This is a genomic window from Dyella choica (genome assembly GCF_003977665.1).
Classification (GTDB): domain Bacteria; phylum Pseudomonadota; class Gammaproteobacteria; order Xanthomonadales; family Rhodanobacteraceae; genus Dyella_B; species Dyella_B choica.
Map to the genome: position 1 here is coordinate 284,896 of NZ_RYYV01000001.1, position 57,671 is coordinate 342,566.

The 57,671-nt window shown below is 61.2% G+C and carries 49 protein-coding genes and 1 pseudogene (2 of these 50 only partly in view); 23 read left to right on the top strand and 27 right to left on the bottom strand.

Annotated elements, in window-relative coordinates:
• The 4 genes from ppk1 to lpxH all read left to right on the top strand — a co-directional run.
• Positions 1 to 118, top strand: partial view of a polyphosphate kinase 1 gene (gene ppk1 / locus EKH80_RS01425; protein ID WP_126683196.1) — the 3' portion only. Its footprint begins 2,033 nt before the window's first position; 118 of the gene's 2,151 nt are visible here — the last part of the coding sequence; its start codon lies off the left edge, out of view; it ends in the stop codon at positions 116 to 118.
• Positions 119 to 255: 137 nt separating this feature from the next.
• Positions 256 to 1,755, top strand: a complete 1,500-nt coding sequence (locus tag EKH80_RS01430; RefSeq protein ID WP_425481129.1) for a Ppx/GppA phosphatase family protein — start codon at positions 256 to 258, stop codon at positions 1,753 to 1,755.
• Positions 1,756 to 1,843: 88 nt separating this feature from the next.
• Positions 1,844 to 2,521 (top strand): peptidylprolyl isomerase, encoded by a 678-nt coding sequence (locus EKH80_RS01435; protein ID WP_126682937.1) that lies wholly within the window; start codon positions 1,844 to 1,846, stop codon positions 2,519 to 2,521.
• The gene (gene lpxH / locus EKH80_RS01440; protein ID WP_126682938.1) at positions 2,518 to 3,237 is read left to right on the top strand and encodes a UDP-2,3-diacylglucosamine diphosphatase; all 720 of its coding nucleotides are present in this window, start codon (positions 2,518 to 2,520) and stop codon (positions 3,235 to 3,237) included. The genes EKH80_RS01435 and lpxH overlap by 4 nt, the downstream gene beginning before the upstream one ends.
• A 146-nt stretch (positions 3,238 to 3,383) precedes the next feature.
• Here lpxH and EKH80_RS01445 read toward each other — a convergent pair whose 3' ends face one another.
• Together EKH80_RS01445 and EKH80_RS01450 are read right to left on the bottom strand one after the other, a co-directional pair.
• Positions 3,384 to 4,370 carry a malate dehydrogenase gene (locus EKH80_RS01445; RefSeq protein WP_126682939.1) on the bottom strand — a complete coding sequence of 329 codons (987 nt, stop codon included), beginning with the start codon at positions 4,368 to 4,370 and terminating at the stop codon, positions 3,384 to 3,386.
• Between the two features lie 68 nt (positions 4,371 to 4,438).
• Positions 4,439 to 5,638, bottom strand: a complete 1,200-nt coding sequence (locus EKH80_RS01450) for a pyridoxal phosphate-dependent aminotransferase (RefSeq protein ID WP_126682940.1) — start codon at positions 5,636 to 5,638, stop codon at positions 4,439 to 4,441.
• 194 nt (positions 5,639 to 5,832) lie between these two features.
• On the opposite strand from EKH80_RS01450, the gene EKH80_RS01455 reads away from it, so the two are divergent.
• Positions 5,833 to 6,087, top strand: a complete 255-nt coding sequence (locus EKH80_RS01455; RefSeq protein WP_126682941.1) for a GlsB/YeaQ/YmgE family stress response membrane protein — start codon at positions 5,833 to 5,835, stop codon at positions 6,085 to 6,087.
• Between the two features lie 114 nt (positions 6,088 to 6,201).
• Here the strand turns inward: EKH80_RS01455 and EKH80_RS01460 are convergent, their stop codons facing one another.
• The 8 genes from EKH80_RS01460 to EKH80_RS01500 form a co-directional block, all read right to left on the bottom strand.
• The gene (locus EKH80_RS01460; protein WP_126682942.1) at positions 6,202 to 6,633 is read right to left on the bottom strand and encodes a YidB family protein; all 432 of its coding nucleotides are present in this window, start codon (positions 6,631 to 6,633) and stop codon (positions 6,202 to 6,204) included.
• Between the two features lie 150 nt (positions 6,634 to 6,783).
• Positions 6,784 to 7,293, bottom strand: coding sequence for a peptidylprolyl isomerase (locus EKH80_RS01465; protein WP_126682943.1), 510 nt, complete (start codon positions 7,291 to 7,293; stop codon positions 6,784 to 6,786).
• A gap of 149 nt (positions 7,294 to 7,442) precedes the next feature.
• Positions 7,443 to 9,188 (bottom strand): 3-hydroxybutyrate oligomer hydrolase family protein, encoded by a 1,746-nt coding sequence (locus tag EKH80_RS01470; protein WP_126682944.1) that lies wholly within the window; start codon positions 9,186 to 9,188, stop codon positions 7,443 to 7,445.
• Positions 9,189 to 9,434: 246 nt separating this feature from the next.
• A complete protein-coding gene (locus EKH80_RS01480) occupies positions 9,435 to 9,860 on the bottom strand; it encodes a hypothetical protein (protein ID WP_230473350.1) in 426 nt (141 codons plus the stop codon).
• A gap of 180 nt (positions 9,861 to 10,040) precedes the next feature.
• On the bottom strand, positions 10,041 to 12,353 hold the full coding sequence (locus EKH80_RS01485) for an exo-beta-N-acetylmuramidase NamZ domain-containing protein (protein WP_230473351.1): 2,313 nt from the start codon (positions 12,351 to 12,353) through the stop codon (positions 10,041 to 10,043).
• Between the two features lie 29 nt (positions 12,354 to 12,382).
• Positions 12,383 to 13,654, bottom strand: a complete 1,272-nt coding sequence (locus EKH80_RS01490; RefSeq protein WP_230473352.1) for a putative glycoside hydrolase — start codon at positions 13,652 to 13,654, stop codon at positions 12,383 to 12,385.
• Positions 13,651 to 14,400, bottom strand: coding sequence for a polysaccharide deacetylase family protein (locus EKH80_RS01495; protein WP_230473353.1), 750 nt, complete (start codon positions 14,398 to 14,400; stop codon positions 13,651 to 13,653). Before EKH80_RS01495 ends, EKH80_RS01490 begins: the two co-directional genes overlap by 4 nt.
• 268 nt (positions 14,401 to 14,668) lie before the next feature.
• On the bottom strand, positions 14,669 to 15,181 hold the full coding sequence (locus EKH80_RS01500) for a GNAT family N-acetyltransferase (protein ID WP_126682947.1): 513 nt from the start codon (positions 15,179 to 15,181) through the stop codon (positions 14,669 to 14,671).
• 240 nt (positions 15,182 to 15,421) lie between these two features.
• Here EKH80_RS01500 and EKH80_RS01505 point away from each other — a divergent pair, with 240 nt between their 5' ends.
• The 3 genes from EKH80_RS01505 (at position 15,422) to EKH80_RS01515 (ending at position 19,219) form a co-directional block, all read left to right on the top strand.
• Positions 15,422 to 15,700 (top strand): hypothetical protein, encoded by a 279-nt coding sequence (locus EKH80_RS01505; protein ID WP_126682948.1) that lies wholly within the window; start codon positions 15,422 to 15,424, stop codon positions 15,698 to 15,700.
• A 227-nt stretch (positions 15,701 to 15,927) separates the two neighbouring features.
• Positions 15,928 to 17,757 (top strand): translational GTPase TypA, encoded by a 1,830-nt coding sequence (gene typA / locus EKH80_RS01510; RefSeq protein WP_126683199.1) that lies wholly within the window; start codon positions 15,928 to 15,930, stop codon positions 17,755 to 17,757.
• A gap of 118 nt (positions 17,758 to 17,875) precedes the next feature.
• Positions 17,876 to 19,219 (top strand): carbohydrate porin, encoded by a 1,344-nt coding sequence (locus tag EKH80_RS01515; RefSeq protein ID WP_126682949.1) that lies wholly within the window; start codon positions 17,876 to 17,878, stop codon positions 19,217 to 19,219.
• A gap of 85 nt (positions 19,220 to 19,304) precedes the next feature.
• Here the strand turns inward: EKH80_RS01515 and EKH80_RS01520 are convergent, their stop codons facing one another.
• The 6 genes from EKH80_RS01520 to EKH80_RS01545 form a co-directional block, all read right to left on the bottom strand.
• A complete protein-coding gene (locus EKH80_RS01520) occupies positions 19,305 to 21,179 on the bottom strand; it encodes a beta-galactosidase (RefSeq protein ID WP_126682950.1) in 1,875 nt (624 codons plus the stop codon).
• A 187-nt stretch (positions 21,180 to 21,366) separates the two neighbouring features.
• Positions 21,367 to 23,373 (bottom strand): enterotoxin, encoded by a 2,007-nt coding sequence (locus tag EKH80_RS01525; protein WP_230473354.1) that lies wholly within the window; start codon positions 23,371 to 23,373, stop codon positions 21,367 to 21,369.
• A 151-nt stretch (positions 23,374 to 23,524) separates the two neighbouring features.
• Complete coding sequence (locus EKH80_RS01530; protein ID WP_126682951.1) at positions 23,525 to 26,554, bottom strand: TonB-dependent receptor plug domain-containing protein; 3,030 nt, start codon at positions 26,552 to 26,554, stop codon at positions 23,525 to 23,527.
• 340 nt (positions 26,555 to 26,894) lie between these two features.
• Positions 26,895 to 27,821, bottom strand: a complete 927-nt coding sequence (locus EKH80_RS01535; protein ID WP_126682952.1) for a 1-phosphofructokinase family hexose kinase — start codon at positions 27,819 to 27,821, stop codon at positions 26,895 to 26,897.
• Complete coding sequence (locus EKH80_RS01540) at positions 27,818 to 28,750, bottom strand: carbohydrate kinase family protein (RefSeq protein ID WP_126682953.1); 933 nt, start codon at positions 28,748 to 28,750, stop codon at positions 27,818 to 27,820. The genes EKH80_RS01535 and EKH80_RS01540 overlap by 4 nt, the downstream gene beginning before the upstream one ends.
• Complete coding sequence (locus tag EKH80_RS01545) at positions 28,747 to 29,904, bottom strand: SIS domain-containing protein (RefSeq protein ID WP_126682954.1); 1,158 nt, start codon at positions 29,902 to 29,904, stop codon at positions 28,747 to 28,749. Before EKH80_RS01545 ends, EKH80_RS01540 begins: the two co-directional genes overlap by 4 nt.
• Before the next feature lie 92 nt (positions 29,905 to 29,996).
• Here EKH80_RS01545 and EKH80_RS01550 point away from each other — a divergent pair, with 92 nt between their 5' ends.
• The 3 genes from EKH80_RS01550 (at position 29,997) to agaR (ending at position 33,210) form a co-directional block, all read left to right on the top strand.
• Positions 29,997 to 30,914, top strand: coding sequence for a class I fructose-bisphosphate aldolase (locus tag EKH80_RS01550; RefSeq protein WP_126682955.1), 918 nt, complete (start codon positions 29,997 to 29,999; stop codon positions 30,912 to 30,914).
• Between the two features lie 236 nt (positions 30,915 to 31,150).
• Complete coding sequence (locus tag EKH80_RS01555) at positions 31,151 to 32,407, top strand: amidohydrolase family protein (RefSeq protein ID WP_126682956.1); 1,257 nt, start codon at positions 31,151 to 31,153, stop codon at positions 32,405 to 32,407.
• Positions 32,404 to 33,210, top strand: coding sequence for a transcriptional repressor AgaR (agaR, locus tag EKH80_RS01560; protein WP_126682957.1), 807 nt, complete (start codon positions 32,404 to 32,406; stop codon positions 33,208 to 33,210). Before EKH80_RS01555 ends, agaR begins: the two co-directional genes overlap by 4 nt.
• Before the next feature lie 77 nt (positions 33,211 to 33,287).
• On the opposite strand, the gene EKH80_RS01565 is transcribed toward agaR, so the two are convergent.
• Positions 33,288 to 33,887 (bottom strand): methyltransferase, encoded by a 600-nt coding sequence (locus tag EKH80_RS01565; RefSeq protein WP_126682958.1) that lies wholly within the window; start codon positions 33,885 to 33,887, stop codon positions 33,288 to 33,290.
• Between the two features lie 162 nt (positions 33,888 to 34,049).
• Here EKH80_RS01565 and EKH80_RS01570 point away from each other — a divergent pair, with 162 nt between their 5' ends.
• From EKH80_RS01570 to EKH80_RS01580, 3 genes are all read left to right on the top strand, one after another.
• A complete protein-coding gene (locus EKH80_RS01570; RefSeq protein ID WP_126682959.1) occupies positions 34,050 to 35,606 on the top strand; it encodes a DUF1800 domain-containing protein in 1,557 nt (518 codons plus the stop codon).
• Between the two features lie 17 nt (positions 35,607 to 35,623).
• On the top strand, positions 35,624 to 36,823 hold the full coding sequence (locus tag EKH80_RS01575) for a DUF1501 domain-containing protein (protein WP_126682960.1): 1,200 nt from the start codon (positions 35,624 to 35,626) through the stop codon (positions 36,821 to 36,823).
• Between the two features lie 112 nt (positions 36,824 to 36,935).
• Positions 36,936 to 38,456, top strand: a complete 1,521-nt coding sequence (locus EKH80_RS01580; protein ID WP_126682961.1) for a DUF1800 domain-containing protein — start codon at positions 36,936 to 36,938, stop codon at positions 38,454 to 38,456.
• Between the two features lie 191 nt (positions 38,457 to 38,647).
• Here EKH80_RS01580 and EKH80_RS01585 read toward each other — a convergent pair whose 3' ends face one another.
• The 3 genes from EKH80_RS01585 to EKH80_RS01595 are packed head-to-tail and all read right to left on the bottom strand — an operon-like array spanning position 38,648 to position 40,431.
• Entirely contained in the window at positions 38,648 to 39,118 is a 471-nt protein-coding gene (locus tag EKH80_RS01585; RefSeq protein ID WP_126682962.1) for a DUF1579 family protein, read from the bottom strand.
• A gap of 6 nt (positions 39,119 to 39,124) precedes the next feature.
• A complete protein-coding gene (locus tag EKH80_RS01590; protein WP_425481125.1) occupies positions 39,125 to 40,045 on the bottom strand; it encodes a sensor domain-containing protein in 921 nt (306 codons plus the stop codon).
• A gap of 17 nt (positions 40,046 to 40,062) precedes the next feature.
• Positions 40,063 to 40,431 (bottom strand): PadR family transcriptional regulator, encoded by a 369-nt coding sequence (locus EKH80_RS01595; RefSeq protein WP_126682964.1) that lies wholly within the window; start codon positions 40,429 to 40,431, stop codon positions 40,063 to 40,065.
• A 348-nt stretch (positions 40,432 to 40,779) separates the two neighbouring features.
• Here EKH80_RS01595 and EKH80_RS01600 point away from each other — a divergent pair, with 348 nt between their 5' ends.
• The 4 genes and pseudogenes from EKH80_RS01600 to EKH80_RS01615 all read left to right on the top strand — a co-directional run.
• Positions 40,780 to 41,082 carry a hypothetical protein gene (locus EKH80_RS01600; RefSeq protein ID WP_126682965.1) on the top strand — a complete coding sequence of 101 codons (303 nt, stop codon included), beginning with the start codon at positions 40,780 to 40,782 and terminating at the stop codon, positions 41,080 to 41,082.
• Between the two features lie 81 nt (positions 41,083 to 41,163).
• Entirely contained in the window at positions 41,164 to 41,505 is a 342-nt protein-coding gene (locus EKH80_RS01605; protein ID WP_126682966.1) for a hypothetical protein, read from the top strand.
• Between the two features lie 323 nt (positions 41,506 to 41,828).
• A complete protein-coding gene (locus tag EKH80_RS01610) occupies positions 41,829 to 43,010 on the top strand; it encodes an alginate lyase family protein (protein ID WP_230473355.1) in 1,182 nt (393 codons plus the stop codon).
• Between the two features lie 373 nt (positions 43,011 to 43,383).
• Positions 43,384 to 43,617: pseudogene (locus EKH80_RS01615) on the top strand (IS3 family transposase); the annotation flags it as partial.
• Between the two features lie 8 nt (positions 43,618 to 43,625).
• Here the strand turns inward: EKH80_RS01615 and EKH80_RS01620 are convergent.
• The 4 genes from EKH80_RS01620 to EKH80_RS24415 all read right to left on the bottom strand — a co-directional run bounded on the left by EKH80_RS01620 (position 43,626) and on the right by EKH80_RS24415 (position 47,124).
• Positions 43,626 to 44,138, bottom strand: a complete 513-nt coding sequence (locus tag EKH80_RS01620) for a GIY-YIG nuclease family protein (RefSeq protein ID WP_196240317.1) — start codon at positions 44,136 to 44,138, stop codon at positions 43,626 to 43,628.
• Between the two features lie 4 nt (positions 44,139 to 44,142).
• On the bottom strand, positions 44,143 to 44,829 hold the full coding sequence (locus tag EKH80_RS01625) for a GIY-YIG nuclease family protein (RefSeq protein ID WP_126682967.1): 687 nt from the start codon (positions 44,827 to 44,829) through the stop codon (positions 44,143 to 44,145).
• On the bottom strand, positions 44,826 to 46,622 hold the full coding sequence (locus EKH80_RS01630) for a P-loop NTPase fold protein (protein ID WP_126682968.1): 1,797 nt from the start codon (positions 46,620 to 46,622) through the stop codon (positions 44,826 to 44,828). The genes EKH80_RS01625 and EKH80_RS01630 overlap by 4 nt, the downstream gene beginning before the upstream one ends.
• A 208-nt stretch (positions 46,623 to 46,830) precedes the next feature.
• Positions 46,831 to 47,124 (bottom strand): helix-turn-helix domain-containing protein, encoded by a 294-nt coding sequence (locus EKH80_RS24415; RefSeq protein ID WP_126682969.1) that lies wholly within the window; start codon positions 47,122 to 47,124, stop codon positions 46,831 to 46,833.
• Between the two features lie 109 nt (positions 47,125 to 47,233).
• Between EKH80_RS24415 and EKH80_RS01640 the strand changes: the two genes are divergently transcribed.
• The 3 genes from EKH80_RS01640 to EKH80_RS01650 all read left to right on the top strand — a co-directional run bounded on the left by EKH80_RS01640 (position 47,234) and on the right by EKH80_RS01650 (position 49,781).
• On the top strand, positions 47,234 to 48,001 hold the full coding sequence (locus EKH80_RS01640) for an Hpt domain-containing response regulator (protein ID WP_126682970.1): 768 nt from the start codon (positions 47,234 to 47,236) through the stop codon (positions 47,999 to 48,001).
• 65 nt (positions 48,002 to 48,066) lie between these two features.
• Positions 48,067 to 48,747, top strand: coding sequence for a response regulator transcription factor (locus EKH80_RS01645; protein ID WP_126682971.1), 681 nt, complete (start codon positions 48,067 to 48,069; stop codon positions 48,745 to 48,747).
• Between the two features lie 269 nt (positions 48,748 to 49,016).
• A complete protein-coding gene (locus EKH80_RS01650) occupies positions 49,017 to 49,781 on the top strand; it encodes an SDR family oxidoreductase (protein ID WP_126682972.1) in 765 nt (254 codons plus the stop codon).
• 520 nt (positions 49,782 to 50,301) lie between these two features.
• Here the strand turns inward: EKH80_RS01650 and EKH80_RS01655 are convergent.
• From EKH80_RS01655 to EKH80_RS01665, 3 genes are read right to left on the bottom strand one after another with little or no spacing between them, the layout of a single operon-like run.
• Positions 50,302 to 50,661 carry an ankyrin repeat domain-containing protein gene (locus EKH80_RS01655; RefSeq protein ID WP_126682973.1) on the bottom strand — a complete coding sequence of 120 codons (360 nt, stop codon included), beginning with the start codon at positions 50,659 to 50,661 and terminating at the stop codon, positions 50,302 to 50,304.
• 3 nt (positions 50,662 to 50,664) lie between these two features.
• Positions 50,665 to 52,740, bottom strand: coding sequence for an RHS repeat-associated core domain-containing protein (locus tag EKH80_RS01660; protein ID WP_126682974.1), 2,076 nt, complete (start codon positions 52,738 to 52,740; stop codon positions 50,665 to 50,667).
• Positions 52,741 to 52,753: 13 nt separating this feature from the next.
• Positions 52,754 to 54,817, bottom strand: a complete 2,064-nt coding sequence (locus EKH80_RS01665) for a DUF6531 domain-containing protein (protein ID WP_158628709.1) — start codon at positions 54,815 to 54,817, stop codon at positions 52,754 to 52,756.
• Positions 54,818 to 55,783: 966 nt separating this feature from the next.
• Between EKH80_RS01665 and EKH80_RS01670 the strand changes: the two genes are divergently transcribed.
• Positions 55,784 to 56,158 (top strand): helix-turn-helix transcriptional regulator, encoded by a 375-nt coding sequence (locus EKH80_RS01670; protein WP_158628710.1) that lies wholly within the window; start codon positions 55,784 to 55,786, stop codon positions 56,156 to 56,158.
• Between the two features lie 592 nt (positions 56,159 to 56,750).
• A protein-coding gene (locus EKH80_RS01675) for an NHL repeat-containing protein (RefSeq protein WP_158628711.1) crosses the window boundary here: on the top strand, positions 56,751 to 57,671 show its 5' portion. Its footprint extends 300 nt past the window's final position; the window shows 921 of its 1,221 coding nt (coding positions 1-921); its start codon is at positions 56,751 to 56,753; its stop codon lies off the right edge, out of view.

The window sequence follows — 57,671 nt, forward strand, 5'->3', positions numbered from 1 at the left end:
GCCGGGCGAGGACCAGCCGTATTCGGCGCAGGAGACCTTGCTCGCCAAGCTGTGCAGCGCGGGCGCAACAGCAGCCGCTCGCCCGCAACTGCCCACTACACTGCGCGAAGAGGGCTAGGGATGACAATCCCAGCACCTGGATTGCCGCGTGGAAAGCTGCGATTGCCATCCCAGCCTACCGGTTGATGCCAGGCCGATACATGCGAGAATCCCCGGCAGTTCGAACAGGAGTCCCGCGTGAGCCTCGGTGACCAGATGCAGATCAAGGACGGCGAACTGATGGCCGCCGTCGACATCGGCTCAAACAGTTTCCACATGGTGGTAGCGCGCATGGAGCATGGCGAGCCGCGGGTGATCGACCGCCTGCGTGAAACCGTGCGCATGGCGGCCGGCTTGCGTGCCGACGGCACGCTGGACGCCGAGCATCGCGCGCGCGCGCTCAATTGCTTGGCCCGCTTCGGCCAGCGCATCGCCGGCATTCCCACCGCCCGTGTGCGCGCGGTGGCGACCAACACCGTGCGCCGTCTCGCTTCGCCCCAGGCGTTCCTCACCGCGGCGGAAGCCGGACTCGGGCATCCAGTGGAAGTCGTATCCGGCCGCGAGGAGGGTCGCCTGATCTTCCTGGGCGTGGCGCATGACCTGCCCACCTCGCGTGAGCCCCGCCTGGTGATCGACATCGGCGGCGGCAGCACCGAATTCATCATCGGCCGCGGCCTCGCCCCCCTGCACACCGAAAGCGTGCAGGTGGGCTGCATCGCCAGCACGCAGCGCTTCTTCCCCGGCGGCAAGCTCACCCGCAAGCGCTGGCAGCGGGCCCGTGGCGAAATCGGCGTACTGCTGCAGCAATTCTCCGAAGAGTACCTGGAAGCCGGCTGGACCGATGCCTTCGGCTCATCCGGCAGCGCCAAGGCGATCGGTGCCGCGGTGCAGGCCATGAAGCTTTCCGATCATGGCGTCACCCCTTCGTCGCTGGCCATGCTGCGCGATGCTCTGCTAGAACAGGGGCAGATCAGTACGCTGAAGCTACCAGGTCTTTCGGAAGACCGTGCTCCGGTGTTCGCCGGCGCCGTGGTGATCTTCGAGGCGGCGTTCGCCGCGCTTGGCATCGAACGCCTGCAAGTGTGCGAGAGCTCGATGCGCGAAGGCCTACTGTGGGACCTGCTCGGCCGCGCCGGCGGCACCGACCCGCGCACGTCCAGCATCGATGCGCTGGCCAACCGCTATGGCGTGGATCGCGCGCAGGCACGCCGCGTAGAATCCACCGCACTGATGCTGTTCGACCAGGTTGCCAACAGCTGGAAGCTGGATGGCGAAGCGCGCGAGTGGCTTTCGTGGGCTGCACGTGTGCATGAGATCGGCCTGGCCATTGCGCACAGCCAGCACCACCAGCACGGCGCCTACATCCTGCGCAACGCTGACCTGGCCGGCTTCTCCAAGCAGGAGCAACACCTGCTCGCCACCATAGTGCAGGCGCATCGGCGCAAGCCGGACAAGACCGCCTTCTCCACGCTTCCGCAGCGCTATCGCCAGCTCGCCAAATACATCACTGCCCTGCTGCGCCTGGCGGTGCTGTTCCGTCGCGCGCGCCGCCCTGAGTCTTTGCCTCCGTTGCGCCTTGCGGCCACCGCCCAGCGCCTGGGACTGCGGCTGCCTGCGGCTTGGCTGGAGCAGCATCCGCTGTCGCAGGCGGATCTGGAGCAGGAAGTCACGCCGATGGCGGAGCTTGCGCTGGTGCTGTCGATCGGGACGGAGTGAGCCGATAGAGGTTTGTGCCCCAACCTGCCCCGCGATTGCCTAAGCCCGCGTATCATGCACGGATGTCTCAGCCGTACCGCCCCCTATCATGTCCAAGTACCTGCTGACCGCCCTCTTCCTGCTTGCCGCTCCACTTGCCGGGGCGCAGACATCCAAACCGGCCGCCACGCCAGCTGTGCCAGCACCGGCAGTCGCCAATCCGCAAGTGATCGTACACACCTCGGCAGGCGACATTACGCTGGAGCTGTATACGGACAAATCGCCCAAAAGCGTAGCGAACTTCCTGCGCTACGTGCATGAAGGTTTTTATGCCGGCACCGTGTTCCATCGCGCGATTCCCGGCTATCTCGTTCAAGGCGGCCTCTACACCGCCGAGCTGCAGCCACGCCGCACCCATTCGCCGGTGCCCAGTGAAGCGGACAACGGCCTGTCCAACCTGCGCGGCACCGTCGCGGTTGCACGCGGCGCCGATCCAAACTCGGGCACCGCTCAGTTCTTCGTCAACCTGGTGGATGACCGCCGCCTCGACTACGTCGGCAACCAAAGCGGCCTCACCTGGGGCTATACGGTGTTCGGCAAAGTGACCAAGGGCATGGAGGTGGTGGACAAGATCGCCGCCCTGCCCACCCACGCGCAGGGGCCATTCGCCGCCGACGTGCCTACCCCATTGGTGGCGATCGAAAGCGTGGCGGTGATCGGCGAAGCAACGCCCGCCGCGCCCGCATCCATGGAGAAACCCGCCACCCCGCCGCGCAAGTCGAAATGAGCACGCTGTTCATTTCCGACCTGCACCTGGACGACAGCCGCCCGCACATCACCACGCTGTTCGAACGCTACCTCGCCAGCGACGAAGTCCGGCGTGCCGACGCGCTGTATATCCTCGGCGACCTGGTCGAGGCATGGGTGGGCGACGACGACGATGCAGAGCTGCCACAACGCATCGCCAGCGCCACCAATGCGGTACACAACGCCGGCGTTCCCGTGTATTTCATTCGCGGCAACCGCGATTTCCTGGTCGGCGAAGCGTTCGCCGCACGCGCTGGGCTCACCCTGCTGGAAGACGGTGCCGTGCACGATCTGTATGGCACTCCCACCCTGCTGATGCACGGTGACGTGTTGTGCACCGACGACCTGGCCTACCAGGCATTCCGCCGCCAGGTGCGGACACCTGCATGGAAGGCGCAGGTACTGGCCATGCCGCTGGATGCGCGCCGCGCCCTTGCCGCCAAAGCGCGCGCGGAAAGCCGCGCCCATACCAGCACCACCCAGGAAGCCATCATGGACGTCAACGCCGACAGCGTGGCGCAGACCATGCGCGAAGCAGCCGTGACGCATTTGATTCACGGGCATACGCACCGCCCCGCCATTCATCGCTTTGAATTGGATGGGCAGCCGGCCGAACGCGTCGTGCTGGGCGACTGGTACGAGCAGGGATCGGTGTTACGGGTGACGCCGGAAGGCCGCGAGCTGCGCGCCGTTTAACGCAACGTCTTGTAGGCTGGGATGCTAATCCCAGCATCAGGAAGCCGCATGGAAAGCTGGGATTGCCATCCCAGCCTACCCACCGCTCAAACGAAAACGGCCATCCAAAGTGGATGGCCGTTTGCTTTCAAACGGAAGAACGCGACTTACTTCTTCGCAAACAGATGCTCAACGCCCGCGCGTTCTTCACGCAGCTCCTTCTCGGTGGCATCCATGCGCGCACGCGAGAAGTCATTGATTTCCAGGCCCTGCACGATCTCGTACTTGCCGTTCTTCACCGTCACCGGGTAGCCGTAGATCACGCCCGGCTGAATGCCATAGGAGCCATCGGACGGGATGCCCATCGACACCCAGTCGCCTTCTGCGGTGCCCAGTGCCCAGGTGCGCATGTGGTCGATCGCGGCGGAAGCCGCCGAAGCGGCCGAGGAAGCACCGCGCGCCTTGATGATCGCCGCGCCGCGCTGCTGCACGGTGGGAATGAACTCTTTCTCGTACCATGCCTGGTCGACCAGGCTCAGCGCCGCTTTTCCGCCCACGGTGGCATGGTGCAGATCCGGATACTGGGTGGAGCTGTGGTTGCCCCAGATGGTGACCTTCTTGACGTCGGTGGTGTGCTTGCCGGTTTTTTCGGCCAGCTGCGACAGCGCGCGGTTGTGATCCAGGCGCACCATCGCGGTGAAGCACTTCGGATCCAGGCTCGGCGCATTCTGCTGCGCGATCAGCGCATTGGTGTTGGCCGGGTTGCCCACCACCAGCACCCGCACGTCGCGCTTGGCGTGGTCGTTCAGCGCCTTGCCCTGCGGCGCAAAGATGGCGCCGTTGGCTTCCAGCAGATCCTTGCGCTCCATGCCCGGGCCGCGCGGACGCGCGCCGACCAGCAAAGCGTAGTCCACGTCCTTGAAGGCGACGTTCACGTCATCAGTGGCGACAACGCCGGCCAGCAGCGGGAACGCGCAATCGTTGAGTTCCATCACCACGCCCTGCAGCGCGGGCAGCGCAGGCGTGATTTCGAGCAGATGCAGGATCACCGGCTGATCCGGACCGAGCATGTCGCCGGCGGCGATACGGAACAACAGGGCATAACCGATCTGGCCGGCGGCGCCGGTCACGGCAACACGAACGGGGGCTTTCATCGTGGCAACTCCTTCAGGTGCATAAAACGACATTAGCCCGCATCCAAACAATGCGGGCCGTTGAGAGATCAAGTCAGCTCGGCGAAGAACTCGGCAATGCGCGCCAGACCCGGCTCAAGCTGCGCCGTGGGACAGGTATAGGAAATGCGCATCGCGCGTGGCTCGCCGAACGCCGAGCCCGGAACGCACGCCACGCCCTTGGCGCCCAGCAGGGCGGCGCAGAAATCGACGTCGGTTTCGATACGCGTGCCGTTGTGGCTCTTGCCGAACGCCACCGAGATATCCGGGAATGCATAGAACGCACCCTGTGGACGCGGACACACCACACCCGGAATCTTCGCCAGCGCCGCCAGCACCACATCGCGCTTGGCGGCAAATTCCTTGCACTTGGCCTGCGGCACATCCTGCGGGCCGCTGAAGGCAGCCACCGCCGCGGCGGTGATCACTTCCGGCACGCTGGTGATGTGGTTGGAATTGAGCGTGGTGACCGCTTTGGCCACCTGCTCCGGCCCGGCAATCAGCCCTACGCGCCAGCCCGGCATGCCGTACGTCTTGGAAACCGAATCGACGAAGATCAGCCGATCGCGCAGCTCAGGCCGCGCAATCACGAAGTTGTGGTAACCGATACCATCGAACACCATCGAGTTGTAGATGTCGTCGGTGATGATCCAGGTTTCCGGATACTGCACCAGCACGTCGGCCAACGCGGCGATTTCCTCACGCGTGTAGACCATGCCGGTGGGGTTGGACGGATTGTTGAACAGGAACACCTTCGGCTTGCGCGCCAGGGCGGTTTCCAATTGCTGCGGCGTGAGCTTGTAGTTCTGCTCGGGGCCGCAATGCAGCACGTTGGTCTTCGCACCCACGATGTCGGCGATGTCGTGATAGGTGGTCCAATACGGCGCGGGGAAGCAGATCTCATCGCCTTCGTTGAGCAGCGTTTCGGCCAGGTTGTACAGCACCTGCTTGGCGCCGATCCCGACCGACAGGTTCAAGCGCCCGTAGCCGCGGAAGCCCAGCGCCTCGATGTGCTTGAGGAAGGCGTCCAGCAACGCATCCGAACCGCGGTTGCTGCCGTACTGGCCACTGTCATGCGATAGCGCTTCGCGCGCCGCGGCATACACGTGATCGCCAGGCAGGAAGTTCGGCACACCGATGGAAAAACTGATGATGTCGCGGCCGGCAGCCTTCAATTGCTTGGCCGTCTCGGCGATGACCATGATCGCGCTGGGTTTGGCGCGGCCGACGCGCTGGGCGAGCTGGGGCATGGCTTTCCTCTTGGGGGGGCGGGGCAGCAAACCATCGGATTTTAGCATGTGGCGGTGCGTCATCCGGAGAGGCGCGTGGCCGGCCCGGAAAATTCCTATTGCTCCGGGATGATCCGCTGGCATGATGGCGCGGGGCCGCCGCAAGACCGGGCGGAGGGGTATCACTCGATCGACCACGACTCAAGGGGATGTCCATGTTCCATATCATCTGGTCCATCATCGTCGGTTTCGTCGTTGGCCTTATCGCACGCTGGATCGTGCCGGGCGCCGAGCACATGGGGTTCATCATGACCACCGCCGTGGGCGTCGTGGGCTCGGTCGTCGGCGGTTTCATCGGCACGCTGTTCAAGAAGCCCGAACCGGGCCAGAAATTCCACACCGCAGGCTTTCTAATGTCGATCCTAGGCGCGGTCATCCTGGTGTACCTGCTGCGCTACATCCAAATCTAGGGATGGCGCGAAAACTCTGAACTTATTCAGAGTTTCCCTAAGGCCGGCTTTCCCTGCGCGCATAAAAAAACACGGCGGGTAACCCCGCCGTGTTTGCTTGCCCGTACGTGAAACTCAGCCCGTCTTGGCCGCGAGCAGCTTCTCGGCCAAGCCTCCCAGCAGCGAGAGGTCAAAACCGCCGGCACCGCCCGCAGGCACTTCGCCGTCTGGCGTGGCATGGTCGACTGCATGCGGCAACACCTGCGCCAGCTGGCCGATCAACTGGCCGGGGTCCACGCCAAGTTTGCCGGCCGCGTTATTGACTACCGTGTCCAGGCCGGTCTTCTGCAGCACCTGGCTGAGTTCGTCTCCGGAGATGGCCTGGTTCGCCCCCGTACCGATCCAGGACTGCACCGCATCGCCCAGACCATGGTGTTGCAGCTTGTCGACCAAGCCCTGTACGCCCCCGGCCTGCTGGATCAACTGTCCCGCGACCGAAACCAGCGAGCCGGCCCCTTCGCTCTGATTGCCACCTAACAAACTACCCAAGCTGTCGAGTAACGACATGGCTGCCCTCCGTTGAGAAAGAATCCAAAGCCTGGGGATTCTATGTTGCGGTCGGCTACACCGTGGTAACAGCGGTGTGAAGCCGGCAGCTTGCCCCCTCCCCCATGCGAGAGGGAGGAGGCCAGCCAGCAGTTGATATCAACGCCCGGCTCAGCCGCGCTGATCGAGCACCGTGTTCCACTCCTTTACGCGGTCGGCCTGCGCGGCCAGCAACGCATCCACGTCGCCCTCCACGATGACCTTCTCGATCTTGTCGCCCTGCGTGATGGCGTCCACCACCTTCTGGTCTTCGGCGCTGACCACTTCGCCGAACACGCTGTGCTTGCCGTCCAGCCAGGGCGTGGCGCCATGGGTGATGAAGAACTGGCTGCCGTTGGTGCGCGGGCCGGCATTGGCCATGGAGAGCACGCCCGGCTTGTCATGCCGCAACGAAGCATGGAATTCGTCCTCGAAGCGATAGCCGGGGCCGCCGCGGCCGCTGCCTTCCGGGCAGCCGCCCTGGATCATGAAATCGGCGATCACGCGATGGAACGACAGGCCATCGTAGTAGCCGCGACGCGCCAGATTGACAAAGCTCGCCACCGTTACCGGCGTCTTGTCGTCGTGCAGGCGCAGGTGGATCGGGCCGCGGTTAGTGGTGATCGTGATGTTGATGGCCATGGGGAATCCTTATGGTATGGAACGGACATGCGTCCTGAAGAGCAGGACGCCGAGCCCGCAAGAATACCCCCAGACTGGCCTCAAACGTAGGCTGGGATGCCAATCCCAGCTCTTAGGCAGCTTCCAGATGCTGGGATTGGCATCCCAGCCTACATACCCAGCATGCCCGCTTGCAGTGGACCGGCACCGCGCGCCGTGCCCGCCGGTGTCGGCAGTTCAGCAGGCCAGGGCTGCCCCTGAAACAGATGCGCCCACAGCCGATCCAGCGCCGCATACCCATAAGGCAGCAAGGGCAGGTGCCGGTCACCGAAGCCCGGCAGGGCCAGGAAAGCATCGAAGTGCTGCGCATGCGGCAGCTTCCAGTACAGCGGCTGCCTGCCTTCGGCACGCAGCCATGCCACGTAAGGCTCGGAAGTGAATGCTGTGGGCAGCAAGCCGTCGTCGGCGCCGTGCAGCACCCACATTGGCAGATCCTTGCGCGGCAGCTTCACTGCGAGCGCCTGCACCGATGCGTGCAAGCTTTGCGCATCCGCATCGTTACCCGTCCACAGTCTGCGCAGGCAGTTGATACCCGGCAACTGCGGATCTGCGCTTTCATCCGTCCCGCCGAACAAACCAATGCCGTTTCCGGGTGGAATGCCCGCCGCATCCGCCCACCAGCTCGCGCGTGTGGCCTCGTCAGCCACGCCGGGCTTGCCGTTGACGAGGCCTGCATAGTGATAGCCGCACGGCATGTTGTTGTTGGCACGGCGCAAATAGGCCGATGCGTACGCCGCGCTGATAGCGCGCCACAAATCCAGCGCTGTCGACGAGGCCGCCGTAGTCATCGCCTGATCGCTCCAGCCACCGCTGCGCAAATGCTCATAGGCTTCGGCAGCCTGCTGTTGGAGCGCGGAAGCCTGCAAAAGACCTTGTGCGTGCAGGCTTGCGCAACGCGCCACCCAAACGGGGTGAGGCGCACCATGTGCGTCACGTGCAAAGGGAGTGGAAGCAAAGCGCGCATCCATCAAGGCGCACGGCAGCCACATCGCCGCTTCAGTGGAGTAGTCGTACAACGCTCGCCCATGGTCCGGGGTATGCACGTTCGGCTCAAGCGCCACCACGCCGGCCAGCAGATGCCGCTCATCCTGCCCGGCCGCCTGCAGCACTGCACCGCCGCCGTTGGAAAGGCCGGTTGCAATGATTCTGGTGTTCTCAGGCGTAAATGGCGCCTGCTCCGGAAACGCACGATCCAGCATCGCCAGGCCAAACCGTGCCGCCTGCAAGACGTGGCTGCCCCAATCGGCCTCCGGATGGTCGCCAGAGTGCGCGTGCTTGAAGGCGATGCCCTCCCCCTTCGCCGCGGCCGGCTCGAATTCCAGCGTCGCCGTGCCGCGCTTTGCACGCTCGCCATTCAAGGCAACGCCGCTGTCGTCGGCATAGTCGAAATAACCCGAACCGGTGCCCTTGTCGGTATAGGCCACCGCGCAACCGCGCGGCAAACCCCATGTGCCGGCCAGCGCAATCGCGCCATAAATGCCGCGCGAACCGGACGATGCCGTGACCACCAGGCAGCGATGCGCCTGGTCGAAGTGATCAGGTACCTGCACCAGCACGCGGTGCGGCTGATGCGCCCCGGGAATTTTCGCGAAGGCCTGGTATTCGCGCCCCGGCACCTGGGGTACCGCCCCATAGACGCTGCCATAGCCACCCAGCGGGCCAAGGTCGGCGATGCCCTTCCAACTCGTCTGGATCGCGCGCCGGCGCAATTCCTGCACGGTGGGTTGCGTCGGATTGGCGAACGGTGCAAGCGTCCCCTTGAGGCCTTCAAGTCCCAGGCCCGCGCTGAGCAGGTCGTCGTGCTCGCGATGCGTGGTGACGCTCACTTCCCCGGGCACGAAATCGATTCCTTGCATCGAGGGCTCCGTTGCAAACACCTGCGCCGAACAGGCAAAAAGGATCGCCGCAGCGATGCCTGCCAAAGAGGTTCGAGTCGTCATCCGCTCACCCTTGCAAGCCGGCGCGGCCCGACCATCGTACGAAAGTACTACATCCGTTGCTGTCGGTATTTGCGCATGACGAACCTGCGGTAGCACGGCGCGTGCTCGATCACGGCGCGGCGGGCTTCATACCCAAGCTTATAGCCCTGCCGGGCTCACGGATCATCGGGAACGGACGCGCAACCAGTTGACGAACACCCCCTGCTCGCGATCGCCCGCGCGATGGCCTTCACGTTCCTGGACCACCACGCCCCAGCGCACACCCGTCTGCTTGGTCACCTGCACTTCCTCGCCGTGCGGAAGAGGGAATCGGGTGGTCAGCACCAAGGTTTCATCCAGTTCGGACATCAGCACCGCCGGCTTGCTGACGGGGCTGGCATTCCACCCTCCGGTGAGTCGAACCTCGACGTCCTGTCCTGACACCTGGCTGCGCTGCTCGATGTTCCAGCTGTCGACCTTGTGCAGCAGATCATTCAACCGCGGATCGCTCCAGTCCACCGTTCCGACGGAAACGCTCGAACGTGATTTGTCGTGTCCCATGCCGGCCCCCTCGTACTGGTCAAAGCAGACGCAACCCGGGCGATCCATGCTAGTCATCCGACAGGCTCGCTTGAGCTTAAGAAAAAGGCCGCAAGCAAGCGCTCTCGGCATCCACGTTAGCACTACCGCAAACCAGGCGCACGTGAAGAAAAAGCGCACTTAGGAGCAGCCAAAAAGCCGCCGAATGGGACTGACTCGTCTTGGCACGAATTAAGCAAGGAAGACGGTTTAGTAACGCAAATATCGCCCGCGTAGCGCAGTAAAACCAGCGTTCTGCCCGGAATCAATCGCCTCAAGCGAGTCGAGCGTCACGCCCTTCTGGATGGCCTGCCACAGCGCCGCGGAACCGAGCGAATCACGGGTTGCGCTGAGCTGGAAAGTGTCCGGATAAAGCGCGTGCAACGTCGACAGCAACGCCAACCCCAAGCGCGCGACGGGACGGTTGGCCGGTACAGCATCGGGCTTGATGCTTACGCCGTGGCAAAGCCGGCCACGCCAGGTGGATTCGGTAGGGACGAAATCGACAGGCTCAAAATGCACCCCGAGCTTCAGCGCATTCAGTGCGCCGGCGAGTTTCGTCGCATCGACCCATGGCGCGCCGATCCATTCGAACGGATGCGGCGTGCCACGCCCCACGCTTAAATTGGCCCCTTCGAGCAAGGCGACATCCGGATACAGGTCGAGCTGGGCCGGCGTGCGCAAATTGGGCGAGAGCGGTACCCAGCCCAGTCCGGTGTCCGTATAGCGCATGGAGCGTTGATAGCCTTGCATCGCAATCACGCGCAGGTCCGCGCCGATGTGCCGCTCCCGGTTGAGCAGATCCGCCAGCTCAGCAACCGTCATGCCTGGCTGCAGCGGCAAGGGAAAATAGCCAGTGAAGGATGGATGGCCGCTATCCAGCACGGGACCGCCCGGCCGATCCGCACCGAGCGGATCCGGCCGATCCAGCACGAACAGCGGAATATGCTGCGCGGCGGCGGCCTCGAGTGCGTAGCCGAGCGTGGTCTCATAGGTGAAGAAGCGGACACCGGCATCCTGGATATCGAAAACCAGCGCATCCAGCCCGTTCAACGAGCCGGCGGGAAAATGCTGATTGGCGCCGTACAAGCTGTGCACAGTGAGGCCTGTTGCGACATCGACCGTATCACCGAGAGGGGCGTCGACGTCGGTGTTCAGTCCGTGCTCGGGGGAGAACAGCGCCGCAAGCCTGACCTCTGGCGCGTGCGCGAGAACATCGACCGTCCGCTTGCCTTGCGCATCGAAGCCGCTGCGATTCGTGACCAGCCCAACACGCATGCCGGCTAGAGGCGCAAACTGCTGCGCTTCGAGTACATCGAGGCCGGTCCGCACGGGGCCTGCCGAGATCGGCAAGCGTGCGGCTGCCTGGATCGCCGGCAGCATCCAAGACGGCAGGTGCGCAGCTTCGGCGGCGGTCATCAAGCCCATGCGGCTTGCGAGCAGGGCAAGCACCTGCTCACGCAGCGGCCGTGCGTCGCCGGTGTCGTTCGGGTGCACGCGGTTGGTGAGGATGACCACGAACTGCCGCGTCACCAGATCGATCCACAGGCCGGTGCCGGTGTAGCCGGTATGGTCGATCATGCCGACCGGCGGGAGGCGGTCATGGTTGGCCACCAAAGGTGCAGCCAGGTCCCAGCCCAGGCCGCGCCAAGGCGGAGTCGCAAGCGGAGATGCCGCGCTCGCCATCGCGGTGATCGTTGATGCTTGCAGAATGCGTTTTCCACCTGCTCGTCCGTTGTTGATCAGCATCTGCGCGTAGCGGGCCAGATCGTCGGCAGTGGAGAAGAGGCCTGCGTTGCCGGATACGCCACCCATCCAGCTTGCGGTGGGATCGTGCACCCGTCCGCGACGCATGCCGGCGGGGTCCGCGGTGGTGGGGGCGCTACGCAATGCCAGCTCCGTATCGGGCAGGAAGGTCGTGTCGCGCATGCCGAGCGGCGCAAAGATGTGGGTGCGGCAATAGGCGTCCAGCGAGCGGTGGGTGATGCGCTGAACCAGTTCGCCGAGCACAATGAAATTGAGGTCGCTGTAAACCACCCGCTCGCCCGGTGCGCCGCGCAGCGGCTCCATGGCGATCGCGTGCAACACCGCTGCACGCCCCCGTTCATGCGGAAGCGCCGGCAAATCGGGCCGCAGCCCCGAAGTATGCGCAAGCAGTTGACGCACCCTGACCGACTGCTTGCCATTCGTGGCGAAGGCCGGCCAATAGCGTGCGACAGGTGCATCCGGGTCGATGTGCCCGGCCTCGACCAGTTGCATGATCGCAGTGTTCGTCGCAATCACCTTGGTCAGGGAGGCAAGATCGAACTCGGTGTCCAGCGTCATCGCCTGCGGCTGCGGCTGCATGGCACGTTGGCCGAACGCCTGGCGGTAAAAGACGTGCTTGGCATCTCCCATCAGAATGACGGCGCCCGGAATGCGTCCGGCCGCGATCTGTCCGTTGACGATCAGTTCAAGCTGCTGTTGCGCGGCGGCGTCCAGATCGACGGCTTGCGCCAGCTGCGCCGCAGCGATGAGCCCCAACAGAGCGATCCAGCGCAGCCCTCGGCCGATCAATGGCTGGGTAGATCGCCGGCGGTGTACAGGTTGTGCGGATTCCATAGCATCCACCCATCGGTACCGTTGGTGTCGGCGGCATGCGTTTGCGCCTGGATCGCCGCCGCGTCGAAGTTGCGATGGTCGAACGCGTAGTCGCGAAACGCCTGCAGCCAGGGACGAAAGCGTACTCCCGGCAGCCGGGTTCGCAGTAAGGCCTGGGTCAGCGTGCGGCCGACGATTTGACCGGGCGCCGTGACCGGATCGCTCAAGCCGGGCACTCCCCACGTGAACCCGGATGGATAGAGCATCGGCGAAATATAGTCGAGCGGGGCACCGAGCGTTTCGATCTCCTGACCGATCCCCGTATCGTTCTGATTCCAGCAGACGTAGCCAAAAATGTCGGCTGCGACGAAGACGTTGTAGGGTGCAAGCCGGCCGCGGGCGGCCTGCAGAAAGGCGACGATCGCCGCGGTGCGGTTGGCCTGGTTGTTCGGTGATGCAAAGCGCAGACCGCGCCGATCAGGAAAACGCACATAATCGAACTGGATCTCGTCAAAGCCCATGCGAGCCGCTTCCTCGGCGATATCCAGATTGTGATCCCAAACCTTGTGCGAGAACGGATCCATCCACTGCAAGCCCTCACGATCGCGCCACGGCTTGCCTTGGGCATCGCGCACACTCCATTCCGGATGCGCTTCGGCAAGCGGGTCGTCCTTGAACACCACGATACGTGCGATCAGATACAGGTGCATGGCGTGCAGACTCGCGAGCAGGGCCGGAAAGTCCGCTATCGGCGGCAGCCGCTGGCTCAGCCTGGCGGTTGCGCCGATCGCATCACGCGCCTGGCTGCGATAAGGCGTGATGCCCCGGTCGCCTTTCACATCGATCACCAAGGCATTGATCGCGGTGTGTTGCGCCAGGTCGACGGCCTCGTTGCGCAAGCTTTCGCTATGGATGCCGTACACCGATAGATAAACCGCCTTGGGCCGAAACGGCGTCAAGGCCAAGGTTACTGGATCGTCGCCGGACAGCTTTACCTCGGCACGCAGATAGCCCGGTGCACGCACAGCGATGCCGGTCACTGCTTGCGCAATGTCGAAACGCCCATCATCGTCGGTACGGATGACGCCAGCGGAGGTCGTGACGAGTGCACCGGCGATGGGTTTGAGCGTGTCCTGGTCGATTACGACGCCGCTTACTGCGAGGACGGCCTGGCTGATCAGTTGCGCCATGACAGCAAGCGCCGCCAGCAGAGTGCGCCGCATCAACAAGCGTGTCATGTTCATTGAGCCTCCTTTGCCACGAAGGTGGGCTGCGCGGCGGATTCGCCCAGCATGTGGGCCAACGCAGCCGGCCCATAGGCATCCATCATCAGGAAGCGTGGCAGCGCCAGGGGCCGCGCATGGCGGTCGGCCTTGCGTGCTTCCAGCGTGAAAGCCGCGACGTAGCCCTCGTCGGCAGCGAGCGCCATCAAGTCGTCGTCATGAATGCCGAACGGCCAGGCCAGCATGTCCACCTGGGCACCGGTTTCAGACTCCAGGCGCTGGCGCGAACGCTGCAGCTGCCAGTGCACGAATTGCCGAAACTCCGCCGGGGCCTGCTGCCTGCGTTCGACTTTGAAGTTGGGGTGCCAGTAAGTGTGCGACTGGATATCGAACAAGCCGGTCTGCTTGAGGCTGCGCAATTGATCCCAGGTAAGCGCATACGAAGCGTTGGAAATCGCCGAGGGGTAGATGAACAGGGTTACCGGAATGCGTTCACGCAATACGATCGGCAGCAGTCGCTCGTACACCGAACGATGGCCATCATCGACGGTGATGACCACGGGTTGCGGCGGCAATGGGGCGGAGGGATCGCGCAGCCATGCGACCGCCTCGCGCAGCGGCACGATGTGATAGCCGTGTTCTTTCAGAAAGCGTAGCTGGGCCTCGAACGTGCTTACGCGCACGGTCATCGTATCGGCCACCGTATCGCCAAAGCGGTGATACACAAGGATGGCGACGCCGGATTCGCCGGCGTGTGCGTAAGCCATGGCCGGCCACCCCGCTAGACTGCCCAGGCAGACCAGCACTGCGCAAAGCATTTGCCGCATCAGGCCGCGCATAAAAGCGCCGCAACCAGCACTTGAACGAGTTGTTTTCATCATACGCTGACCGCGCATGAGCGATGTGATGCCAATTCATCCGGGATGACCGAAGCAGCGTGATGTGCTCCTTCCCCTGCTTGCAGGGGTGGGCGCAGACGGCGATAACCTCGGAGCAACCCTGCTTATTACATGATGGCTTTGCCCGTCCGCCGGGTCACCCAGCTCGAGTATGGCGCCGAATACTGTATACAACAGCGTTGTACTTGGGCGTTACCCGCCTATCCACGATGACACCACCGAGTGACTCAGCGATGCGGCGGCTGGAATGATTATCCTCGGCGACGGGGTAGATGAAATTCGCGCAACCAAGATTTGCGCTTGCCCAAACAAAGACACTGGCAACCGCTTCGCGCCCAAATCCGTTGCCGTGGCGCTCCTCACGTATCCATATCCCGAGTTCCGGGGACGGCTCTTGCGCGCCATGCAGCCCGACCAGCCCAAGGAAGCCGCGGTCCTGCTTCTCTCGAATCGCAAATACGAATTCGGTCTTGTCAGCATACGCCTGTATCCATTGCTGCCAGACGTCCGCAAATTCGCGCGGACTTGCAGGTGGTTCCCACGACATGTAACGAGTGAGCGAAGGCGTGATGGATCGGTACGCTGATTCCGCATCGGTAGAAGAAAAAGGCCGAAGAAACAAGCGTGTGGATTCAATCACGTCGCTCATCGACAACGCATCCTGAAGGCAAAGAGCTTAGGATTTTGCATAAATCAAAGAGGAGCGTCCAACGCCTGCTGCGCTCCGCCATGTCCATCCGAATTCGGGCCAGTGCCCCATCGCAGTGCTGACAAAATGACCAAATCGATCTCGACGAATCAGCAACCTATCGGGCGTATCCCATCCACGCGCTTGCGATCGTCATGAACGCCGGTCAAGCTTGCGCGCCTTTCAACCCGCGGAGCCGCCATGTCCAAGCCAACCAACATCCTGCAGATCCTCCCCGCCACCGGCTGGGTCGCCGTCTATGACGAAAGCGGCGAGGAAAGCGCTGCCGCCCTGGTCTGTTTCGCCCTGGTGGAAACCCTCGACAACGGCAGCAAGACCCAGGCAGTGCGCCCGATGTGCGCCGACGGCAAGCGCATCGCCTTTGCCGACGAAGCCGCCAACTTCGTGCGCGTCGAGGAACTGGCCCAGTTCGAGGAAGACGAAGAGGACGAGGAAGAAGAGGAAGACACCGAGGCCTGAACCGCCAAGAGGCGTAGGCTGGGGTACCAATCCCAGCCTTACCACGGCTTCCGGCGCCGGGATTGCCATCCCGGCCTACCGGCCTCGATGCACAGGGGCCCGGAGGGCGTGGGAAGCGGGGTTAAAGCCCCCGGCAAGCAACCTGTCACATAACCCCGTATAATCCACAGGTTAACCCTGACCCAACCTATCGCGGCGGCCCCATGGCCCGCCCAAGTCCGGCACTCATGTCCATCGAAAACCTGCGCAATATCGCCATCGTCGCCCACGTCGACCATGGCAAGACCACCCTCGTCGACCAGCTGCTGAAGCAGTCGGGCACCCTGTCCGAACGCACCGTGCTGGCCGAGCGCGTGATGGACAGCAACGATCAGGAAAAAGAACGCGGCATCACCATCCTGGCCAAGAACACGGCCATCACCTGGCGCGAAAACCGCATCAACATCGTCGACACCCCAGGCCACGCCGACTTCGGCGGCGAGGTGGAGCGCGTGCTGTCGATGGTCGATACCGTGCTGATCCTGGTCGACGCGATGGACGGCCCGATGCCGCAGACCCGCTTCGTTACGCAGAAGGCGTTCGCGATGGGCTTCAAGCCCATCGTGGTGGTCAACAAGATCGACCGCCCCGGTTCCCGCCCCGACTGGGTGGTGGAACAGGTGTGGGATCTGTTCGACCGCCTCGGCGCCACGCCCGAGCAGATGGACTTCCCCATTGTCTACGCTTCGGCGCTGAACGGTTACGCCAGCCTCGACCCGGAAGCACGCGAAGGCGACATGACGCCGCTGTACCAGGCCATCATGGACCACGCGCCGAAGCCGGAAGTCGACCCTACCGGTCCGTTCCAGATGCGCATCAGCCAGCTCGACTACAACAACTTCGTCGGCGTGATCGGCATTGGCCGCATCCAGCGCGGTACGCTGAAGAAGAACATGCCGGTGTCGGTGATCAACCGCGAAGGCAAGAAGCGCCAGGGCAAGGTCCTGCAGGTGCTCGGCTTCCTGGGCCTGGAGCGCATCGAGCAGGAGTCGGCCGAAGCGGGCGACATCGTGGCCATCTCCGGCATCCAGGAGCTGACCATCTCCGATACGGTGTGCGCGCTGGATACCCCTGAAGCGCTGCCGGCGCTGACCGTCGACGAACCGACGATCAGCATGACCTTCCAGGTGAACAACTCGCCGTTCGCCGGCAACAAGGATCTCTCCGGCGGCAAGTTCCTCACCAGCCGCCAGCTCAAGGACCGCCTTGAGCGTGAGCAGGTGCACAACGTGGCGCTGCGCGTCGAACAGGGTTCGGACGCCGACAAGTTCCTCGTCTCCGGTCGCGGCGAACTGCACCTGTCGGTGCTGATCGAGAACATGCGCCGCGAAGGCTATGAACTGGCCGTGTCGCGCCCGGAAGTGATCATCAAGGAAATCGACGGCCAGAAGATGGAGCCGTTCGAACAGCTGGTGATCGACGTGGAGGAAAACCACCAGGGTCCAGTGATGGAGCGCCTGGGCGTACGCAAGGGCCAGCTCAAGAACATGGAACCGGACGGCAAGGGTCGTGTGCGCCTGGAATACATGATTCCTGCGCGCGGCCTGATCGGCTTCCAGAACCAGTTCAAGACCCTCACCCAGGGCTCGGGCCTGCTGTTCCACGTGTTCGACCACTACGGTCCGAAGGAAGAAGGCCAGATCGCCAAGCGCCTCAACGGCGTGATGATCGCCAACGCCGCCGGCACCACGCCCGCCTACTCGCTCGGACCGCTGCAGGAACGCGGCAAGTTGTTCGCGGCGGAAGGTGATTCGGTTTATGAAGGCCAGCTGGTGGGCATCCATGCCAAGGACAACGACCTCACCGTCAATGCGATCAAGCCCAAGCCGCTGACCAACATGCGCGCCTCGGGCAAGGACGATGCGATCCAGCTCACCCCGGCGACCAAGTTCTCGCTGGAACAGGCGTTGGACTTCATCGACGACGACGAGCTGGTGGAAGTCACGCCGAAGGAAATCCGTTTGCGCAAAAAGCATCTGACGGAGAACGACCGCAAAAAGGCTTCGCGCAGCGCGTAAATGAAGGGCCGCCGCAAGGCGGCCTTTTTATTTCACGGATCTACCTACGCCTTTACCTCACCGTCATTCCGGCCTGCGCCGGCATGACGGTGAGGCGGGCTCAACCTATCATTGACCCATGAGCGCAACGTTGATTCGTCGCCGCAAGATCGTGTCCTGCCTGCTGCTCGCTGCCTTGCCGCTGGCCGCGCACGCTGACGACGCGCCGCTGTTCATCCCCCAATGGCTGGGCGCGCAATACACCTTCGTCGACCAGCACCAGTCACGCGTGCATTCGCCCTACTCCGGGCCGCTCAGTCTGAAGGCAGAGGGCTCGACCGCACGTTCGCACACTTTCGGCGCCTACTTCGGCATCGCCCTGCCCTGGCATCTTGAGTACTACTGGGACGTGGAGATGTTCAAGGGCGAAGGGGTGAGCAATGCCACCGGGCTGGGTGGGCTCACCAATGGCGACATCATTCGCTCCGGCGTGGCCAGCCTGGGCAAGCGGCCGTATGTGGCGCGCGATTACCTGCGCTGGGTGCTGCCGCTGGGCGATGAAACCGCCGAGGTGGTCCGCGGCCAAGACCAGTTGCCCGGCCATCAAGCGATTCGGCACATCGAAGTAAAGATAGGCTTGATGGCTGTCAACGACGACTTCGACAAGAACCGCTACGCCAATTCAACGCGTACGCAGTTCATGAACTGGTCGCTATGGAACAACACGGCTTGGGACTTTGCGGCCGACACGCGCGGCTACACCGACGGCGTCATGATCGGCTGGATGATGCCGGGTTGGGCATTACGCTACGGTATCTACCGCATGCCGGCGGAAGCGAACGGACAGGCGCTGGTGAAATCGCTGGGCGTTGCCAGCGGGCAGCAGCTTGAGTTGACGTTACAGCCTCATCCTGACGGCTGGGCATTGCGCTTCCTTGGCTACTACAACAAAGGCAGCCTCGGGATCTATCAGCAGGCGATCCAGATCGCGCAGCTGACCGGCCAGTCGCCGGACGTGCATGCGGAGGATGCTCGCGGCCGGCACAAGTTTGGTTTCGGCATCAACGGCGAACTGCCGGTGGCGGACAACGGCGACACCGGCTTTTTCATGCGCGCCGGCTGGAATGACGGACACACCGAGTCTTTCAATTTCACCGAGGTCGACCGTCTGCTGAGCGGCGGCTTCCAGCTATCCGGCGCGCACTGGCATCGTTCCGACGATCGGCTTGGCGTGGGCATCGCCGTCGAAGGACTTTCGCGCGTGCATGCGCAGTATCTGCAGATAGGGGGCGATGGTTTCCTGCTAGGCGACGGCACTCTGCGCTACGGTCCGGAGCAGATCGCCGAGGTGTACTACAACATCGCGGTGTTCGATCAACTCACCCTCAGCCCGGATTTGCAGTTCATTCGCAACCCCGGCTACAACCGGGACCGCGGCCCGGCACGGTTCGCCGGATTGCGCGCGCATCTCCAGTTTCCGTAGGCTGGGATGACAATCGTAGGCTGGGTTGCTAAACCCAGCATTGCCATGCATGCAAGTCGCGCGATGCTGGGATTGTCATCCCAGCCTACGCCAACCGATCCGTGCACCGGATCGCCGTCGGCATCACCCGGTGCATATCGAATACCAATAGTTCATTGCGTCCGCGCCACAGCCAGGGCCCCGGACAAAACAGGCGCTGTTGCGGCCCGATGCGCCAATAGCGCCCCAGCAGATGGCCATTGACCCACAGATAGCCTTTGTCCCATTCGCTCATGTCGATGTAGCAATCGCCCACTTTATCGAGCGTAACGACGGCCTTGAAGAACAGGCCGGGCCGCAACCGCGAAGGTGAATTCGCGTCCATCGGCGGCAAGCCCGCAATATAGGCCTCGTCCAGCGGCAGGCTGTGCGCCTGCCAGCCATGCAGTTCCTCGCCGTCCAGCGTTACCGCGCCCACGATGCCTTTGAAGTCGTACATCGCCTGGCCGTAGCCCACATGGCCGAAGCTGTCCACCAGGACATCCACCGTCGTGCCCGTACCGTTCGCCGGCGGCGGAATATCGACATAGTTCTTCACGTGCAGGCCGGGTTTGTTGACCCGCGACACGTAGTCCAGGTACTTGCCATCGGCGAATACGGTGCCGTAGTCGCGCAAGCCCTCCATGTTGAGCATGCCGCCGCTCAGCAACGTCTTGCGGTACACCACCATGCCCTGGTTCTGCGCAAACAGGATCTCGTTCGGATCGGGCTTCTTCACCAGCCGCGACGGCAGGGGAAGGTTGTCCCAGAGAGAGGCAAACGGGCGCGCCATCACCTCGGCGAAATGCGCAATAGGCGGCGGAGGCGGCGGTTCCGGGATGGCATGCTTCAGATGCGCCGCAATAGCAATGCGAAAAGCGTGGTAATCCGGTGTGACCTCGCCACGTTCGTTGATCGGCGCGCCGTAGTCGTAACTGGTGATCACCGGCTCGAAATTGGCGTAATCGTTGCGTGCATTGGCGCCCGCGGTAAAGCCGAAATTGGTGCCGCCATGCACGACATACAGATTGAAAGAGCGGCCTTCATCCATCAGCTTGCGCAAGGTCGGCAGGTAGGTGCCACGCTGGAAAGCCGGGTCGCCCCAATGCGTGAGCCAGCCGGGATAGCCTTCGCTCATCCACACCGGCGCCTCGCCGGCCAGCGCCTGGGCAGCGGCGAAATCGGTGTCGCCATCCAAGCCCAATGCCGTGCCCGGCACGTAGGTGCCTGCCTTCTGCAACTGGCCGAGGCCATCGGCGATGGAGAACGGGCCTTCGATGCCCTGCGCCTGCCACATCGTCTTCAGGCGCTGCAGGTAGGCCAGATCGTGTCCGAACGAGGCGTACTCGTTCTCGATCTGCGCCATCAGGATCGGCCCGCCCTGATTCGCCATCAGCGGCGCGATCTTCGGGCCGACCGCATCCATGTAGCGTTGTACGGCCTGCATGTAGCGCGCATCGTCCTTGCTGCGCACGCGGATGGAAGGGTCGCGCAGCAGATAGGGCGGCAGGCCGCCCAGGTCCCACTCCGCGCAAACGTAAGGACCAGGGCGCAGATACACCCACATGCCATCCTGCTGGCACATCTTGATGAAGCGCACGAAATCGCGCCGCTCGGTGGTGAAATCGAACACGCCCGGCTCGCTTTCGTAGTAGTTCCACATCAGGTAGACCGCGATGGTATTGAGGCCCATCGCCTTGGCCATGCGAATGCGGTGCTGCCAGTATTCGGCCGGGATGCGCGAGGGGTGCATCTCGCCGCTGCGGATCTGGAACGGGGCGCCGTCGAGCAGGAATTGCTTGCGGCCGAGTTCAAAGCGGTGGGGTTTGCCGTCGGGTGAGGGCTCAACGGAAGGCTTGGCTCTGGTCTCAGCTTCGGCCATCGGCACGCTTGCCGCCAGCGGCGTCAGCACGGCGAATCGAAGAAAATCGCGTCGTTGCATGAATCCCTTGTCCTCGGATTAACCTGCTTGCGCCCTCCCCTGCTTGCAGGGGAGGGTCGGGGTGGGGTTGCACGAGCTTGCCTCGCAATAAAAATTCACCGCGAGGTTGCTTCACCCCACCCCAGCCCTCCCCTACTACACGTAGGGGAGGGAGCCAATGCGCAAACACAGAGCGCCCGAGCGTACCTCAAGGCGTCAATTCAAGGGTCAATACTTCAAACGGAGCCAGCGTGACGGTACTCACATGATCGGCATCGAGCTGCCCGGGCACATCACGGCCACTCTTCCACACATCGCGCACGGTGAATCGGCGCGCCGCGCCTTGCGGCAATTCGAGTTGGCGCTGCAGGTCGATCACCATTATTTGCGGATGCGCATCCGGATTACGCAGGGTGACGATGGCCTTGCCCGGCGACCATGCCGCCCAGCCATACACATCGAGCCGCCCGGGATCGCCGCCGATCCAATGCGAATCCCGCAACACGTCCGCATTCGCGCGCGACCACTTCGCCGCCTCGGCCAGTACATCCCAGTCGTTGCTGCTCAGCAGCGACGGGGTGATGTACATCTCCTGCAATTGCGTGCCGGTAGCGAAGTACGAACGCACTTCGTTGGCGAAATCATGCCCAGGGTCGGTATTGAGCCGCTTGTTCATCTGCGCGTAGATGATGCCGTGGAGCATCAGCGAGTTCAGTGAATACAGTGGCCCCTGGATCACGACGTTCTCGTAAGTCTGCTGGTCGCGATAGGTGATCCACTGCTCACGCTCCGTGCCCACGCCCGTATGCCAGTCGTCCTCGCCGCCGCGCCAGATCGAATCGGCGTAGCGCAGCCAGAACGGCGAGGCCCAGGTGCCGGTGGTGAGGTTGATGAAGGTATCGGGCTTGGCGCTGCGGATATCGCCGATCAGCTCGATCGCCGCGGCGAAATCGCTGTCGAAGCGGCTGCCGGGGAATACGCTGTCCGCATTGCCGGTGCCGTCGAACTTGAACTGGTTGATGCCGTCGTTGCCAAGCAGCCCAAGCACCACGTCATGAAAGCGCTGGTAATACTTCGGCCCCGACAGCGCCAGGCCATCGTTGACGATCTCGTAACCGGCCGCCTTGCCGTTCCTTACCCGCTCTTCCTTAGGCTTGCTGTAGCCGCCCCACGGCGACAGCCACATGCCGGGCGCAGCGCCGTATTTGGCGGCTGCTTCACGCAATGGCACGAAGTCATGCGGGAAATCCTTGCTGAAATGCCAACTGCCGGAACGGTCATCCCAGCCGTCGTCGAACAGGAAGGAATCCTGCTTCACTCCGCGCTTCACGCCCAGTTCCTCGCCGAAGGCATGGATGCGATCCAGCGCCTCGGCCTCGTTGTAGGGCGTGAAGTAGCCGATGTCGTACCAGGAGTTGTAGTGCAGGAACGGCCGATACGGATGCGCCCGCTCGCGCTCCGAGTAGGCGGCGAAATCGCGGCGAAGCTGACCGTCGCGCACCACGCCTGCCACGGCCGAGTAAGTGATTGCCTGCCCTTTGCGCAGCGGCAGGCTGCGCGCCATCGACAAGCTCACATGCTTGCCCCGCACTTCGCTATCGGACAGCGGATTTTCCAGCCCCAGGTACATGTTGCCCGCCACTACCGGCGAGCCTTTCACCACACCATCCACCTCCGCATGGTCGGCGCTGGACGGCAGCAGGGAAACGCTGGTCAACGGTTCGTCCTGCTTCAGCGCCGTGATCGTTACGATCTCGCGCAGATAAGGAGAACCTTGGCGCTGCACGAGTTGCCATTCGACGCGAAAGCGGCCGTCGGCGTCGCCGAAGGTGGCGCTGATAGCCTTGCCGGGGAGACGATCGGCGAGCCTGGAAGCCTTTGCATCACTGGATAGTGCGTGTTCCGTTGGCGGCGCCAGCAGATGCATGTCGCCGGCCTTGATGGATTGCTTATTGGGCAACAGCAGGGCGAAGAGGTCATCCACCTTCAGCACCTGCCCGTTGTCGCGATCAGTGATCGTGATGTCGGCAAGCTTCCCGCCGGCCACGTTCCAATGCGCCTCGATGGCGGCGTTGCCGAAGCCTGCCTGGTCTCCCGTGGCGGCGTAGGCAGGTGCGCCTGCGTTGAGGATGAGGGCGTCATTGGCATGCGCCAGCCCCATCCATGCGCACAGCAGGCCCGCAGCGAGCGCTTTCTTGTAGTGTGTTCGATACATGCAAAGCCTCTTTTCCAAGCTCATCGATTCAGGCCTTACCGTCATTCCGGCAAAGCAGGAATGACGGTAAGGCGATAACAAACATTGCCGCAAGATGGCTTCACCCCACCCCAGCCCTCCCCTACTACACGTAGGGGAGGGAGCGACATCCTTAGAACCGCTGCTGATACCGCATATACACGAATCTCCCCAGGTCATACGACGAGTTGAAGTCGAACGGCGTATCGCCGCTGGCGTAACCGCCATAGACGTTCGGGCTCACGCGATTGAAGATATCGTTCGCCCCCAGCGAGATGGTCGCATTCCACGGCGCATTCCAGTACACCTGCACATCGTTGAAGGTCACCGACGGAACCTGCGTCTGCGGCATCACGCCCACGCCCGGCGCGTAGTAGTTCGGCAGCGTACAAGGAAATGCCGTAACCCCGAGCGAAGGATCGAACGCGCAGTTCGATTTGTAGGGTGAGAAGTAGCGCGCGGTCCAGCTGGCGCCGAAATCGTGCCAGCTCCAGTTCAAGGTCACATTGCCACGCAGGCGCCATGCGGTGTAGCCGTTCTGCGTATTGCCGTCCATGTACACGATATTGGAGCCGACCGTCGGCAGCATGTTGAAAGCCGTAATGTACGTGCCGTTCATGCTGATCTTAAAATCGCCGAAGCGCGTCTTCGGGAAGCGGTAATTGAAGGCGAAATCGTAGCCGCGCTCCTTCATCCAGCCGGCGTTGGTTTCCAGGTTCAGCAGATTGACGATCTGCCCGGTGGCCGGATCGCGCTGAAACTGGCCACAGGTGGATGTAAGGCTGTACTGGTAGCAATCGGCGATCAGCTGGTCATTGCTGATGCCGGTGATCAGATTGCGGATGTTGTACGTCCACCAGTCGACGGTGGCATCGAAGCCGGGCAACCATGACGGACTGTAGACCAGGCCGACGTCGCCGTTATACGAAGTCTCCGGCCGCAGTTTGGGGTTGCCGCCGGTCCAGTTGGTGCTGGGCATATAGCCCGATCCACTGGGCCCGGTGATCGGAGCCCCATTGTTGTCGGTCTGGCGGAAGTTGGCCGGCACCCCCGGAATACCGCCGTAGCCGGTAAGACAGCGCTGCGCTACCAAGGTGTTTTGCCCGTAAGCCGATGGACCGTACACGACATCGCATGGATCGGTGAAGGTGCCGGCGGGATAGCGTCCCTGGTACAGATCGTTGACCGTCGGCGCACGGAAACCCGTGCCATAGCTGGCGCGCACCAGCACGTCGTTGAACGGCTTCCAGGTCAGCTTGAACGAGCTGTTGGTGGTACTGCCGAAGTTGCTGTAGTGCGAATAGCGCGTGGCCACGTCCAGGCTCAGGCTTTGTGCGCCCGGCAGGTCCTTCAACAGCGGCGCGTTGATTTCCGCATAAGCCTCGTTGAGGTTGTAGGCACCGCTGTTGGGGCCCACACCACCATCGGTGGAATAGCCGGCATAAGCGAATGAGTCAGGGCTGTCGTAACCGGATTCATCCCGGTGCTGAATGCCGGTAGAGAAGGTCAGCTCGCCTCCCGGCAGCTGGAGCAGGTCGCCACCGAAGTCCGCCGCCCACGCGCGCTCCTCGCTGCCATAACGTTCCACGCTGTTGATGCCGATGTAGCTGAGCATCTGCGGCGTAAGCGTGGCTAGCGGATTGATCGGCACGCAACCGGCAATCACATTGCCCGGCGTACCGCACACCACCGTGCCGTTTTGCAGGAAAGACGGCCCCAGTGCGTTGGCGACATTGATCAGGTTGAAGTAACCCGTGCGCACATTCACGCCACTGATCTTGCTGTCATACATGTACACGTCCCAGTTGAACTCGTGCGAGCCCAGGCTGAACAAGCCATCCACGCCGAAGCCATAGCGACGATTCTTGGGATTGTTGTAGCTGCGATAGCTGTCTTCGGTGATGCGCTGGGCAATCTTGAGATCCTTCACGCCGTACACAGGGTTGTAATAGCTGTACTGGGAAAGCAGCGAAGGGAAATTGCTGTTGGCGCCCATGCCCGAATAGAACAGCGGAGAGCCGGATTTGGCGTACTCGTAGTCCGCGTTGTAGCCGTAGTTGAACTTGAAGGTGATGTTGTCGGTGATTTTGTAATGCGTATCCAGGTACAGGTTCTTGGTCCTGTCGGCGGTCAGCACCATGCTGCGGCGGTCGGCGTTATTGTTGTAGTTCTGATCGCGAGGATCGACCACGTCGCCATTGGGTCCATGCGTGGAGAGTGAAAACGGATGGTAATCGGCCGGATTCATCGGATCGCCGCCCGGATTGAGCACCAGCCGGCCACCACCCGCGAACGAGGCCGGAGCGTTGCGGATCTGCGGCTGCGGACCATATGAGTTGAGCCCGTAGTAGGGATGCTGCGCGGTATACGGATAGGCGGAGAACGGTCGGTCATTCGCCCATACCGGGCTCTGGTTCTGGTACGACAGGCTGAGCACGACACCAAACTTGTCGGTGCTCTTGCCCAGGGTGACGCTGCTTTGCGTCTGGCGGCCGTCACTGTGCGGCATGTATTCGCCGTTATACGTGTCCAGCTGGATGCCGTTGAAGTTCTTCTTGGTGATGATGTTCACCACGCCGGCGATCGCATCCGAGCCATAGACCGCCGAGGCGCCGGTGGCGAGAATATCGATGTGATCGACGACGGAGGCGGGAATCACGTTGATGTTGGTGTAGCCGCCATGCGCTGCGCCAATGCGCTGCCCATCGACCAGCACCAGGGTACGCATCGCTCCCAGGCCGCGCAGGTCGATGAAGGAGCCGCCCTGGTTCGGACCGAGGTCGCCCGGCGCGGATCGGCTAAGGTCCGGCGGCGACATCGACGATACGTTCTGCAACAATTGGCCAACGGTGGCGAAGCCTTGCTTCTGGATGTCCTGCGAGCTGATCGTCACGACCGGCTGGGCGTTTTCCACATCCACGCTGCGGATGTTGGAACCGGTTACCGTTACCGCTTGCAGGTTGACCGGCTTCTTGGGGGTGGTCTGGTCGGTGTCGCTGTTGGGCGTGCTGCTGGAAGCCGATGTGCTTTGTGCGTTGGCGCATCCGATGAAAGACAGCCCGGCCAGCACCAATGTGACTTGCCACGCCAGGTATTTTTTCCGGCAAGCCGGACCCGTTGTGCCGCGCGTTGCTTCGCGGCATCCCATGTTGTTCGCAAACATCAAAACTACCCTCCCGTGTTGTGATGCCGCATCGCGCGGAGTAGGGCCGTGCGTGCGCGCGTTGATGTCCGGGCGAAAGCTCCCCTTGCGCGGCGGACTTTGTGGTCGGTACTTCAGGCTCCTGTTTGATCAGTGCGGTTTTTTTGCTCCCTCCCCTGCGCAGGCAGGGGAGGGCTGGGATGGGGTTGCACGAGCTTGCCGCGCAGCCTGATTTCACCGCGAGGTTGCTTCACCCCACCCCAACCCTCCCCTACTACACGCAGGGGAGGGAGCCGATCTTCGCTGGTTTAAATTCAACGTCGATCAAATCCACCACGAATGCATTTCGTCTGCGCACCAGCTAAAGCCGGCGCACAATCACATTGGGCAGCAGCGCGTCCACGCTGCCACGCCCTGCAAAACCGGTTTCTTCGGATTCCGCGTTCGCCACGCCACAGGCCACGGCCAGGCGCAGCGCCTGCTCCAGCGGCAGATCGCGTTTGATCGCCACCGCCAGGCCGGCGAGAAAGCAATCGCCGGAGCCCACAGCATTGCGCAGCCGCGTGGGCGCAAGCTGTGCATGCCATACGCCCGTGTCGTCCGCGGCGATGGCGCCCAAGTCGCCCATCGTCACCGCCGGCATCGCAATACCGCGCTCGCGCAGCACTGTCACCGCCATGTGCGCGGCTTCGATATTGATCACCGGATGGCCGATCAGCTCGCTGACTTCGTCGCGGTTCGGCTTCACTGAAAACGGCTTGGCACTCACCGCCTGACGCAATACTTCGCCGCTGGCGTCGACCAGGCAACGTTTACCGAGGCCATGCACGTAATCGACCAGTCCGGCATAGAGCGTGTCGGCAAAACCGCGCGGCAGACTGCCGGAAAGAATCACCAGGTCGCTCTTTTCGGCGTTGCGACCGAACTCGCGCAGCAGGTCGTCCTGCTCGATCTGGCTCAGCTGCGGCCCCTGCCCCAGGATCTCGGTGATGCTGCCGCCCGCTTCCTGCAGCGCCAGGCACTGTCGCAACGAACCGTTGATCTGAACGCCGCGAAACAGCACGCCGCGTGCGCTCATCTGGCGGGCGATTAGCTGCTCGTGCGCAGCGTCCACCAGACCGACCAGGTGCACGCGTTCGCCCAACGCGGCAATGGTCTGCGCCACGTGCACGCCCTTGCCGCCGGGATAACTCTTTTCTTCGCGCACGCGATGCACTTCGCCGGGCGTCAAGGCATCGACCTGGATGAAACGATCGATAGCGGTATTGAAGCCGGCGACGGTGATCATGGCGCGTACCCGAGCAAAGCTTGAGCTTCGTCCGCGGTGGGCTGCTGCGTAGTGCCGCCTATGCCGCGCGTGGACAGGCTGCCGCATGCGCTGCCCCAGCGCATGCAGTCGATCCATGGCATCTGCCGCAACCATGCATGCAGGAAACCCGCATCGAAAGAGTCGCCGGCGCCGGTGGTGTCGATGGCCAGGGTCTGAAAGGCCGGCACATTCAACCACTGCTCGTCATACAGACTGGTGCAGCCTTGTCGCCCGCGCTTGACCACGGTATGGGTGTGCCCGTTCTGCGCCAAACGCAAGGCTGCAGTCAGATCGCCGCCGCCGGTGATGGCCAGCAGTTCCTGTTCGTTGGGCAGGAAGATGTCGACTTCGTTCAAGGTGTCGAGCAGATCGCTGCCCCATTGCTGGGCGGGATCGAAACCCGGGTCAAGCGAAGTGCTGAGCCCCATCGATTTCGCGCGCGCAAACAGCTCACGGCAGCCGGTGCGCAAGCCCTTCTGCAGGTAATACGAAGAGACGTGCAAATGGGTAGCATTGCGCAGCCACGTATCCGCGATGTCTTCGGCTCGCAACTGCAACATCGCGCCGGGAAAGGTCACCAGCGCGCGATCCTGCGGCGTGGACAGCGAGGCTGTTACGCCCGTGCGCAAGGCCTGGTCAGGACGCAGCGACGACACATCGATGCCCGCATCACGCAATGCCTCAAGGCAGAACACACCCGATGCATCCGCACCCAGGCTGCCATGAAAGGCCACCGGATTGCCCAGGCGCGCCAGGCCCATCGCGCAGATCATCGACGAACTGCCCGGCGTCATCACGAAATCATCGGCCAGCACTTCATGGCCGGGCGCGGGAAAGGCCTGGCAGCCCTTGAACACGAAGTCGACATTGATTTCGCCAACCACCAGGATGCGCGCGGGTGTCGTCACGGGATGGCTCCATGCAACGCGAAATCCTCAACGACGCGCGTCAGTACGCCCTCGGCAGGCGTATCCGGCTTGCCGCCCAGTTCCAGGCAGCGGAAGAATCCCAGCCATTGCACTGCCATCACCCCTGCCAGCAAGGGCGGCACATCCGGGTTCGACGCACTGGCCGAAGTCGTGATCGCCACATCACCGGCGCACAGCACATCCTCGGGAATGTCATCGCCCACGACCAGCTTCGCCATGCCAAGTTGCTTGCGCGACAGCTCGCGCAGCACATCGCATTCATAGCTGCGCACGGCCGGGTCCGCCGAAAGCATCGCCACCACCAGGGTGTGCGGATGAACAAAGGACATCGGCCCATGGCGCAGGCCGAGAAAGGTTTCCGCCAAGGTGACGACCTTGCCGCCGGTCATCTCCAGCATCTTCAAGGCGCCCTCGCGCGCGGCGCCGAAGGCGGCACCGCTGCCCAGGTAGACCGCCGAATGCATGTTGCGCTGAGCTAGCGCAGCGATGGCATCGGCATGCACATCGATGATGTTCTGCGCATTCGCAGCGGCTTTCTCGACGGCGCCGGGAGCCAACGCGCCACCCAGCAGGCCCAGGCCGCCCAGCAACAGATTGGTGAAGCTGCTGGTCATCACCAGGCTACGGTCGTTGGTGCGCTCGTCCAGCACCAAAGCGCTTAACCGCGGCTCATCGCGATATTGCGTGGCGAGCTTGCCCTGGGCGTTGCAGGTGATCACCAGATGCCGCCACGCCGGCGCGCCAGCCAGCAAGGTATTCACCACGGCGGCACTCTCCGGGCTGTCGCCCGAACGCGCCACCGAAATCAGCAGGCCCGGCCCCGGCGGCAGTACGCTGCGCCAATGCGTGAGCAAGGTACCTGCGGCAATCGCCTGCACCGGCACGCCCAGTTCCGCTTGCAGCAGCGGCGCCAGGCATTCGCCGATGTAGATCGAGCTGCCGGAACCGGTCAGCACGATGTGCGCAGGCCGCGGATCGAGTGCTTTGCCAAGCAGCAATTGCGCCGTAGCGCTCTGCGTCAACCGGAAAGTGTCCCGCCAGGTGGCCGGCTGTTGCAGGATCTCGCGCAGGGTGTCGGCATAGCCGGCCGCTCGCTGCGCTTCGGCCGTTTTCGCCCGCAGCTCCGTCAGCATGTCGTTTTCTTTCGTTTTCTTATGAAGACTTGACATTTTGTCCAATTCACCCGAATGTGAAACCATTCGATGACGACCCCAGAGTATTCGAAATGAAAGACGCGTTACAAGACCTTTCGAAATCTTCCGAAAAATTCTCCCGCCTTTCCCTTTCCCATGGCAAGCGGACCCGCCTGTGGCGTCTGATGTATGGCCACGGCCCACGCAACGGCAGTCTGCTGGTGCTGCCATTGGACCAGGGCCTGGAACACGGTCCCACCGACTTCTTCCCCAACCCGCCGGCGATCGATCCGGATTACCAGTTCCGCCTTGCCGTGGAGGGTAATTTCTCCGCCATCGCGCTGGGGGTGGGCCTGGCGGAAAAATACATGGGCGAGTGGTGCGGGCAGATCCCGCTGATCCTCAAGCTCAACGGCAAGACCAACATCCCCAGCGACGCCGAGGCCACCTCCCCGCTGTTCGCCTCGGTGGAGGATGCCGTACGCCTGGGCGCGGACGCCGTCGGCTACACCATGTATGTGGGTTCGCCGCGCCAGCACGACGAGTTCCGGCAGTTCGAAAAGGTACGCCAGGATTGCGAGCGCTTCGGCATGCCGCTGGTGCTGTGGTCGTACCCGCGCGGCGCCGCGATCGACGCCAAGGGCGGTAAGGGCAGCCTGTATGCGCAGGACTACGCCGCGCGCGTGGCGCTGGAACTGGGGGCGGACATCGTGAAGCTGCACGAACCCGATGACAGCCGCAGCAACGTGCCCAAGCCCTACGACACGCTGCAGGAAGATGCTTCCGCCCGCACGCAGCGAGTCGTGCGTTCGGCCGGTCGCACCATGGTGCTGTTCTCCGGTGGCGAAAAGAACGACGACGATGCCGCCGTGCTGCGCAAGGTGGAGTTCTACATGGCGTCTGGCGCTACCGGCGTGATGTTCGGCCGCAACATGTGGCTGCGCCCGCTGGATCAGGCGATCGCCCTGGTGCGGCAAGTGCACCAGATCATGGCCAAACACCCGCGCTGAGCATCCATGCTGCCGCCGGGCCTCCCCTTACCCCGCCTCCCGGCAGCGGCCTGGCGCCCCTCCCTCCCCGGCGCATCCGCCGGGGAGGGAGTCGAGGCGTCACGCGTAACCACGTAGGCTGGGATGACAATCCCAGCATTGCGCGGCCGCGAGCATGGCAATGCTGGGTTTCGCAACCCAGCCTACGATTGGCATCCCCGCCTACGATTGTCACCCAGCCCCATTCCCAACCCGCCATGCCAAACAGCCAGCGCAAACCAGCTTCATCCTGGTCCTTCCGCACCCAAACCCGTGCCGGCTGTTTCTGCTGCGCCCCGCCCCGCGGCGCCGGCACCATCCAGGCCAGCGGCAAGAACCCGCTGCAAACCGCCCCCGATCACAGCAAGAGCGATCTGCGCCTCAAGGATTTCAAGCCGCGCAGCATGCTGCGCGTGCCGAAAACCCGCATCGAGCAGCCGCGCTTTCCGGTGATCGACGCGCACACGCACCTCACCTGGTCCAGCCAGGTACGCAACGGCGTGTCGGTGGGCGAAGCCATCACCGTATTCGCCAAGCCGGAAGACCTACTGCCGGTGATGGATCGCAAAGGCGTGCGCACCCTGGTCAATCTCACCGGTGGCGTCGGCAAAGGGCTGGAGCAAAGCATCGCTTTGTTCGACCAGGCTGCGCCGGGGCGATTCATCACGCTCACCGAACCTTCGTTCGAGCATTTTCCCCAAGCGGATTACCCACAGCTACAGGCTGATGCGATCGAGCACGCCCATCGCGTCGGCGCCCGTGGCTTGAAGCTGCTGAAAACTTTGGGGCTGTACCTGCGCGAGCAACTCGATAGCGGCCCGCTGGTGGCGGTGGATGATCGCCGCTTCGACCCGATGTGGGAGGCCTGCGCCGCCCACGACATGCCGGTGTTCATGCACGTTTCCGATCCGGAAGCGTTTTTCCTGCCCACCGACGAATGCAACGAGCGCTACGAAGAACTGAGCAAGCACCCGGACTGGTCGTTCTACGGCCCGGCATTCCCCAGCAATGAGGAACTGCTCGCCGCCCGCGACCGCGTGATCGCGCGCCACCCCAAAACCACCTTTGCACTGATGCACGTGGGCAACTGGGCCGAGAACCTGCAAGCCGTGGCCGACTGCCTCGATCGCTTTCCCAACACCCTGGTGGACATCAGCGCGCGCATCGGTGAACTCGGGCGCCAGCCGCGCACCGCCCAGCGCTTTTTCGACCGCTACCAGGACCGCATCCTGTTCGGCACTGACGCGGTGCCCTCCCCCTACGGCGACGACGTGCCGCAGCAGTTGTTCTGCGACGAACTCTACGAAATCTATTACCGCTTCCTCGAAACCGACGACGAATACTTCGACTACGCCCCGGCCGAGACCCCGCCGCAGGGCCGCTGGTCCATCTATGGACTGGCCCTCAAAGACAGCGTGCTGCGCAAGATATACCATGACAACGCCGCCCGACTGCTGAAACTTCCGACCTCATGAATGAACCTCGCGCCGCCGCCCCCACGCAACGCCTGTTGGTCGAGGAGCGTCGACGCCTGATCGTCGAATACATCGAGGGCAACGGACGAGCCACGGTCGAGGAACTCGCCACCCGCTTCGGCACCTCCACCGTCACCATCCGCAACGACCTGGAATCCCTAGCCCGCGTCGGCGCCATTGCCCGCTCGCATGGCGGGGCGCTCCCCGCCACGCAAACCTTCACCAACGACGTGCCCTTGAACATCAAGGAGACACGCTCGCATCCGCAAAAGCAGCGCATCGGCCAGGCCGCCGCCAAGCTGATCAAGGACGGCGAAACCGTCATTCTCGATTCCGGTTCCACCACCGCGGAAATCGCGCGGCAGATCCGGCAGATGAAGTTTGACTCGCTGACCGTGGTCACCAACGCCCTCAACATCGCGCTGGAGCTTTCCGGCCTACCCAATATCCGCGTGATGATGCTCGGCGGCCTGCTGCGCCCCACCGCCTATTCGCTGGTGGGTCCGGATGCAGAGCAGGCGCTGTCGCGCCTCTCGGCTGACAAATTGTTCCTGGGCGTGGACGGCATCGATCCCCTGGTAGGCGTCACCACGCCCGATCCGCTGGAAGCTTCACTCAACGCCCTGATGATCCGCGTCTCCCGCGAAACCATTGCGGTGTTCGATGCGAGCAAGCTGGGGCAACGCAGCCTCTCCGTGATCACGCCGGTGCAGACCTTGAATACGGTGATTACCGACAACAGCGCACCGGAAGATATGGTGGATGCGCTGCGGGGGGCCGGAGTGAACGTAATGCTGGTGTAGGCTGGGATGACAATCCCAGCATCGTGATGCACGCCCCTTGCCATGCTGGGATTGTCATCCCAGCCTACGCACCTGAATCACCAGGCCCGCTCCAAGGCCGCCACCTGCCGCTCCAGCCGTGGCCCCAGATAGCAATGCGACCCGCACGGCAACAGCCCCACCTCGCGAAACTCCCGCAAGTACCACGCTGGTGAGCGCAACCGCAGTTCGCGCCGATCGCCCTCCAGGTCATCGCGGCTGGTAAACACCTCCAGGAACGCGATGCCCTCCAGCATTTCCCCGATCCCGACCAGGCCCGCGCGAATTTCCGCCGGCTTGAGGTAATGCAGCACGTCCGTGCACACGATCACGTCGAAGCGGGTGTCGAAACGCAGCTCCGCCAGCTGGCCGAACCGGGCCAGGCCGATATCGCGGCGGCGCCCATAGCGGCGCACCACATATTCACTGGCATCCAGCCCGCGGTACGCCAAGCCAGGTCGCAAGGCCAGCAAAGGCGCACGCCAAACGCCCTCCCCGCACCCGACGTCCAGCACATTGCGGACCGGCCGGCCCAGGTAGTACTCCGCCTGCGCCACCACCATCGCCACCTTGCGCTTGAGCACCGCCGCCGACCGCACGGAATGCTGCGGATCGCGGTACCACTTGTCGAAATAGGCCTGGTCGTAAGACTTGCGCATGCATGGGCTCCCTGGGAGCGCGCATGGTAACCGTGCTTTAACGAGCCGGGTGCAAATTCGTGAATCACAGCCGACTATTTGCTTGCATCCGGGACTGGCCAGGTCAGCGCAATCGGCAGCCGGGCGTTCAGGGCCTAAGTGCCACCGGGGGAGACACCAACCATGCCCACACCACACCTGAAATACCTGAGTCTGCTATGGCTTGCCGTTGCGCCGCTGGGAGCCGCGCCACCACTGCTAGCGGCCGGCAATTCGCCACTGAGCGCGGACGACATCGCCTGGCTGCGCCGCGCCAGCTTCGGCCTGGACAGCGCCACCGTCGAGCGTTACCAGGAACTGGGCCGCACGCGCTTCCTCGACGAGCAACTTGCCGGCGGCGACGATCCCCTGCCACCCGCCGTCGCGCCACTGATCAACAGCTTCGAGGTCTACAGCACCTCGCCCGCAAAGCTGATCGCCGACTACCGCGACGAAGCCAAAAAAGCCAAGGACGTCGACGCAGCTGACGCCAACGCCAAGGAGATGGCCAAAAAAGACTTCCAGATGTACCGCCGCGATCTGTACAAGCAGAGCGCGGAGGTAGAGCTGCTGCGCGCCATTTACGGCCGCAACCAGCTGAAGGAACAGATGGTGTGGTTCTGGCTCAACCACTTCAACATCTATGCGCCCAAGGCCGCCGTCGGCCTGTTCGCCACCGACTACGAAGAAAACACCATTCGCCCGCATGCGCTGGGCAAGTTCAAGGACCTGGTGATGGCCACGCTGGAAAGCCCGGCCATGCAGCTGTACCTGGACAATGCACACAATGTACACGGCAAGACCAATGAGAACTACGCGCGCGAGCTGATGGAACTGCATACGCTGGGCGTCCACGCCGGTTATACGCAACAGGATGTACAGCAACTGTCCCTGATCCTCACCGGCGCCGGCATCGTTCCGCAGCGCGGCCGCGACGTGATCGACGGTGTCGACAGCAACTTCCTCAACCCGCGTCCGGGCGTGGTACGCAATGGCCTGTTCGTGTTCCTGCCCGGCCGGCATGACTACTCCAGCAAGCAATTCCTGGGACACAGCATCAAAGGCAGCGGCTTCAACGAGATCGAGCAGGCGGTGGACCTGATCGTGCACCAGCCGGCTTGCGCACAGTTCATCTCACGCAAACTTGCGGCCTATTTCGTCTCCGACGATCCGCCGCCGACCCTGGTGAACGCTATGGCGGAAACCTTCCAGCGCACGGATGGCGACATTGCCGCCGTGTTGCGCACCATGTTCCTGTCCCCATCCATCACTAGCGGTGCTGGCAAGAAATTCAAGGACCCTACCCAATTCGTGGTCTCCGCGATGCGCTTAAGCTATGACGGCAAGCCGATCAGCAACGCCGACCCGCTGGTGAACTGGCTGAACCAGTTGTCCGAACCGATGTACGGCCACATCACGCCGGATGGTTTCGCCAGCGACAGCGCAAGCTGGTCCAGTTCCGGCCAGATGGCGAAGCGCTTCGATGTGGCACGCGCCATCGGCAGCGGCCGCAATCGCCTGTTTACGAATGCCGATGGCGAAGTGACGCGCGCCGATCCACCGATGCTGAACTCCCCCCTGTTCCAGCGCACACTGGAACCCACGCTCTCCCCCGCCACCCGCGACGCGCTCACCAAAGCCGCCTCGCCGGTGGAGTGGAATACCTTTCTGCTGTCCTCTCCCGATTTCAACTACCGCTGAGCCAACGAGGCATCGTCATGAACCGTCGTGAATTTCTGCTCTCCGCTGCCAGCGCCGCCGCGCTTCCCGCGCTGACCTTCTCCGGTCGCCTGTTCGCAGCCCCCGCCAACTCGCCGCGCTTCCTGTTCGTGTTCCTGCGCGGCGGCTACGACTGCAACAATTTCCTGGTGCCGTACAGCAGCGACTTCTACTACGAATCGCGCCCGACCCTCGCCATCGCCAAGCCCGACCACAACAACCCGAACTCGGCGCTGCCGCTGGATGCGAACTGGGGCATGAACCCGGTGCTGCGCGATTCGATCTATCCGTTGTGGCAGAAAAAGCAGGTGGCCTTCATTCCGTTCGCCGGCACGGAAGATCTTTCGCGCAGCCACTTCGAAACGCAGGACAGCATCGAACGCGGCGAACCCATGAACGCCGGCGGCAATTACCGTTCCGGCTTCCTGGCGCGCCTGTCCGGCCAGCTCACCGGCGTACCCGCCATCGCCTTCACCAACAGCCTGCCGCTGAGCTTCCAGGGTGCCGGCAAGGACATTCCCAATATCTCCTTGCGCGGCAACACCAAGGCGAATTTCGACGAGCGCCAGTCATCCATCCTGGCCGGCATGTACAAAAACACCTCGCTCGCCTCCGCCGCGGCCGATGGCCTGAGCCTGCGCACTACCGTGTCGAAGGATCTACAGGACGAAATGACCGCCGCCAGCCGCGGCGCCCCTAACGCCTCCGGTTTCGCGCAGGAAACGCAGCGCATCGCCACCTTGATGCGCGACCAGTACCGCCTCGGCTTCGTCGACGTCGGCGGCTGGGATACGCACGTGAACCAGGGCAGCGTCACCGGCGGCCTCGCCAACAACCTACGCAATCTCGGCGACGGCCTGGCCGCATACGCCGCCGCGCTCGGCAACGAATGGAACAACACCGTGGTCGTGGTGATCTCCGAATTCGGCCGTACCTTCCGCGAAAACGGCGATCGCGGCACCGACCACGGCCACGGCACCGTGCACTGGGTGCTGGGCGGCAAGGTCAATGGCGGCCGGATCGCCGGCGAGCAAGTCGCCGTGACCCAGCAGAACCTGTTGCAGAATCGCGATTACCAGGTGCTCAACAATTACCGCGATGTGTATTGCGGGTTGCTGGCGAAGATCTGGGGCTTGCGTGGGAATCAATTGCAGGAGATCTTCCCGCAGGCAAAACCCCGCGATCTGCAACTGGTGTAGCCTGCCACTCAAGCCGCGTAGGCTGGGATGCCAATCCCAGCTTTCTTTGCGCACCTGCTGGGATTGTCATCCCAGCCTACGGCAACAAGGACATCCCCTCGAGATCTGCCGCATGCGCCCTATCACTCTAGCCGCTCTATCGCTAAGCCTGCTACTCGCCCCCACCCTCAGCCAAGCCGCTGCCACCACCAGCCTCAGCCCCAACGACATCGCCTGGCTCCACCGCGACAGCTTCGGCCTAGACACCGCGACTGTCTCGCAATACCGCTCGCTCGGCCGCAACGCATTACTGACCAAGCAGCTCGACGACCAGCTCGGCGACACCCTGCCCGCGCCCATCGCCGCACAAATCGATGCCTACGAAGCCTTCCACACCCCGCTCGACCAATTGCTGATCTCGTTGCAGCAGGAACAACAGCAACTACGCAACCTGCCGGATGGCCCTGAAAAGCAGGCGGCCAACAAAGCCATCCAGGACCACGGCAACCAGATCGGCCTGCAGGCGCAGCAGGCCGAACTGCTGCACGCCATCTACGGACCCAACCAGCTCAAGGAACAGCTGGCCTGGTTCTGGCTCAATCACTTCAGCGTCTATGCGGCCAAGGGACGCGTGCGCTGGGAACTGGCCGATTACGAAGATGCCGTGCGCAGCCACGCCCTCGGCAAATTCCGCGACCTGGTGATGGCCACGCTGCAAACCCCGGCGATGCTGGAGTTTCTCGACAACGCGCAAAACGCCAAGGGCCACGTCAACGAAAACTATGCCCGCGAGCTGATGGAGCTTCACACGCTGGGCGTCAACTCCGGCTATACCCAGCAGGACGTGCAGCAACTGGCGCTGATCCTCACCGGCGTCGGCATCGCACCCGCCGATGGCAAGCAGGAAAACTTCAACCCGAAAATGGCGCCGCTGGTGGTCCGCAACGGCATGTTCGAGTTCAACCCGCAGCGGCATGATTTCAGCGACAAGCTGCTGCTGGGCAAAACCATCAAGGGCAGCGGTTACGACGAAGTGCAGCAGGCCGTCGACCTGATCGTGAAGCAGCCGGCCTGCGCTCAATTCATCTCGCGCAAACTGGCCGAATACTTCGTCGCCGACAACCCACCGCCGGCGCTGGTCGCCAAAATGGCGCACACCTTCCAACATACCGATGGCGATATCGCCCAGGTCGTGCGCGTGATGTTCCAATCGCCCGAACTGCTTTCCGGCGCCGGCAAGAAATTCAAGGATCCCGCGCAGTTCGTCGTTTCCTCCGTACGCCTGGCCTACGATGGCTCGCCCATCGTCAATGCCCAGCCGCTGGTGAGCTGGCTCAACCAGTTGGACCAGCCGCTGTTCGGCCGCATCACCCCGGACGGCTGGCCGCTCGACGGCGAAGCCTGGTCCAGCTCCGGCCAGATGGCCAAGCGCTTCGACATCGCCCACGCCATCGGCACCGGCAACAACCAGCTATTCACGCCTGCCGGCAGCACCGCACGCACCGCAGGTTTTCCGATGCTGACCACGCGCCTGTATTACGACGCCATCGATCCGTATCTGTCGAAAGCCACGCGCGATGCACTGGCCAAGGCAACCTCGCAGCAGGAGTGGAACACTTTCCTGCTTTCCTCTCCGGACCTCAATTACCGCTAATCACCGCCCTTGCTCCCTCCCCTGCTTGGCAGCAGGGGAGGGTTGGGGTGGGGTTGCGCGCGCTTGCCGCAATCCACACATCCAGCTCGATGCGATTCCCCATCACCGTCATTCAAGCGAACTCGCGTAGGCTGGGATGACAATCCCAGCTTTGTTCGCACTTTCATGGATGCTGGGATGGTCATCCCAGCCTACAGGGCGGAAACGTCATCCATGCGCCGATACTCCCCTTCCATCACTCGCTCCCAATTCACCCCACCGTCAAACGAACTCTCCAGCACCAGCCGATAAACCCCATCCACCACCCACTCGTAGATGTGTCTCGTCTGCCCACGCTGCGAACTGCGCAGAAACACCAGCCGCTTGCCATCCCAATGTCCCGTTGCCGGCTGCGTAGGCGCAAAGCCATAACTGTCGAACCAGTACAAGGCGTACTCACCAGGCTCCTGCCCCGCCACGAACACCGCATGCGCCTGCAACGCCGGCTTGCCTTCGCGCTCCTCGCGGTAATCCAGCAATAAAACCTTCCCGCCCAGATCGAAACGCGCGCTCACCCGCCCCACCGCTGGGCCACCCTGCCCCCAGCGAGTCGTTGCAATCGTTTCATCGCCAACCCACTCGCCCACCAGCGCGGCCAGCCCATTCGCTTCCAGAACATCCATGTCCGATTACTCCCCTGCGCTTCCAGCCACCAGCAGATGCTTCGCAATCTGACCATGCAGATGACCGAGCCCACGCACCATATGCAGCGTGGTGAACAGCATGACGATGCCGATCAGGGACGCACAGATCGTGCCCGGCCAACCTCCCAACCACGTCACCCAATCGCAGATCCAGGACGGCCCATCGCAGGTGGAGTAAGGAACCCCCATCGACTCCAGCACCGCCTTCGCGATCGGCGCCAACGCCAGCGCCAGCGATGTTGCAAGGAAGGTCACCGCAATCGTGAAATAGGCTATACCCAGCGGTAGCATCATGAACATGTAGAACACAGTGCCCCAGGTCCGCGGATCGCGGACCATTGTCCCCATGCGCTGCCAGAACGACATGCCGCGCGTGGAAAACACCGGGCGCCGTGGCATACGCACGCCTAGCATGGTCTCCACGATGCGACCTTCCACCAGCGACAGCACGCGCACGGAACCCAGGAACAACATCGCAAAAGGAAGGCCGATGATCAGCACCAGCAAACCGAACGACAGCGAAATGCCTGTCACCACCCAAGTGAAGTAGAAAATGCCCGTGGCCAGCGACAGCACCATGTAGAACAACGCACCGTAGGTATGCGGGTCCGCCGCCACGCCGAAGAACTTGCCCACCCATGAAGCTTGCTTCGGCGGCCGCGGTGGCCGTAGCGCACGCTGGATCTTTATTTCCTGATCGCGATACAGCTCCGCCACCTCTTCCGGCGCGCCATAGCTGCCAACCACTTTCGCCAGCATCTCCGCTTCGCTTCGCCCCGGCTGTTCGGCCAGTTCCGCGCGCAGATGTTCCTCGGCGTCGTACAACGCATCCTGGATCAAGGCCGGGTCCGCGCCACGAAGGGCCGCCCGCAGCTGTTCCAGGTATTCGGCTATCGTCCGTGGCATCTTTGGTGCATCCGCATTCATCGCCAGTCTCCTTGCAGAACCTTGTCAACCGAATCACGCGTGGCCCCCCACGCCGCGACCCACTCTCGCAGCACTTCACGTCCGAATTTGGTGATGCGGTAATACCGCCTGGGCGGCCCGCTCACCGAGGGCTCCACCTCGCTGGCCAGCAGACCGCTGGCCTCCAGATTGCGTAGCACCGGGTAAAGCGCGCTCTGCTTGCCCGCCAGCACGCCTTCTTCCCCCAGCTCTTCCAGCCGTTTGGCGATCTGATAGCCATACAACGGCTGCCGCGACTGCCCCAACACCGCCAGCAGCACCAGCGAAACCGTGCCCGCCGACAGCTCCTTCTGGAACTTCTTGATTTGGGCCGCAATGTCTTCCACGGCTGCCCTGCCCTTCCGCTTATGCTGGAGTGAACAGTAGTGCGAAGTTCATACTAGTGCATGGGTATGAAGTCATGGGCTGCTCGACGCCCACGTGTGCGCGTGACACCAAAATGGGTGCACTTTTGGAAACCAAAGTCTGTGCAGTTTGAGGTGGGTGTGTACGTAACTTTGCTTACTAGCGGATAGCTAGGTTTGTACATTTTCAATAAAAACAAATGCTTAGGATTCATGGGCGCTCGCCTTAAGCGACCCTTTGACAACCAAAGTATGGGCTGAAAACATTTGGGAGAGCGTCCGCTTTCGACCCGAATCGGACATGCTTAGAAGCACGACATAGGACAGACAATGGCGGCGGACCAGAGATCGATGGACGAGGCACGGAAATGGAATGCTGAGCTTGACGCCGCGCTCCAATCCAATGGCGTTGTTGACCGATCACTCTATCTGCGGCTGATGGACGCCTATCGGTATGATGCGGCCTCGTCTGTCGGCTGGGTCGACGCCAAGATGAGAGTGCTGCTGGACCGGGGGCGACAAGGAAAGGAATTGAGCCTGTTTACCCCGACGCAACGGGAGCAAAAGCTGGTTCGGAGCGAACTAGAGCTTCGGTCCTGGATTGACGAGAACTTTCCCGGACTTAGCGTGTAACAACGTCCGATTCCGACCCAGAGCGGACATTGAGTCGGCGTTGGAAATCGCAGATTCGCATTCATTGCGGGGAGTTTAGGCGTGTCTCAAGACGATCAGAACCCAGTAATGCGTCGCGCGTACGTCGTTCGTGCTTCCAGCCAATTGCTGGCACACCTCGCGGAACTCGGTGAAGCGGATCTTGCAGAATCGCTTTCATCCCCCTCGGTTGTTATGACCGAGCCTCTCCGATACGAAGGGAAGCTAGAGGGCTATCGCTCGCTGATTCTCGGTAAGTGCAAAGCCCGCTTCATCACAGAACTCTCCGAGTCGGTTGGTGAGCGGTTCATCACCTTGTTCGGTGATCTGCCGGCAATGGCCTTATTCGATGCTTGGTGGCTGGCCGAAGAAGCGGATACCGTCGAGATCACAACAGATTGGTAGGCGGTCCGATCAATTTTTCATGCCGCCTCTGGGCGATCGGGGACGGTAGGTCGGTACAGTGCGGCTAGCGGTCTAATGTTCGCTTCCGCCCCACAGCAGACACTCATCTAGCGCACACGAAGACCAAGAGCCGCCTCGTTCAGGCGTTTTTTTTTGTCTGGAGTGCCACATTGCATCGGCGTGAGCCTTGATGTCATCGCTTTGACTTCGGACGTAAATGCGCTCCAATTTACGCTTGCAGTGATCGCTGCAGAGCAAGGTCGGCTGAACCTTGATAGCCTGCGTTCTGTAAAGACAAGCCCCTTCGCTCGGAGTTGAGAACGTTGAACATTTCATTCAAAGGCCTGGGCCGTTCCGTCGGCATATCGGTCGCGCTGGCGCTGATTACACCGTCGGTGATGGCAAGTTCTTTCGTTCACCCGGGCGCCTTGCATACCCAGGCCGATCTCGACCGCATGAAGACGCAGGTGGCGCACAACGCGCAGCCTTGGACGGATGGCTGGGATGTGCTGATCAAGAATTCCCATGCGTCACTGAACTGGACCGCGAACCCTCAGGCCATGGTCTATCGTGGCTATGACGGCACTCATCGGGAGAACTATGCGGCGCTATTCAACGACGCCGCGGCGGCGTATGCGCTTGCCCTACGCTGGAAGGTGAGTGGTGACGACGCCTATGCCGACAAGGCCGCCGCCATTCTGGACGCGTGGTCCAAGACCTTGACCGGGATCGACGGCACATCCGACAAGTTCCTGGCGTCAGGTATTTACGGCTACCAGCTCGCCAACGCAGCGGAGATCATGCGCAGTTACGAGCGCTGGCCGGCGCAAGATGTCGCTCGCTTCAAGACCATGATGCTCAACGTCTTCTATCCGATGAACCATCAGTTTCTGTTGCATCACAACGGCCAGAAGATCGATCACTACTGGGCCAACTGGGATCTCGCCAACATGTCGTCCATGCTGGCCATCGGCATTCTGGCGGATCGTCGCGATATCTACGACGAGGCCGTCGAATACTTCAAGCACGGTGCAGGCAATGGCTCCATCGAACACGTGGTGTGGAAGGTCTATCCTGATGGCCTTGGGCAGACCCAGGAAAGCGGACGCGACCAGGGGCACAACACCATTAACGTGGCGCTATTGGGCGCGTTCTGCCAGATGGCCTGGAATCAGCACGACGACCTTTTCGGCTATGACGACAATCGCGCGCTCAAGGGAGTCGAATACATCGCCAAATACAACCTCGGGCATGACGTTCCCTACACGACATACAGCAACAGCGATGTAACGCAGCCAACTATCTCAAGTACCGGGCGCGGCAATACTCGCCCGGTGTGGGAGCTGTTCTACAACCACTACGTGGTACTCAAAGGACTGGATGCTCCGTATCTCCGCATGGCCGCTGAGAAAGTGCGCCCCGAAGGGGGTGGTGGCGACTACGGCCCCAATAGCGGCGGATTCGACCAGCTTGGATATGGCACGCTGACTTATACGTTGAAGTAACGGCAAAGACGGTGCCACAAGGTGTCGCTAGTGGTGGTTGCTCGACCTGCTGCCTCTATATCCATTTCGCCCCGTAGCAGACACTCATCTAGCGCGCACGAAGATCAAAAGCCGCCTCATTCAGGCGGCTCTTGTTTTGTCTGGAACTTATGCGCTGCAAGCCGCAGCAGCATTCGCGATCGGGTCGCCTTTCCTCACCAAAGCCCAACAATGTCGCGGCTTTGCGGCGTGAACATGTCACTGGCGTAGAAAATGTGTTGAAAAATAAAAAAACTCCCGGAGGTAAACCCTTGAATTTATGGCGGCCGAAGTTGGACTCGGAAACGGGGATCACTTATCCCGCACAGCAAAATGATCCCGATTTCCGGGCGCGCATCACAGCGGGTACTACGCTTGGCAGCGGGAAGGCGCCAGCGCTCGCGCACGTGAGGACCTGCGCCTGACCGGCCTGATCAGGCATGTGTGGCTGGCCAGCGGCACAGTGTATGGCTATCGCAAGATCGCGCTGGATCTTCGCGAGGCCGGCGAACGTTGCAGCCGCCATCGTGTACGACGTTTGATGAAGGCCGAAGGTCATTGCGCGCAGGTACGCTACGGCCGCAACCCTTTGCGCATCTAATGCGTGCGGAACGTGTTCCACTTTGACGTGTCGAGCCTCATCGAGGCATAGACCTCAAAGATGTAAAGCTCCAGGTCATTCTCAATCTCGATGTAAGCCACGCTCATACTCTGCAAGCGCTCCTTGGCAGAGCAAAACAACTTACTGAACTTGTCGTCCTTCATCGCCTCATCGCGCGTCATTTCATGCGGTAACTCGTCGGACGCCATCTTGTAAGCCAAGCTCGCCGTGAAGTGCGAGCTGGAGTTGAGATGCTGGACCAGTCGCTTTACCACGCTCCTTGAAATACCAACATAAACCGGCGTGCCGTTATCCAGGAAGACATAGCAACCCGGGAAGTCTTTGGTGCGACCTACCTTCCCAAAAAGCTCTCGGGTGACCGATTTGTATTTCACAAAATCCTTAGCCGCACGCGAGCTCTTCATCGCCTCCTGCAAGCGCTGGAAGTGATCCGGCAAAATCTCGCCGACGAGTGCCTCAAAGCCGTGTAAGCAACCATCAATCGCCATGCGCCTATGTCCGTGCCGTGGCGCGCGCCTGGGGCTGGATGAATTTGATGACGGACTCGATCTCTTCCAGGGTCGTGTCAAACCACTCTGCTCCCGGCGCTTGCCGCTTGGAGCCACGCGCTTCCAAGGTGGAATGGATGGCATCTTCCACCGCCCCCACTCGTGGCACGTCCCACGTCCGCAGGATGATCGGGAATTCAAAGCAACACGTTTGCTTACACTGCTGCGCTACGCGCGCATCCGCGTCGCCGGTCGTCGTAAACCCGATCTTTATGGGGAACTTGCTATCTGCCTTCTTGATCGACGGGAACGTGTAGGCGTAGATGATGCCGGCATCGTTGGAGTCCACATCGACGGCCACGGCATCCGCTTCGGCCAGCTCCTCTTCGAGCGAAATGTTACGGAACCGCCCTGCACCTAGGTTCTCAAATACTTTGAGGTTTTCAGCGAGGAACGGGATGTAGAAGCCGAAGATATTGCTGAGCTTGTCGACGCCATCCGATTTCGCTTTCTTGGCCGTCATGGCCAACTGCTCGGCCGTGTAGGTTTCCGCCAGCAAGGGCTTGGACAGGTCCCGCAATAGGAACGGCTGATCACCGAACGCCTTGGCAATCTCCGCCAGCTTCGGCAAGAGCTCGTAGCGCGAGGCGTTGTAGACGTAGGAGCGCGTGGGGGCGAAAGGGATGGTCATGATTGTGTCTCTTCATTAAGCGATCTCGTAAGCGGTGACAGCCTGGTAACGTAGTCCCGCAGGACCCCAGCCAATTCCCACCAGGCTGCATCGTCCAGTGAAATTGGCGCGGTGTTCGGGGTATTGCTGTCAATGAGCTTTCTCAAAGCCTTCGCAAATCGCACCTCGTTCGTAGCGAAGTCCTGCAAATTGGTGATGGCCATTCGCTTGCGGAAGAATTGCGTCACTCGATAAACGCCATTGCGACCGGCGCCCTGGAGAAGTGCGTAGATATCCGGAGCTTTGGCATCCGCAAAAGGTGCGGTGTTGAACCCTTCCAAAACCGCATCCCCTTCCCCCTCGATGAGGGCGGCCCGCGCCGCTTCATTGTCAGCCCTCGTCTTCTCCGCCAATATCCGCTGTTCAAGCGATCTCAACGCCTCCAACACTGCTGCACGATTGGCGTCACGGCTCTCTGGCCAAACCGTGAATGAACTTGGGAAATCGCTGGTCACCTTAAAGCTCCTGGCCAGCTTGATAAACGTGTCCCGCCAAACGTCGGGAGCAATGTTGATCAATTTTTTCTGCGCCAAGTGGTCAAGGATTTCGTGAGCCTCCCACATCTGTTGCAGGTTTTCGAAGTCCCCCACGCTCACGATCTCTTCTAATTCCGTCACACACGTTCGAAACTCTGGTTCTTCCATGGCGCGATAAGAGCGAAACCGTTCCAACAAGGACTGCCCTTCTTGCTTAACGTGGCCGAAAACCTGAAAGTCTTGGGCGATTCGATTGGGCTCAAATCCTTCCGCGGTGACGTACTCGGCGAAGGCCGTAGATCCATGCCACTCGTAGATGTCGCCGTCAAACCCCAACGCATCAATCAATTTCCTGACGGATGCCCCGGAGCTTTCCTCTTCCTGATCGGCCGCTTTTTTCTTGCCAACCGCCCGACTCATCATGACAATGTTGGCCAAATCGCCATGTAGAAAGACTTCCCTCACCAAAGCTTCGTTCTTGACGTTCTTGGTCACGGCGATCACATGAAAGGACACGGCGGATAGCAACGCTCCTAACGAAGCATCTTGTCCCTCGGGCCAGGTCATGTCTTGCATGATGGACTTCATTTCTTCCAGAATACTGCGAAGCGTCCGGAGATTTTTAAGCTTCTTCTCCTTGAAGAAACCCACGGCATAGTCCTGTATATCCACCAGGGCCTCGCGTGTCGCCTTGTGCTCGAAGCCCTTCACCGTATCCTCATAGAACGATTCGACCTCGGGACGGACTTCCGCAGTTACGGTTATGATCTTTTCCTTGTAGTCCTCATAGCCTTCCAGCTCCTTGATGGCTCGCTCTTCATCGGAAATCAATACGACGTGGAGCTTGGCAGCGTCCAGCAGCGAAACGATAAAACCGAACAGCACCTTAAAGTCGCCGCCGAATCGTTCCAGATCGTCAATACAAATGACAGTTTTCCCTGGTCGCACATCGGCTTTGAGCTTGATGTCATCGGGATCAACTTTGACCAGTCGAAGAAGTGCGCGCCCCACCACCGTGCCCGTCTCGCGGAGCGTGTCGGTGCCCAGGTCTTTCACCGAAGCCAAGAACATGGCTTGTTCCAATTCTTCCAGCGTGGCAAGCCCAGCAACGGAAAAGGTGATGTCCTTCTTGCGAAGTTTGGGGAGATGCCTCTCTTTGAAGCCATCCCAGAAAAATGACTTACCTGAGCCCCACGACCCACGGAGCAAAATCGCGGAACTGGGCGCCGCAGATCTCAGGTATTGCGTCAGCTTTTGCTTCGCGCCTTTGTTGACCATGTTGTTCGCTCCCCTTGCACTTACTTCCATTTTTCGCAATTCGAGGTAAGGCTTCTTCCTGGCCGGGGTGAAAAGCGACACGTATTCAGGCGGCCGCTTTCTGAGTGCTGATCGTGGTGATCCGATCTGGAGAACTTTTTGGCGATCTTGGCGATGGACATACCATCAAGCATGCGGCGCAGCAGTTCCACCCGCCCCCGCCCTGCCCCTAGATCTTTCTCGTGCGTTTGGCCCCTCCGGACCTTCCCTCGAATACCTTTAGGCGCCTTTCCAGCTCCAATCCAAAGCTACCCAGGTCAGACCCGCATCCGGCCAGCCAGGTTCGGAGTTGCAAGGTATCCAGTCTCAGAACACCTCTCTCCACCGCTGATACGTAGGGCTGAGACAAACCCACTTTTTGGGCCAACTTGACCTGGGTCAGATCCGCCTCTTGCCGGGTTTCCACCAGCAATTGCAGGAAAACGGGGTATTCCTTGGAGTGAATGGTCTTCCCTTTAGGCATGTCGCGCGCTCCAGTGATGAAGCGACGCTAAACAACAAGATGGCTTACTCCATCTTTATATACTCTATCTTGTTATATTTGACTCACATCCCGAAGGAATAGGGCTGCCATGAACCCGACCATACGTACGGATTCCACCCCTGCCCGCAAGTCGGAGCGATTTAAGCCTTTCTCAGTGAGAGAGTCCTCCGCGCCGTACAACACGCAACCCCAGAGGTCGGCGCGCATCCTGGTGGTAGCGAATGAACCTGAAACGCGTAGCGCGTTGATCCGCGAACTCAAGGCGCTTCGCCTGGACCCGCTCCCCGTGGCTGACAGCCTGGCGGCCTTGAATGCCATCGATTTGCAGGTGCCCGACATGATCTTGATGGCCCTGGAGGGGCCAGACGCAGCCGTCTACCAAGCCGTGTTGCGCTTGGGCGTAGCCAACCTTGCAAGGCACGCCCATATTCCCCTTGTCGCCATCGTTGGGCAGGGGGGCGAGAGCTGGCGTCGCGCCTTGGATAGCCGCCTGGATGGTGTCCTGCACACTCCCCTGCGCCCCGAGGAGCTGTATGCCACCCTCGCGCGCTGGCTCGACCTGCCGCCTCCCACCGGTAAAGCGCCGGATGAACCCCTGCCCTCCCGATGGCGCCGAGCCTGTATCGACATGGACGTCCAGGAGTATGAGCGAGCCCTGGCAAGGCAAGACACCGCCAACATGGTGCACTTTGCACATCGCGCGAAGGGCGCGGCGCTGGTGCTGCATGCGGATCGGGCGGCCGAGCTGGCGGATCGGCTGGAACTCGCTGCAAGAGGCTATGCACCGCTACAGCCAGGTGAAATACAGCGCACGCTCGCCGCGTTGAAAGCAGCTATCGCCCATCACTTTGACTAAGCCAACGAGGTGGGCAGCGTGAAAGGAAAAAGAAAGGCCAGGCTAATCTGAAAAGGAAGTAGGACATGTCCGATGCCCTGTCGCCACGCTTGCGCGTGATGTTGCTCGAAGACCACGTGCTGGTACGCCATGCCATGGAGCTGCTGCTCAAGCATGAGTACGGCTTGGACATCGCAGGCAGCTTTTGCACGCCTCGGCAACTCTTCGAAGCGTTAAAGGACGACAAACCCGACGTGATCGTTACGGACTATGCCCTGGGTGCAACGGATACCGATGGTGCCAAGCTCCTACGCTCCTTACACCTGCAACATCCGCGTGTACGGGTCTTGGTGGTGTCGTCCCACTGCAACGCCCCTACGATAGCTCTGGCGATGAGGGCCGGCGCCCACGGCTTTATTGGCAAGACGCAGCACGATTCCGAACTGTATTCGGCCATCCGAGCGGTTGCGGCGGGCCGAACCTATATCAGCCAGCACCTGGCCGATGTCATTGATCCGATCCACCCTGCCAAACGAAGTGACGAGCGCGTCACGGACCTCGACGACGAGTTGTTGAAATCCTTCAAACTTTCCGCACGAGAGCACGAGGTGCTGCGCTGCATGCTCGATGGCATGTCCATCACGGCCATTGCCAGAAAGTTCTCCCGGTCGGTCACCACGATCAGCGCGCAGAAACATTCAGCCTTCCGCAAGCTGGGCTTACGTACCAACCATGAGTTGTTCAGGGTGCGATATCAGTGGGGGTGAGCCGGGTCGGCGGCAAATAGCTTTTTCGCTCGTCAATCCAGCGAAAGCCCAAATCCAGTGCCCCTGCTCTTCAAGAACTTAAGGCCGCTGGATCCTGGCTCCCGTCGGGACCTTGAGCTTAATAAGGACAAGTTGAGATTGCCTTGAGATACCCACGCGCTCCGAAGCGCTGTTCGCAACGTTCACCGCAAGAAACGGATGTCGCCCAGGTAAACGATCTGCGACTCTCGTCTGTCCCTCAAGGTCACTCGAACGAAAGGCTTAAACACATGGGACAGCTGTCAAAGAAAGTTGCCATCGTCACCGGCGCAAGCTCGGGGATCGGATACGAAGCGGCCAAGCTATTCGCTAAAGAAGGTGCCAAAGTCGTCGTGGCTGCGCGTCGTCAACGTGAACTCGATGCGCTCGTTGCCGAGATTGAGCGTGAGGGCGGCGAAGCGGTGGCGATCGCCGGCGACGTAAGAGATGAGCTGCTGGCCCGTGCTTTAGTGGAGGCTGCGGTCAGCCATTTTGGCGGCCTGGATATCGCTTTCAACAATGTCGGTTCGACAGGCGACGCCATGCCGGTGCCTGACATTTCAGTGAGTGCCTGGCGCGAAATACTCGACATCAACCTGACTAGTGCGTTTCTCGGTGCAAAGCATCAAATTCCAGCTATGACAGAGCGTGGTGGCGGCTCCATCATTTTTACGTCCACTTTTGTGGGCCACACCGTCGGATTTCCTGGCATGGGCGCGTATGCGGCGAGCAAAGCCGGCTTGATCGGCCTCACCCAAGTGATCGCCGCGGAATTCGGCGCCAAGGGCATCCGCGCCAACGCCCTCCTGCCCGGTGGCACTGACACGCCCATGGGCCGCGCCACCGTCAATACACCCGAGGCTCGCACCTTCGTCGAAGGCTTGCACGCACTGAAGCGTCTTGCGCAACCCGAAGAGATCGCACGATCGGCTCTCTACCTTGCTTCCGACGCCTCGAGTTTCACGACGGGGTCGGCGCTCATGGTGGATGGCGGCGTGTCTATCACTCGGACCTGAACTGCTTGGCCTCTACCTGAAACGCTAAATTCCCGGAATTAACGGCTGGTTCTTGCTGGAACCGAAGCGAAGCGGCACCTGAGGGATAACATTCAAGTTGCCGCACTGTGATTTCGGTCTCTGCCGGCGAGAACGCTCGCGGTAAAACATGACGCAGGCACTAGGAAAACTCGACGCCGTACGTGGCCGGCGTCGAGCGTAACTAGCTGTGATTTCGCCTTCGAACAAATGGGACGTGGGCAGTTAAAAATGCTCAACTACCTACGTCCCGTTTTCCGCGCGATGGTCTTGTCCGTACTGATCAGTAGTGCGCTCGAACTTGGGTCCAATAACTGGGCCAGGTTCACTTCCTACGCAACTGAGCGTTCAAGTCGATGGCTGGCATCACTGAATGAGCGCACAGCACGCGTGGTGCGCTGCATGATCATCGAGCACGCTGATCGGTTCGTTTTCGCCCAGAAGAAACACTCAAGGCCCGCCCAGAAAGCTTCAAGTGTAAAAGCTACGACTTGATCTGACTTTATTTTTTATCTAAAGCATTTATGGAATTCTTATGCCCAAGAATTATTGCCAACTCCATGGGAGTAATTCCATCATCATTTTTTGCATTAACATTAGCTCCGTTATTTATAAGCCACAAAATCGCCTCAAATTTATCCTGTTCAACCGCATCATGAATGGGCAAATACCCGTGTTCGCCGACAGCATTGATGTCAGCACCGTTATTTAACAGAAGACCCATCTCATCTATAGATCCACGTGTTGCAGCTATATTTATCGGGTAGTCATTAAAGAGGCTCTTTTTATTTACATCATTCAACACAAGCCCGCTGTACTCAGGGAGAGTCTGGTATTCCGCAAGAAGTTCATCAATATTCATATATCACCCGTTTCCACTACAGTCCGATGTCTTGCATTTGCAATTCTTGCAATTCTCCGCAATCCACTGCTCAAGCCTTGCAATAGCCTGTCGTGTATTTGCTATTTCAATCATGTGCCCAGATTCTTGATCGTCAAACCACTTTTGAGAGAATGCCTCCCTCAAAGAGAGACACCGCTGCAGGCGCGCAAGATTAGCCTCCGCATCCTTACATTTGTCACCCGTTGGCGGTATGGGTGACTTGCACACAGCACTGTATTCCTTGCGCTCGCGTGACCTTTCGGCTATTTGATCCGATGTTAAACCCGAATCAGCCTGGTTTGCCATTAACCCTAGGGGGTCGACATCACCCAACGGACTCCCGGCAACATATGCAAAGGTGCTCCCTTGACCACCAAACATGCCAAACGGATCACTCTGAATATACCTGCCTGTATTCGCATCGTAATCACGATTTACATTGTAGTTAAGCCCAGTTTCCTGATCGAAGTACTGTCCCGGAAACCTTAGGTTATACGTGTAACCATTTCCAGTTGGCTGCTGCTCACCCCACGCGTTCCCTTGGTATGCCCACACCCATACCGTGGTGCCGTTGCTATCGGCAATTGCTCGCGGCGTACTGAGTTGGTCTGCTGTAACATAGGCAATGGACGTTAATGTGCCTTGCGTATCGAGGTTCGCTATCGGGATGTTGTTGAGATAGGCGTATTCCCGATTGGTTGCACCGTATTCGCTCAACAGCTGGCTGTCTTCGTCATAGTTATAACGCTCTGTCGAACCGTTAGACGTCTTGGCGACGCGTTCGTCATTAGCGTTGTTACTGTATGTAGCAATCGTTCCCCGATTGAGCTGCGCCACCGCCATACGATTACGCGCGTTATAACCAAATCCATACGTGCTACCGGCTTGGTTGATGGCCGTCGTGTTGCCATTGGCATCCACCGATCGCGCTGCGTTACCCGTCGCAATCAGCTGATGGGTATTGGGGCTATAGCTGTACGTGCCCGTGGCGAGGCCATTACCCGTCTTGCTCAGTCGGTCTCCGGTCTGGTTGTACGTGACGCTTTCCAGCGCGCTGCCGTTGGCTTCCGTGATGACCGTCAAGCGATACAGAGGGTCGTAGCTGTACGTCTCCGTTGCTGGGTTCGCACCCGGGCTATTACCAGTCGCCGTGATATCGCCCATCGCATCCCTGGCCACATGTAACGTGAAGGCCGGGCTGACCAGGTCGATCATGCGGTAATTGGCGTCGTACGTGCGCGTGATCGCCTGCCCGTTGCCCAGCGTGTAGCCGCTGACCGGCCCGAACGGCAGATAGGTCGCATTGCTGACCAGGGTGGTCGTGCCGCTTGGGGTCGTGGCGGTGACGCCACTGACGTGGCCGTCAGTGTCGTAGCCGTAGGTCACCTGGTTGCCACTGGGGTGCACGATGCTGAGGATCTTGCCGCCGAGGCTGCGGGTGTAGCTCGTCACATCCGTGTGGCCACTGACCGTCTGACTCTTCTGGATCACCAAGCCCTGGGCGTTGTAGCAGAACACCGTGGTGACGGCGTTTTCGACGATGCGAGTCAGATGACCGATGGGGTACGAACTGGCACAACCAGTGACGGTGTTGGGTTCGTCATAGGTGTAGGTGATGTTCTGGGTGGTGTCAGCGTAGCTGGCGCTCAGGCGACGATCCTGGGCGTCGTAGGTGTAAGAGACGATGTTGCCGTTAGCGTCGAGGGCGGTTAGTACGTTGCCGGCGGCGTCATAGGTCTTGGCCGCGACGCCCATATCGGGGCTGATTAGCTTGGTTTCATCCGACAAGCCGTCGTACTGGTAAGTCGTGTTAAGACCGCTGGGATCGGTGATCTGGGTCAGTCGATCCAGGGCGTCGTAGGCATAGGTGGTCTTGGTGTTGGCGGTCTGTGCGGCCACCGGTGCGGCAACGATGGCCATCGCCACGCCAAGCATGAGGCTGGCCAGTGGCTTCCTTGCCCTCATTACGCGCGCGCCTATGTCCGTAAGCTGTCCTAGTTTCGTGCTCGTGGTCGCATTCACACCGGCCGAGCCGTTCACTGCTTGTCCTTGCTTCATGACTGGCTCCCTGTCAGTTCGTGCCGTTGTAGTTGTCGAGGGTCTGCACCAGGCGATTCAAGGCGTCGTAGCCTTGCTGGCGCTGGATACCAAGACCATCGGCGCTTTGCACCAGGTTGCCGTTGGCGTCGTAGCTGTTGCTGGCGCTGGCATCGAACACGGTGTGACTGAGACCGTCCATCACCTTGGTGAGCTGGCCCAGGGGGTTAAAGGTCCGGCTCAGGCTCTTGTGCAAGGTACCGGTCGAGTCATAGACCTGCTCGGCGGTTTTGTTGCCGGCGTTATCCAGAGCGTATTGGAGATAGTTGCCTTGGGCGTCAGTGATCTTCACCAGGCGGTGCGCAGCGTCGTAGCCGTAGGTGGTGGTGACGCTGTCCGGATCGGTGACGGTTTGCACGGCACCGTAAGCGGTGTAGGTGAACTTCGCGGTAGCACCACCGACGTTGCGCGACGCTACCCAGCCGCGCGGGGTGTAGGTCGTATCCGTGTTGAGGCCGTTGGCATCGGTCAGGCGGGTGACGCGGCCATCGGCATCGTAGGAAGCGATGGTGGTGACGTGGCCAGCGGGGTCGGTGATGGTGTGCAGGTCACCGGCCTGGTAGCAGGCGGCACCGGGGGTGCCGCAACTGGTCGCGCTGCTGGTCAAGTAATAGCTGTAGGTGGTGGTCTGGGTCGTGTCGGTGCGCGGACCGGTGGCGGTGAGCATCAAGCCCACGATCGGGCATTGCGTCGTATCGACCGCGGCGCAGTAGGTATAGGTCCAGCGGCGCACGCCGGCGGGGACGGTGCCGGTGTTGCTGCAGGTGTAACCCGTGGCCGCGCTGTTGCTGGGATCGATCTCGCAGCGGGCCAGTGTTTGGCCACCGCTGTTGTAGACCCACTGGCTGTTGCTCACCGTGTTGCCGTTGGCATCCAGGACCGTGCGCGTCAGCGGCACACGCAAGGTGGTGTTCCAGGTGGTGTTGGTGGTGCGTTGACTGGTCGTACCCGATGCGTCGATTTGCTGATTGAGCAAGCCATGGACGTCATAGGTGGTCTTGGTAACGTTGCCGTTGAAGTCGGTGGCAACCGCCGGGTACCCATTGGCGTCCAGCGTCTGCGATTGGTATTGCTGATCGCATTGCGCACCGCAATGGGCACTCATATTGCTGATGATGGCTGTGCCTTGCGGCGCAATGAATGTCGCCGTGGCTTGCTGGCCGAGCGGATAGGTGACGGTGGAGGCTGTGCCGCTGCTGGCGTAGCTGATCGTAAGCAGACCGGCACCGTTGCCTTCTTGGGTGGAAATCGCCCGGCCATCGGCCTGGTAGCCGAAAGTGTTATAGCGGGTACTGCCCTCATCGATGGTGCCGGTGAGTTTGCCTTGGTTGCTACCCGCCGCGCTATACGCGGACTCGTCGTAGAGGTACTGGCGCTGCTTGCCATCCGGAAAGGTGACGCTGGTCAAGTTATTGGACGCGTCATAGCCATAGCCCAACACACCGCCATCGGGCTCGGTCACGGATACCAGGTTCAACTGGCTGTCGTAACCGAAGGTCAAGCTCCGACCTTTGGCGTCGGTGACCTTCCACAGCAAACCGCCCGGCAGGGCTGTACCTGTCGATGATTGTTGCGTGGTGCCATCGGTGTACGTCAGCGTAAGGAGGGTGTGCGTACCATCGCTGACCGAAAGCAATGAACCCATCGGCGAATAGGTTTCGTACTGTCGCGTGGCTGAGATAAACAAGGTCCAGGACAGCACGTAGCCGCTGCTGTCGTCCGTCTCCGTCAAAACGTTGCTGACATCCGCATCGCCCTGCCAAACCCCATTGACCTTGTTGAATGTCAACTCCTGACCGTTCTGGCGTTGCACCGTCACCTTGGTCGGCGAGCTTGGACGACCGCTGAGGGCATCGATTCCTGACGAGTTAAACGAAAGACTCCTGTCATAGTTCGTCAGCCACTGCACCCCACTATGGCCGCCGCGTACGTTAGGGTCGCTGTTGTAATAACGACTCAGTGCAAGGTCGCCCTGCGTGAAATCGTCTTGCTCTGCATAGGTGTTTCCGATTACCAGATTAACCGGGTCACCATCCATGGGCTTATTGGCGCCTTGCGTGCAACTACAGCCCAAATTTTTAGGCGGATTGTATTTGCCACATGACGCTGGTGGATTGGCCACTGAACAGGGAAGCAAGTATGAAACATCAAACGCCCGCATCGATACGTAACTGGTTTGCGAATAGGGCGGATTACCGGGCGCCACGATGACAACCGTGGGGCTTACATCCACAAGATTGGGATTTTCTAAGGGATCGATTCTTTCCTCACAATACGTCCTGATGACATAGTCCGGTGGCTGAAAGGGGCCGCTTTTTCCAGTGAAATATTCGATAGCCGATGGCATATTTGCCTCGCAGGCATGCAACGCCACCGCGCGGCTAGGGTAGTTGGTAAATGGGTACGGTGGTGTAATCGTTTGAGCTTGCACCGACGCGCAGGAAACAGCGCACAACACGATGCACAGCTTCAGCATAAAAGCACTGATACGACTCATGCCCCTTCCCCATTGATAGCATTTTTCATCGCATGTATTCCTTCCATTTCATAGGCACTAGCAGGCACGGGACGCTCAAGCCACCAGCGCCATGCGCCCGATTGCTTACGGCGTCGCAGCCATGGTTCACGACAGGGTCGAAAAGTATGATTGAGGCCGCCTATCACCCTGGCGAGCGGGCTCAGCGCGGTAAGGCTGCGGATCCGATTCTTATGCAGCGTGCCGTCTGAGTCGTCAATCTGCGCAGTAGCGCTGTTGTCTACGGCATTCGCGGCGCCATGGCGGCGGGTGCGTTGAGAGAGGCAGTCATCCATGCAATTCCCCTGATCTTCCCTGTGAGGTATTAACCCAGAACGATGCGAGCGCCGCAAGTACCTGATGCGTTGTGTCGTAGTAGACGGACTGCAAGTAAGTGCAAGATTCCGCAAAAGCAGCACTCTACCCCTCAAGCAGACCGGTCTGTAAATCGCCGAAGTCCCTACCTGCGAGATGGCCAATCAAATTGCGATGAGGGCCGGTGCTCACGGCTTTATTGGCAAGACGCAGCACGAGTCCGAACGGCATGTGGCCATCCGAGCGGTGGCGGCGGGCCGAACCTATTTCAGCCAGCACCTGGCCAATGCCATCGATCCGATCCACCCTGCCAAACCCAGTGATGAGCCCGTCGCGGACCGTGGCGATGAGTTACTGGACACCTTCAAGCTTTCCGCACGAGAACATGAGGTGCTGCGCTGCCTGCTCAACGGCATGTCCATCACGGCCATTGCCAAGACGTTTTCCCGGTCTGTCACCACAATCAGCGCGCAGAAGCATTCGGCCTTCCGCAAGCTGGGCTTACGTACCAACCATGAGTTGTTCAGGGTGTGGTGTCCGCGAGGATGAGCCGAGTCGGCGGCTTTGCCTTTCCAACGCACTCGCTTGAAGCAGCGAACCGGCCCAAGGTGCCCTCATGATTCCCAATTAATTGTTTTAATGGGAAATACACGGACTTTGTCGCCCACCAGCAAGCAAAGTGCGCACATCGGTCTCAAATTGCGCAGACTTTGGATTCCAAGGGCACACACACTTTGCTGGCATGCCCAGGGTGTGGGCATGCCGAAACCCAGCCAAACCGGCTCTGCGAAGCAGCTGGATCATTACTAGCGCACGAACTGGATATACCAACGCCAGAATTCGTAGCTATCGTTAGGGTGCCGACTGCGCAGCTGTCGCAGCATTTGAGCCTACCAGCCAACATACTTAATGGACCGAAGCAACCCGCTTGGTGCTGCGAAGTTGTAAGGGGCAAAGCCAATCGAAATAAACCTCCCCGCCCCGGGGAGCAAGGTACTTGGCAGCGTTACGAGCAGGAGGCTACGCAGCAAGCGACGGTGAATGGAATGGAACCTCAAATAGATTCAACCACGTTTCACAGGGAGAACAAGCAGTGATCAGCAACATGATGAAGATATCGTTAGGCTTGGCCATCAGTGCTATGAGTGCACTTGCAGCACCCGCACAGGCCGCATCGCTGGACCCCACGTTCGGTTCAGCAGGCATCACCTCCACCGCATTCGGCTACTACGGTGCCGCCGCCCGGGTTGTCATCCAACCAGACGGACGGATTGTCACCGCCGGCCAGGACGCCCTCGGTGACTTTGTATTGGCGCGTTATACGACGAGTGGTGCGCTGGATACGAGCTTCAATGGCACCGGCAAGGTCACCACCACGCCGTCCAGCAGTTGCTCGAACTCGGGACAGGCGCGCGCGCTTGCCCTGCAGGCGGATGGCAAGATCGTCGTTGCAGGCACTTCGTGCCCGAACTTCAACTCCATCCGCAACTTCACCATTTATCGCTACAACCCGGATGGTTCGCTGGACGCCACCTTTGGCAGCTCGGGTAAGGCAACCGTCAATTTCTCCGCGGGGGCTTCGGAAGCGTGCGCCGTTGCGGTACAGGGCGGCTTGATCTGGGTTGCGGGCTATGCCGGTTCCGACATTGCGCTGGCGCGCCTTACCAGCAGCGGGACGTTGGATTACAGCTTCGGCAACGGTTCCGGTACCGTCACCTCGGCAGTTGGCACCAGCTCCGCCTTCGCCAACAGCCTGGTCATCCAGGCGGATGGTAAACCCGTGCTTGCCGGCTACGCGTCGAACGGCGGCACCGTATTCGCGTTGGCGCGCTACACCACCACTGGCGCGCTGGACACCACTTTCGGGGCCGGCGGTGAAGTGCTGACCCATGTGGGCGGCACTTTCCCGGGCAACTCCGCCATCGCCACTTCGCTGGCGATTCAAAGCGACGGTAAAATCGTCGCCGGCGGCTATGCGAACAGCCCGACCACTAGCTACTACCGATTTGCTGCCGTTCGTTACACTAGCACCGGCGCGCTGGACAGCAGCTTTGGATCCGGC

What these genes read in the sequence shown, in the direction of transcription:
- EKH80_RS01670 (WP_158628710.1), top strand. Translation starts at nt 55,784, where the DNA reads ATGAGGGCCGGTGCTCACGGCTTTATTGGCAAGACGCAGCACGAGTCC.
- EKH80_RS01495 (WP_230473353.1), bottom strand. Translation starts at nt 14,400, where the DNA reads ATGGCTTACGCACACGCCGGCGAATCCGGCGTCGCCATCCTTGTGTAT.
- EKH80_RS01640 (WP_126682970.1), top strand. Translation starts at nt 47,234, where the DNA reads ATGAACCCGACCATACGTACGGATTCCACCCCTGCCCGCAAGTCGGAG.
- EKH80_RS01625 (WP_126682967.1), bottom strand. Translation starts at nt 44,829, where the DNA reads ATGACCATCCCTTTCGCCCCCACGCGCTCCTACGTCTACAACGCCTCG.
- EKH80_RS01655 (WP_126682973.1), bottom strand. Translation starts at nt 50,661, where the DNA reads ATGAATATTGATGAACTTCTTGCGGAATACCAGACTCTCCCTGAGTAC.
- lpxH (WP_126682938.1), top strand. Translation starts at nt 2,518, where the DNA reads ATGAGCACGCTGTTCATTTCCGACCTGCACCTGGACGACAGCCGCCCG.
- EKH80_RS01650 (WP_126682972.1), top strand. Translation starts at nt 49,017, where the DNA reads ATGGGACAGCTGTCAAAGAAAGTTGCCATCGTCACCGGCGCAAGCTCG.
- EKH80_RS01435 (WP_126682937.1), top strand. Translation starts at nt 1,844, where the DNA reads ATGTCCAAGTACCTGCTGACCGCCCTCTTCCTGCTTGCCGCTCCACTT.
- EKH80_RS01445 (WP_126682939.1), bottom strand. Translation starts at nt 4,370, where the DNA reads ATGAAAGCCCCCGTTCGTGTTGCCGTGACCGGCGCCGCCGGCCAGATC.
- EKH80_RS01455 (WP_126682941.1), top strand. Translation starts at nt 5,833, where the DNA reads ATGTTCCATATCATCTGGTCCATCATCGTCGGTTTCGTCGTTGGCCTT.
- EKH80_RS01490 (WP_230473352.1), bottom strand. Translation starts at nt 13,654, where the DNA reads ATGAACATGACACGCTTGTTGATGCGGCGCACTCTGCTGGCGGCGCTT.
- EKH80_RS01520 (WP_126682950.1), bottom strand. Translation starts at nt 21,179, where the DNA reads ATGCAACGACGCGATTTTCTTCGATTCGCCGTGCTGACGCCGCTGGCG.
- EKH80_RS01565 (WP_126682958.1), bottom strand. Translation starts at nt 33,887, where the DNA reads ATGCGCAAGTCTTACGACCAGGCCTATTTCGACAAGTGGTACCGCGAT.
- EKH80_RS01550 (WP_126682955.1), top strand. Translation starts at nt 29,997, where the DNA reads ATGAAAGACGCGTTACAAGACCTTTCGAAATCTTCCGAAAAATTCTCC.
- EKH80_RS01620 (WP_196240317.1), bottom strand. Translation starts at nt 44,138, where the DNA reads ATGGCGATTGATGGTTGCTTACACGGCTTTGAGGCACTCGTCGGCGAG.
- typA (WP_126683199.1), top strand. Translation starts at nt 15,928, where the DNA reads ATGTCCATCGAAAACCTGCGCAATATCGCCATCGTCGCCCACGTCGAC.
- agaR (WP_126682957.1), top strand. Translation starts at nt 32,404, where the DNA reads ATGAATGAACCTCGCGCCGCCGCCCCCACGCAACGCCTGTTGGTCGAG.
- EKH80_RS01545 (WP_126682954.1), bottom strand. Translation starts at nt 29,904, where the DNA reads ATGCTGACGGAGCTGCGGGCGAAAACGGCCGAAGCGCAGCGAGCGGCC.
- EKH80_RS01575 (WP_126682960.1), top strand. Translation starts at nt 35,624, where the DNA reads ATGAACCGTCGTGAATTTCTGCTCTCCGCTGCCAGCGCCGCCGCGCTT.
- EKH80_RS01665 (WP_158628709.1), bottom strand. Translation starts at nt 54,817, where the DNA reads ATGGATGGTGACCCGGTTAATCTGGTAATCGGAAACACCTATGCAGAG.
- EKH80_RS01515 (WP_126682949.1), top strand. Translation starts at nt 17,876, where the DNA reads ATGAGCGCAACGTTGATTCGTCGCCGCAAGATCGTGTCCTGCCTGCTG.
- EKH80_RS01465 (WP_126682943.1), bottom strand. Translation starts at nt 7,293, where the DNA reads ATGGCCATCAACATCACGATCACCACTAACCGCGGCCCGATCCACCTG.
- EKH80_RS01630 (WP_126682968.1), bottom strand. Translation starts at nt 46,622, where the DNA reads ATGGTCAACAAAGGCGCGAAGCAAAAGCTGACGCAATACCTGAGATCT.
- EKH80_RS01430 (WP_425481129.1), top strand. Translation starts at nt 256, where the DNA reads ATGCAGATCAAGGACGGCGAACTGATGGCCGCCGTCGACATCGGCTCA.
- EKH80_RS01660 (WP_126682974.1), bottom strand. Translation starts at nt 52,740, where the DNA reads ATGAAGCAAGGACAAGCAGTGAACGGCTCGGCCGGTGTGAATGCGACC.
- EKH80_RS01535 (WP_126682952.1), bottom strand. Translation starts at nt 27,821, where the DNA reads ATGATCACCGTCGCCGGCTTCAATACCGCTATCGATCGTTTCATCCAG.
- EKH80_RS01450 (WP_126682940.1), bottom strand. Translation starts at nt 5,638, where the DNA reads ATGCCCCAGCTCGCCCAGCGCGTCGGCCGCGCCAAACCCAGCGCGATC.
- EKH80_RS01580 (WP_126682961.1), top strand. Translation starts at nt 36,936, where the DNA reads ATGCGCCCTATCACTCTAGCCGCTCTATCGCTAAGCCTGCTACTCGCC.
- EKH80_RS01585 (WP_126682962.1), bottom strand. Translation starts at nt 39,118, where the DNA reads ATGGATGTTCTGGAAGCGAATGGGCTGGCCGCGCTGGTGGGCGAGTGG.
- EKH80_RS01505 (WP_126682948.1), top strand. Translation starts at nt 15,422, where the DNA reads ATGTCCAAGCCAACCAACATCCTGCAGATCCTCCCCGCCACCGGCTGG.
- EKH80_RS01570 (WP_126682959.1), top strand. Translation starts at nt 34,050, where the DNA reads ATGCCCACACCACACCTGAAATACCTGAGTCTGCTATGGCTTGCCGTT.
- EKH80_RS01600 (WP_126682965.1), top strand. Translation starts at nt 40,780, where the DNA reads ATGGCGGCGGACCAGAGATCGATGGACGAGGCACGGAAATGGAATGCT.
- EKH80_RS01555 (WP_126682956.1), top strand. Translation starts at nt 31,151, where the DNA reads ATGCCAAACAGCCAGCGCAAACCAGCTTCATCCTGGTCCTTCCGCACC.
- EKH80_RS01500 (WP_126682947.1), bottom strand. Translation starts at nt 15,181, where the DNA reads ATGAGCGACGTGATTGAATCCACACGCTTGTTTCTTCGGCCTTTTTCT.
- EKH80_RS01460 (WP_126682942.1), bottom strand. Translation starts at nt 6,633, where the DNA reads ATGTCGTTACTCGACAGCTTGGGTAGTTTGTTAGGTGGCAATCAGAGC.
- EKH80_RS01470 (WP_126682944.1), bottom strand. Translation starts at nt 9,188, where the DNA reads ATGCAAGGAATCGATTTCGTGCCCGGGGAAGTGAGCGTCACCACGCAT.
- EKH80_RS24415 (WP_126682969.1), bottom strand. Translation starts at nt 47,124, where the DNA reads ATGCCTAAAGGGAAGACCATTCACTCCAAGGAATACCCCGTTTTCCTG.
- EKH80_RS01480 (WP_230473350.1), bottom strand. Translation starts at nt 9,860, where the DNA reads ATGGATCGCCCGGGTTGCGTCTGCTTTGACCAGTACGAGGGGGCCGGC.
- EKH80_RS01590 (WP_425481125.1), bottom strand. Translation starts at nt 40,045, where the DNA reads ATGCCACGGACGATAGCCGAATACCTGGAACAGCTGCGGGCGGCCCTT.
- EKH80_RS01525 (WP_230473354.1), bottom strand. Translation starts at nt 23,373, where the DNA reads ATGTATCGAACACACTACAAGAAAGCGCTCGCTGCGGGCCTGCTGTGC.
- EKH80_RS01645 (WP_126682971.1), top strand. Translation starts at nt 48,067, where the DNA reads ATGTCCGATGCCCTGTCGCCACGCTTGCGCGTGATGTTGCTCGAAGAC.
- EKH80_RS01530 (WP_126682951.1), bottom strand. Translation starts at nt 26,554, where the DNA reads ATGTTTGCGAACAACATGGGATGCCGCGAAGCAACGCGCGGCACAACG.